Source organism: Polynucleobacter sp. JS-JIR-5-A7, assembly GCF_018687935.1.
GTDB lineage: Bacteria > Pseudomonadota > Gammaproteobacteria > Burkholderiales > Burkholderiaceae > Polynucleobacter.
The window spans coordinates 57672-111923 of record NZ_CP061308.1; the positions used below are offsets into that span (position 1 = coordinate 57672).

The 54252-nt window shown below is 45.7% G+C and carries 71 protein-coding genes and 1 pseudogene (2 of these 72 running past the window's edge); 62 read left to right on the forward strand and 10 right to left on the reverse strand.

Translation table 11 applies throughout. The annotated features are described in order from the left end of the window. From fusA to AOC29_RS00470, 34 genes are all read left to right on the forward strand, one after another. On the forward strand, positions 1-1182 hold the 3' portion of the coding sequence (fusA, locus tag AOC29_RS00305; RefSeq protein WP_215296099.1) for an elongation factor G. 921 nt of this gene lie to the left of the window's left edge; 1182 of the gene's 2103 nt are visible here — the last part of the coding sequence; its start codon lies off the left edge, out of view; its stop codon occupies positions 1180-1182. 51 nt (positions 1183-1233) lie between these two features. Beyond that, positions 1234-2424, forward strand: a complete 1191-nt coding sequence (gene tuf, locus AOC29_RS00310) for an elongation factor Tu (protein ID WP_215296093.1) — start codon at positions 1234-1236, stop codon at positions 2422-2424. A 117-nt stretch (positions 2425-2541) separates the two neighbouring features. Beyond that, positions 2542-2853: a 30S ribosomal protein S10 gene (gene rpsJ / locus AOC29_RS00315; protein ID WP_011901899.1), complete on the forward strand. Its 312-nt coding sequence runs from the start codon at positions 2542-2544 to the stop codon at positions 2851-2853. Between the two features lie 197 nt (positions 2854-3050). Next, positions 3051-3707: a 50S ribosomal protein L3 gene (rplC, locus tag AOC29_RS00320; RefSeq protein WP_215297226.1), complete on the forward strand. Its 657-nt coding sequence runs from the start codon at positions 3051-3053 to the stop codon at positions 3705-3707. 11 nt (positions 3708-3718) lie between these two features. After that, entirely contained in the window at positions 3719-4339 is a 621-nt protein-coding gene (gene rplD, locus AOC29_RS00325) for a 50S ribosomal protein L4 (RefSeq protein WP_087908798.1), read from the forward strand. After that, positions 4336-4650: a 50S ribosomal protein L23 gene (rplW, locus tag AOC29_RS00330; RefSeq protein WP_068947693.1), complete on the forward strand. Its 315-nt coding sequence runs from the start codon at positions 4336-4338 to the stop codon at positions 4648-4650. Before rplD ends, rplW begins: the two co-directional genes overlap by 4 nt. Positions 4651-4652: 2 nt before the next feature. Then, a complete protein-coding gene (gene rplB, locus AOC29_RS00335) occupies positions 4653-5483 on the forward strand; it encodes a 50S ribosomal protein L2 (RefSeq protein WP_087908799.1) in 831 nt (276 codons plus the stop codon). 19 nt (positions 5484-5502) lie between these two features. Next, positions 5503-5781 (forward strand): 30S ribosomal protein S19, encoded by a 279-nt coding sequence (gene rpsS, locus AOC29_RS00340; RefSeq protein ID WP_087908800.1) that lies wholly within the window; start codon positions 5503-5505, stop codon positions 5779-5781. 7 nt (positions 5782-5788) lie between these two features. Beyond that, positions 5789-6121, forward strand: a complete 333-nt coding sequence (rplV, locus tag AOC29_RS00345; protein ID WP_215297228.1) for a 50S ribosomal protein L22 — start codon at positions 5789-5791, stop codon at positions 6119-6121. 8 nt (positions 6122-6129) lie between these two features. Next, positions 6130-6957, forward strand: a complete 828-nt coding sequence (gene rpsC / locus AOC29_RS00350; protein WP_215296100.1) for a 30S ribosomal protein S3 — start codon at positions 6130-6132, stop codon at positions 6955-6957. A 2-nt stretch (positions 6958-6959) separates the two neighbouring features. Beyond that, positions 6960-7373, forward strand: coding sequence for a 50S ribosomal protein L16 (gene rplP / locus AOC29_RS00355; protein ID WP_071464443.1), 414 nt, complete (start codon positions 6960-6962; stop codon positions 7371-7373). 14 nt (positions 7374-7387) lie between these two features. Then, complete coding sequence (rpmC, locus tag AOC29_RS00360; RefSeq protein WP_215296101.1) at positions 7388-7582, forward strand: 50S ribosomal protein L29; 195 nt, start codon at positions 7388-7390, stop codon at positions 7580-7582. A gap of 12 nt (positions 7583-7594) precedes the next feature. Further along, complete coding sequence (rpsQ, locus tag AOC29_RS00365) at positions 7595-7864, forward strand: 30S ribosomal protein S17 (RefSeq protein WP_215296102.1); 270 nt, start codon at positions 7595-7597, stop codon at positions 7862-7864. Between the two features lie 184 nt (positions 7865-8048). After that, on the forward strand, positions 8049-8417 hold the full coding sequence (rplN, locus tag AOC29_RS00370) for a 50S ribosomal protein L14 (protein ID WP_087908804.1): 369 nt from the start codon (positions 8049-8051) through the stop codon (positions 8415-8417). A gap of 9 nt (positions 8418-8426) precedes the next feature. Beyond that, a complete protein-coding gene (rplX, locus tag AOC29_RS00375; protein ID WP_215296103.1) occupies positions 8427-8735 on the forward strand; it encodes a 50S ribosomal protein L24 in 309 nt (102 codons plus the stop codon). 16 nt (positions 8736-8751) lie between these two features. Continuing rightward, entirely contained in the window at positions 8752-9294 is a 543-nt protein-coding gene (gene rplE, locus AOC29_RS00380) for a 50S ribosomal protein L5 (protein ID WP_215296104.1), read from the forward strand. 9 nt (positions 9295-9303) lie between these two features. Further along, positions 9304-9609 carry a 30S ribosomal protein S14 gene (gene rpsN, locus AOC29_RS00385; protein ID WP_011901913.1) on the forward strand — a complete coding sequence of 102 codons (306 nt, stop codon included), beginning with the start codon at positions 9304-9306 and terminating at the stop codon, positions 9607-9609. A 24-nt stretch (positions 9610-9633) separates the two neighbouring features. Continuing rightward, a complete protein-coding gene (rpsH, locus tag AOC29_RS00390) occupies positions 9634-10029 on the forward strand; it encodes a 30S ribosomal protein S8 (protein WP_215296105.1) in 396 nt (131 codons plus the stop codon). 10 nt (positions 10030-10039) lie between these two features. Then, positions 10040-10573, forward strand: coding sequence for a 50S ribosomal protein L6 (gene rplF, locus AOC29_RS00395; RefSeq protein WP_215296106.1), 534 nt, complete (start codon positions 10040-10042; stop codon positions 10571-10573). A gap of 13 nt (positions 10574-10586) precedes the next feature. Continuing rightward, on the forward strand, positions 10587-10940 hold the full coding sequence (gene rplR / locus AOC29_RS00400) for a 50S ribosomal protein L18 (RefSeq protein ID WP_215296107.1): 354 nt from the start codon (positions 10587-10589) through the stop codon (positions 10938-10940). Positions 10941-10958: 18 nt separating this feature from the next. Continuing rightward, the gene (gene rpsE, locus AOC29_RS00405; protein WP_068947703.1) at positions 10959-11477 is read left to right on the forward strand and encodes a 30S ribosomal protein S5; all 519 of its coding nucleotides are present in this window, start codon (positions 10959-10961) and stop codon (positions 11475-11477) included. Between the two features lie 24 nt (positions 11478-11501). Beyond that, positions 11502-11690, forward strand: coding sequence for a 50S ribosomal protein L30 (gene rpmD / locus AOC29_RS00410; RefSeq protein WP_215296108.1), 189 nt, complete (start codon positions 11502-11504; stop codon positions 11688-11690). A 27-nt stretch (positions 11691-11717) separates the two neighbouring features. Continuing rightward, positions 11718-12158 (forward strand): 50S ribosomal protein L15, encoded by a 441-nt coding sequence (rplO, locus tag AOC29_RS00415; RefSeq protein ID WP_215296109.1) that lies wholly within the window; start codon positions 11718-11720, stop codon positions 12156-12158. Positions 12159-12176: 18 nt separating this feature from the next. Then, positions 12177-13514, forward strand: coding sequence for a preprotein translocase subunit SecY (gene secY, locus AOC29_RS00420; RefSeq protein ID WP_215296110.1), 1338 nt, complete (start codon positions 12177-12179; stop codon positions 13512-13514). A 4-nt stretch (positions 13515-13518) separates the two neighbouring features. Then, positions 13519-13737 carry a translation initiation factor IF-1 gene (gene infA / locus AOC29_RS00425; protein ID WP_015420252.1) on the forward strand — a complete coding sequence of 73 codons (219 nt, stop codon included), beginning with the start codon at positions 13519-13521 and terminating at the stop codon, positions 13735-13737. 34 nt (positions 13738-13771) lie between these two features. Next, the gene (gene rpmJ, locus AOC29_RS00430; protein WP_012357167.1) at positions 13772-13888 is read left to right on the forward strand and encodes a 50S ribosomal protein L36; all 117 of its coding nucleotides are present in this window, start codon (positions 13772-13774) and stop codon (positions 13886-13888) included. Positions 13889-13912: 24 nt separating this feature from the next. Then, on the forward strand, positions 13913-14278 hold the full coding sequence (rpsM, locus tag AOC29_RS00435; protein WP_215296111.1) for a 30S ribosomal protein S13: 366 nt from the start codon (positions 13913-13915) through the stop codon (positions 14276-14278). A gap of 18 nt (positions 14279-14296) precedes the next feature. Further along, complete coding sequence (gene rpsK / locus AOC29_RS00440) at positions 14297-14704, forward strand: 30S ribosomal protein S11 (RefSeq protein WP_088525623.1); 408 nt, start codon at positions 14297-14299, stop codon at positions 14702-14704. 115 nt (positions 14705-14819) lie between these two features. Next, positions 14820-15443, forward strand: a complete 624-nt coding sequence (gene rpsD, locus AOC29_RS00445; RefSeq protein WP_173954863.1) for a 30S ribosomal protein S4 — start codon at positions 14820-14822, stop codon at positions 15441-15443. A gap of 23 nt (positions 15444-15466) precedes the next feature. Beyond that, positions 15467-16447, forward strand: coding sequence for a DNA-directed RNA polymerase subunit alpha (rpoA, locus tag AOC29_RS00450; protein WP_215296112.1), 981 nt, complete (start codon positions 15467-15469; stop codon positions 16445-16447). 16 nt (positions 16448-16463) lie between these two features. After that, positions 16464-16859 carry a 50S ribosomal protein L17 gene (gene rplQ, locus AOC29_RS00455; protein ID WP_087908811.1) on the forward strand — a complete coding sequence of 132 codons (396 nt, stop codon included), beginning with the start codon at positions 16464-16466 and terminating at the stop codon, positions 16857-16859. Positions 16860-16927: 68 nt separating this feature from the next. Then, complete coding sequence (gene cutA / locus AOC29_RS00460; RefSeq protein WP_215296113.1) at positions 16928-17290, forward strand: divalent-cation tolerance protein CutA; 363 nt, start codon at positions 16928-16930, stop codon at positions 17288-17290. Further along, positions 17287-18960, forward strand: a complete 1674-nt coding sequence (gene dsbD / locus AOC29_RS00465; RefSeq protein ID WP_215296114.1) for a protein-disulfide reductase DsbD — start codon at positions 17287-17289, stop codon at positions 18958-18960. The genes cutA and dsbD overlap by 4 nt, the downstream gene beginning before the upstream one ends. 5 nt (positions 18961-18965) lie before the next feature. Continuing rightward, positions 18966-19460 (forward strand): MOSC domain-containing protein, encoded by a 495-nt coding sequence (locus AOC29_RS00470; protein ID WP_215296115.1) that lies wholly within the window; start codon positions 18966-18968, stop codon positions 19458-19460. Here the strand turns inward: AOC29_RS00470 and hemB are convergent. Together hemB and yihA are read right to left on the reverse strand one after the other, a co-directional pair. Continuing rightward, positions 19449-20468, reverse strand: coding sequence for a porphobilinogen synthase (gene hemB, locus AOC29_RS00475; protein ID WP_215297230.1), 1020 nt, complete (start codon positions 20466-20468; stop codon positions 19449-19451). The two genes, AOC29_RS00470 and hemB, sit on opposite strands and share 12 nt — an antisense overlap. Then, positions 20452-21117, reverse strand: a complete 666-nt coding sequence (gene yihA / locus AOC29_RS00480; RefSeq protein WP_215296116.1) for a ribosome biogenesis GTP-binding protein YihA/YsxC — start codon at positions 21115-21117, stop codon at positions 20452-20454. The genes hemB and yihA overlap by 17 nt, the downstream gene beginning before the upstream one ends. A 115-nt stretch (positions 21118-21232) precedes the next feature. Here yihA and AOC29_RS00485 point away from each other — a divergent pair, with 115 nt between their 5' ends. Further along, positions 21233-21958, forward strand: coding sequence for a cytochrome c (locus tag AOC29_RS00485; protein ID WP_215296117.1), 726 nt, complete (start codon positions 21233-21235; stop codon positions 21956-21958). A 92-nt stretch (positions 21959-22050) separates the two neighbouring features. On the opposite strand, the gene lysA is transcribed toward AOC29_RS00485, so the two are convergent. Further along, entirely contained in the window at positions 22051-23349 is a 1299-nt protein-coding gene (gene lysA, locus AOC29_RS00490) for a diaminopimelate decarboxylase (RefSeq protein WP_251370015.1), read from the reverse strand. Next, a complete protein-coding gene (locus tag AOC29_RS11295) occupies positions 23346-23525 on the reverse strand; it encodes a lipoprotein (RefSeq protein WP_251370016.1) in 180 nt (59 codons plus the stop codon). Before AOC29_RS11295 ends, lysA begins: the two co-directional genes overlap by 4 nt. Positions 23526-23572: 47 nt before the next feature. Between AOC29_RS11295 and cyaY the strand changes: the two genes are divergently transcribed. After that, positions 23573-23956 (forward strand): iron donor protein CyaY, encoded by a 384-nt coding sequence (gene cyaY, locus AOC29_RS00495; RefSeq protein ID WP_215296118.1) that lies wholly within the window; start codon positions 23573-23575, stop codon positions 23954-23956. Here cyaY and aroB read toward each other — a convergent pair. The 4 genes from aroB to AOC29_RS00515 all read right to left on the reverse strand — a co-directional run bounded on the left by aroB (position 23953) and on the right by AOC29_RS00515 (position 27337). After that, the gene (gene aroB / locus AOC29_RS00500; RefSeq protein ID WP_251370081.1) at positions 23953-25035 is read right to left on the reverse strand and encodes a 3-dehydroquinate synthase; all 1083 of its coding nucleotides are present in this window, start codon (positions 25033-25035) and stop codon (positions 23953-23955) included. The two genes, cyaY and aroB, sit on opposite strands and share 4 nt — an antisense overlap. An 8-nt stretch (positions 25036-25043) precedes the next feature. Further along, entirely contained in the window at positions 25044-25568 is a 525-nt protein-coding gene (locus tag AOC29_RS00505; RefSeq protein WP_215296120.1) for a shikimate kinase, read from the reverse strand. A 12-nt stretch (positions 25569-25580) separates the two neighbouring features. Next, positions 25581-26579, reverse strand: coding sequence for a secretin and TonB N-terminal domain-containing protein (locus AOC29_RS00510; RefSeq protein ID WP_251370017.1), 999 nt, complete (start codon positions 26577-26579; stop codon positions 25581-25583). A 98-nt stretch (positions 26580-26677) separates the two neighbouring features. Further along, a complete protein-coding gene (locus tag AOC29_RS00515; RefSeq protein WP_215296121.1) occupies positions 26678-27337 on the reverse strand; it encodes a hypothetical protein in 660 nt (219 codons plus the stop codon). Positions 27338-27456: 119 nt separating this feature from the next. Between AOC29_RS00515 and AOC29_RS00520 the strand changes: the two genes are divergently transcribed. The 16 genes and pseudogenes from AOC29_RS00520 (at position 27457) to hisD (ending at position 46040) form a co-directional block, all read left to right on the forward strand. Next, the gene (locus tag AOC29_RS00520; protein ID WP_215296122.1) at positions 27457-29793 is read left to right on the forward strand and encodes a penicillin-binding protein 1A; all 2337 of its coding nucleotides are present in this window, start codon (positions 27457-27459) and stop codon (positions 29791-29793) included. Between the two features lie 12 nt (positions 29794-29805). Beyond that, a complete protein-coding gene (locus tag AOC29_RS00525; protein ID WP_215296123.1) occupies positions 29806-30510 on the forward strand; it encodes a transposase in 705 nt (234 codons plus the stop codon). A gap of 183 nt (positions 30511-30693) precedes the next feature. Beyond that, positions 30694-35439 carry a glutamate synthase-related protein gene (locus AOC29_RS00530; protein ID WP_215296124.1) on the forward strand — a complete coding sequence of 1582 codons (4746 nt, stop codon included), beginning with the start codon at positions 30694-30696 and terminating at the stop codon, positions 35437-35439. Positions 35440-35493: 54 nt separating this feature from the next. Then, positions 35494-36957 (forward strand): glutamate synthase subunit beta, encoded by a 1464-nt coding sequence (locus AOC29_RS00535; protein WP_215296125.1) that lies wholly within the window; start codon positions 35494-35496, stop codon positions 36955-36957. Between the two features lie 10 nt (positions 36958-36967). Then, positions 36968-37816 carry an ABC transporter ATP-binding protein gene (locus tag AOC29_RS00540; RefSeq protein ID WP_215296126.1) on the forward strand — a complete coding sequence of 283 codons (849 nt, stop codon included), beginning with the start codon at positions 36968-36970 and terminating at the stop codon, positions 37814-37816. After that, positions 37816-38604 (forward strand): lipid asymmetry maintenance ABC transporter permease subunit MlaE, encoded by a 789-nt coding sequence (gene mlaE / locus AOC29_RS00545; protein ID WP_215296127.1) that lies wholly within the window; start codon positions 37816-37818, stop codon positions 38602-38604. The genes AOC29_RS00540 and mlaE overlap by 1 nt, the downstream gene beginning before the upstream one ends. A gap of 21 nt (positions 38605-38625) precedes the next feature. Further along, entirely contained in the window at positions 38626-39108 is a 483-nt protein-coding gene (gene mlaD, locus AOC29_RS00550) for an outer membrane lipid asymmetry maintenance protein MlaD (protein WP_215296128.1), read from the forward strand. A 53-nt stretch (positions 39109-39161) separates the two neighbouring features. Next, positions 39162-39866 (forward strand): VacJ family lipoprotein, encoded by a 705-nt coding sequence (locus tag AOC29_RS00555; protein ID WP_251370018.1) that lies wholly within the window; start codon positions 39162-39164, stop codon positions 39864-39866. 101 nt (positions 39867-39967) lie between these two features. Beyond that, on the forward strand, positions 39968-40594 hold the full coding sequence (locus AOC29_RS00560) for a phospholipid-binding protein MlaC (protein WP_251370019.1): 627 nt from the start codon (positions 39968-39970) through the stop codon (positions 40592-40594). Between the two features lie 16 nt (positions 40595-40610). Beyond that, complete coding sequence (locus tag AOC29_RS00565) at positions 40611-40868, forward strand: lipid asymmetry maintenance protein MlaB (RefSeq protein ID WP_215296131.1); 258 nt, start codon at positions 40611-40613, stop codon at positions 40866-40868. 4 nt (positions 40869-40872) lie between these two features. After that, positions 40873-41556 (forward strand): annotated as a pseudogene (locus AOC29_RS00570) (ABC transporter ATP-binding protein); the annotation flags it as partial. Between the two features lie 65 nt (positions 41557-41621). Beyond that, positions 41622-42422, forward strand: coding sequence for an ABC transporter permease (locus tag AOC29_RS00575; protein WP_215296133.1), 801 nt, complete (start codon positions 41622-41624; stop codon positions 42420-42422). Positions 42423-42456: 34 nt separating this feature from the next. After that, on the forward strand, positions 42457-42705 hold the full coding sequence (locus tag AOC29_RS00580; protein WP_215296134.1) for a BolA family protein: 249 nt from the start codon (positions 42457-42459) through the stop codon (positions 42703-42705). 63 nt (positions 42706-42768) lie between these two features. Next, a complete protein-coding gene (gene murA, locus AOC29_RS00585; RefSeq protein ID WP_215296135.1) occupies positions 42769-44043 on the forward strand; it encodes a UDP-N-acetylglucosamine 1-carboxyvinyltransferase in 1275 nt (424 codons plus the stop codon). A 31-nt stretch (positions 44044-44074) separates the two neighbouring features. Beyond that, positions 44075-44701 (forward strand): ATP phosphoribosyltransferase, encoded by a 627-nt coding sequence (gene hisG, locus AOC29_RS00590; protein ID WP_215296136.1) that lies wholly within the window; start codon positions 44075-44077, stop codon positions 44699-44701. 16 nt (positions 44702-44717) lie between these two features. After that, positions 44718-46040, forward strand: a complete 1323-nt coding sequence (gene hisD, locus AOC29_RS00595; RefSeq protein WP_215296137.1) for a histidinol dehydrogenase — start codon at positions 44718-44720, stop codon at positions 46038-46040. Positions 46041-46048: 8 nt separating this feature from the next. Here the strand turns inward: hisD and hisC are convergent, their stop codons facing one another. Then, a complete protein-coding gene (hisC, locus tag AOC29_RS00600; RefSeq protein ID WP_215296138.1) occupies positions 46049-47116 on the reverse strand; it encodes a histidinol-phosphate transaminase in 1068 nt (355 codons plus the stop codon). 116 nt (positions 47117-47232) lie between these two features. Here hisC and hisB point away from each other — a divergent pair, with 116 nt between their 5' ends. From hisB to tatC, 10 genes are read left to right on the forward strand one after another with little or no spacing between them, the layout of a single operon-like run. Further along, positions 47233-47820: an imidazoleglycerol-phosphate dehydratase HisB gene (gene hisB, locus AOC29_RS00605; RefSeq protein WP_215296139.1), complete on the forward strand. Its 588-nt coding sequence runs from the start codon at positions 47233-47235 to the stop codon at positions 47818-47820. A gap of 50 nt (positions 47821-47870) precedes the next feature. Then, complete coding sequence (gene hisH, locus AOC29_RS00610) at positions 47871-48527, forward strand: imidazole glycerol phosphate synthase subunit HisH (protein WP_215296140.1); 657 nt, start codon at positions 47871-47873, stop codon at positions 48525-48527. Positions 48528-48548: 21 nt separating this feature from the next. Beyond that, positions 48549-49310, forward strand: a complete 762-nt coding sequence (gene hisA / locus AOC29_RS00615) for a 1-(5-phosphoribosyl)-5-[(5-phosphoribosylamino)methylideneamino]imidazole-4-carboxamide isomerase (RefSeq protein WP_215296141.1) — start codon at positions 48549-48551, stop codon at positions 49308-49310. Then, entirely contained in the window at positions 49310-50068 is a 759-nt protein-coding gene (gene hisF / locus AOC29_RS00620; RefSeq protein ID WP_215296142.1) for an imidazole glycerol phosphate synthase subunit HisF, read from the forward strand. The genes hisA and hisF overlap by 1 nt, the downstream gene beginning before the upstream one ends. A gap of 25 nt (positions 50069-50093) precedes the next feature. Beyond that, positions 50094-50516, forward strand: a complete 423-nt coding sequence (gene hisI / locus AOC29_RS00625) for a phosphoribosyl-AMP cyclohydrolase (RefSeq protein ID WP_251370020.1) — start codon at positions 50094-50096, stop codon at positions 50514-50516. 31 nt (positions 50517-50547) lie between these two features. Next, positions 50548-50949: a phosphoribosyl-ATP diphosphatase gene (locus AOC29_RS00630; protein WP_215296143.1), complete on the forward strand. Its 402-nt coding sequence runs from the start codon at positions 50548-50550 to the stop codon at positions 50947-50949. Positions 50950-50965: 16 nt separating this feature from the next. Next, positions 50966-51322: a histidine triad nucleotide-binding protein gene (locus AOC29_RS00635; protein WP_215296144.1), complete on the forward strand. Its 357-nt coding sequence runs from the start codon at positions 50966-50968 to the stop codon at positions 51320-51322. Positions 51323-51360: 38 nt separating this feature from the next. Further along, on the forward strand, positions 51361-51582 hold the full coding sequence (tatA, locus tag AOC29_RS00640; RefSeq protein ID WP_215296145.1) for a Sec-independent protein translocase subunit TatA: 222 nt from the start codon (positions 51361-51363) through the stop codon (positions 51580-51582). Positions 51583-51642: 60 nt separating this feature from the next. Further along, on the forward strand, positions 51643-52119 hold the full coding sequence (gene tatB / locus AOC29_RS00645; RefSeq protein WP_215296146.1) for a Sec-independent protein translocase protein TatB: 477 nt from the start codon (positions 51643-51645) through the stop codon (positions 52117-52119). 13 nt (positions 52120-52132) lie between these two features. Beyond that, positions 52133-52912: a twin-arginine translocase subunit TatC gene (gene tatC / locus AOC29_RS00650; RefSeq protein WP_215296147.1), complete on the forward strand. Its 780-nt coding sequence runs from the start codon at positions 52133-52135 to the stop codon at positions 52910-52912. Here the strand turns inward: tatC and AOC29_RS00655 are convergent. Beyond that, a protein-coding gene (locus AOC29_RS00655) for a tetratricopeptide repeat protein (protein ID WP_215296148.1) crosses the window boundary here: on the reverse strand, positions 52909-54252 show its 3' portion. It continues 123 nt past the right edge of the window; only the last 1344 of its 1467 coding nucleotides appear in the window; its start codon lies off the right edge, out of view — the gene reads right to left on this strand; the stop codon is at positions 52909-52911. The genes tatC and AOC29_RS00655 overlap by 4 nt on opposite strands.

Genomic DNA, 54252 nt, shown 5'->3' on the forward strand with positions numbered 1-54252 from the left:
GAAGCCTCTGATAGCGCCAAGTTTTCTGCATTGGCATTTAAGATCATGACTGACCCATTTGTTGGCCAGCTCATTTTCTTCCGCGTTTACTCAGGCGTCATGAAGTCTGGTGACACGATCTACAACCCAATCAAGGGCAAGAAAGAGCGTGTTGGCCGTTTGTTGCAGATGCATGCAAACCAACGTGAAGAAATTAAAGAAGTGTACGCAGGCGATATTGCTGCAGCAGTTGGTCTAAAAGACGCGACAACTGGCGAAACATTGTGTGATCCAGATAGCATCGTGATTTTGGAGCGCATGGTATTCCCAGAGCCAGTGATCTCACAAGCGGTTGAGCCAAAGACAAAAGCTGACCAAGAAAAAATGGGTCTTGCTTTGAATCGCTTGGCACAAGAAGATCCTTCTTTCCGCGTGAAGACTGATGAAGAGTCAGGCCAAACCATTATTTCTGGTATGGGCGAGCTCCACTTGGAAATTTTGGTTGATCGTATGAAGCGTGAATTCAGCGTTGAAGCAACTGTTGGTAAGCCACAAGTTGCATACCGCGAAACCATTCGTAAGGTTTGCGAAGAGATCGAAGGTAAATTTGTTAAGCAGTCTGGTGGTCGTGGTCAATACGGTCACGTGGTTTTGAAGTTAGAGCCACAAGCCCCAGGCAAAGGTTTTGAATTCGTTGATGCTATTAAGGGCGGTGTAGTTCCACGTGAATACATTCCTGCAGTAGAAAAAGGCATTATCGAGACATTGAACTCCGGTATTTTGGCTGGCTATCCAGTAGTAGATATCAAAGCGACATTGTTCTTTGGTTCATACCACGACGTTGACTCCAACGAAAACGCATTTAAGATGGCAGGCTCAATGGCGTTCAAAGATGGAATGCGTAAAGCATCTCCAGTATTGCTTGAACCAATGATGGCTGTTGAAGTTGAAACACCAGAAGATTTCATGGGTAACGTAATGGGTGACCTCTCATCCCGTCGCGGTATTTTGCAAGGTATGGATGACATTCCAGGCGGCGGCAAGATCGTTCGTGCTGAAGTGCCGTTGGCAGAGATGTTTGGTTACTCAACTGGCTTGCGCTCGTTGACCCAAGGTCGCGCTACCTACACCATGGAATTTAAGCATTATTCCGAAGCACCGAAGAACGTTGCTGAAGCAGTTATGGCTGCTAAAGCGAAGTAATTTATCCACATTCATTTTGAATATTGACTAGCTAAAGAAGGCAGAACAAAAATGGCAAAAGAAAAATTCGAGCGGACAAAACCGCACGTAAACGTAGGCACTATCGGTCACGTTGACCACGGTAAAACGACTTTGACAGCAGCAATTGCAACCGTGCTCTCAAAAGCATTCGGTGGCGAAGCAAAAGCATATGATCAGATCGATGCTGCTCCAGAAGAAAAAGCCCGTGGTATTACGATTAATACTGCGCACGTTGAGTATGAGACAGCTAATCGTCACTACGCTCACGTCGATTGCCCAGGACATGCTGACTACGTTAAGAACATGATTACAGGCGCTGCTCAGATGGACGGCGCCATTTTAGTTTGCTCTGCAGCTGATGGCCCAATGCCACAAACGCGTGAGCACATCCTTTTGGCACGCCAAGTCGGTGTTCCTTACATCGTGGTGTTCTTAAACAAGTGCGATATGGTTGATGATGCTGAATTGCTCGAGTTAGTTGAAATGGAAGTGCGTGAACTTCTGTCTAAATATGACTTCCCAGGCGATGACACACCGATCATCCAAGGTTCTGCTAAGTTAGCCTTAGAAGGCGACGAAGGCCCATTGGGTAAAGAAGCCATCATGAAATTGGCTGAAGCCCTTGATACTTACATCCCAACACCAGAGCGTGCCATTGACGGCGCCTTCTTGATGCCAGTAGAAGACGTGTTCTCCATCTCTGGTCGCGGTACTGTAGTGACTGGTCGTATTGAGCGCGGTATCGTTAAAGTTGGCGAAGAGATTGAAATCGTTGGCATCAAACCAACTCTCAAAACTACTTGTACTGGTGTTGAAATGTTCCGCAAATTGCTCGACCAAGGTCAAGCAGGCGATAACGTGGGTATCTTGTTACGCGGTACAAAACGCGAAGAAGTTGAGCGCGGCCAAGTATTGGCTAAGCCAGGTTCAATCACCCCACATACTCACTTTACAGCCGAGGTTTACATCTTGGGTAAAGATGAAGGTGGCCGTCATACACCATTCTTTAACAACTATCGTCCACAGTTTTACTTCCGCACTACGGACGTAACTGGTTCTATTGAGTTGCCAAAAGACAAAGAAATGGTCATGCCGGGTGATAACGTCACGATTACCGTCAAGCTCATCGCCCCTATCGCGATGGAAGAAGGTTTACGTTTTGCGATCCGTGAAGGTGGCCGTACTGTTGGCGCCGGTGTGGTTGCAAAGATTTTGGCTTAAGGAAGTAGTAGTAAATAATATTTAGCGGTTTGCTAACCGGTGACATCAGTGCTGCTGATGTCACCGTGCTCTTTAGATGTATAACGTGGCAGCACCACACCGCTCTTTGGAATTAATATGCAAAACCAAAAAATTCGTATTCGCCTTAAAGCATTTGATTACCGTTTGATCGACCAGTCTGCAGCTGAAATCGTTGACACAGCTAAGCGTACTGGTGCAGTTGTTAAAGGTCCAGTTCCTTTGCCAACTCGTATTGAGCGTTTTGATATCTTGCGTTCACCACACGTGAACAAGACATCTCGTGATCAATTGGAGATCCGTACCCATCTCCGTTTAATGGATATCGTTGATCCTACAGAGAAAACGGTAGATGCTTTGATGAAATTAGACCTTCCAGCAGGTGTGGACGTCGAAATTAAGTTGCAGTAATTTGTAGTTTCCGGTCTTTTTGCTTGTCAAGATCGGCATTTCAGGATAGAATCTAAGGCTTCGCTGATTTATTTGGGCGATATTTTAGGCTGTATCAGCATTAAAAATGTTGTAAGTTATTGATTTAGAAGTACTTTTACTTGTAAATCACTTAAATTAATTTTGCCGACCAATCGTAGTCGGCGTGGAGCATGAATATGAGCTTAGGCTTAATCGGCCGCAAGGTCGGCATGACCCGTCTATTTACGGACGAAGGGGATTCAATTCCTGTGACCGTAATCGACGTGAGCGACAACAGAATCGCTCAAATCAAGACCCAGGCAACTGATGGCTATGATGCTATCCAGTTGGCACATGGCACACGTAGAGCTACTCGCGTTACCAAAGCAATGGCTGGTCACTTCGCTAAAGCAGGGGTGTTGGCTGGTAATGGTCTCAACGAATTCCAATTAGACGCAGCAAAAATTGCAGAAATGACACCAGGACAAGTAATTCCTGCTGACGCTGCATTTACGGCTGGTCAAAAAGTGGACGTGCAAGGCGTATCGATCGGTAAAGGTTACGCTGGTACCATTAAGCGTTATCACTTTGCTTCTGGTCGCGCATCCCACGGTAACTCACGTTCACATAACGTACCAGGTTCAATCGGTATGGCGCAAGATCCTGGTCGTGTTTTCCCAGGTAAGCGCATGACTGGCCACCTTGGTGACGTTACCCGTACCGTACAAAATTTAGTCATCGCACGCATTGATGCAGAACGTAATCTCATCATGGTTAAAGGCGCTATTCCAGGTGCCCCAGGCGGTAAAGTGATTGTTACTCCAGCGGTGAAGACACCGTTGAAGAAGAAATAAGGAGAGCGAATATGGAACTTAAGCTTCTCCAAGACAACGGTACTTTAGGTGCAGGCGTGCAAGCTTCACCAGAAGTATTCGAACGCGAATATAACGAAGCATTGGTACACCAAGTTGTAGTGGCTTATCAAGCAAATGCACGTAGTGGTAACCGTGCACAAAAAGACCGTGAGCAAGTTAAGCACACCACCAAGAAACCTTGGCGTCAAAAAGGTACTGGTCGTGCACGTGCTGGTATGAGCTCTTCCCCGCTGTGGCGTGGAGGTGGTCGTATATTCCCGAATTCTCCAGAAGAGAATTTCAGCCAAAAAGTAAATAAGAAAATGTACCGCGCTGGTATGAGATCTATCTTGTCTCAGTTAGCTCGCGAAGGTCGTTTGAATGTCGTTGATCAATTTAATCTTGATGCTCCAAAGACTAAAGTTTTGGCTGACAAAGTTAAGGCAATGGGCTTGGATTCAGTCTTGATTATTGTTGATCAGGTTAGCGAGAATTTGTACTTGGCATCACGTAACTTGCATAAAGTTGCCGTGGTTGAGCCACAGCACGCTGATCCATTAGCTTTGGTTCAATACAAAAAAGTATTGGTCAGCAAAGCAGCGATCGCAAAAATTGAGGAGTTGCTGAAATGAGCCAAGTCCGTAAAAACGATCACAACCTGATGAAGGTTCTGCTTGGTCCTGTTATCTCTGAGAAAGCCACTATGGTTGCAGAGAAAAACGAACAAGTAGTTTTCCAAGTAGCTCGCGATGCAAACAAGAGCGATGTAAAACAAGCAGTTGAATTGCTCTTCAAAGTGCAAGTTGACTCAGTTCAAATCGTGAATCAAAAGGGTAAGCCTAAGCGCTATGGCCGTTTTGAAGGTCGTCGTGACCACACCAAGAAGGCCTATGTGAATTTGAAGCCAGGTCAAGAAATTAACTTTGAAGCGGAGGCGAATTAATCATGCCTTTGATGAAGACAAAACCGACCTCACCAGGTCGTCGTTCAATGGTCAAGGTGGTCAATCCTGACCTGCATAAAGGTAAGCCTTTTGCAGCGTTGGTAGAGCCACAATTCCAAAAAGCGGGTCGTAACAATAATGGTCATATCACTACCCGTCATAAAGGTGGTGGTCATAAGCATCACTATCGTGTTGTTGATTTCAAACGCAACGACAAAGATGGCATTCCAGCAAAAGTTGAACGCTTGGAATACGATCCAAACCGCAGTGCAAATATTGCATTGATCGTGTTTGCTGATGGTGAGCGTCGCTATATTCCTGCTGCTAAAGGCATGACTGTTGGTCAAGCAATCATGAATGGTTCTGAGGCACCAATCAAATCTGGTAATAATTTGCCAATTCGCAACATTCCAGTTGGTAGCACTATTCACTGCGTTGAAATCCTCCCAGGCAAAGGTGCTCAAGTAGCGCGCTCTGCTGGTGGTTCAGCAGTATTGCTGGCTCGTGAAGGCGTATACGCTCAAGTGCGTTTGCGCTCCGGTGAAGTTCGCCGTGTTCTGATTGAGTGCCGTGCCACTATTGGTGAAGTTGGTAACGAAGAGCACAGCTTGCGTCAAATTGGTAAAGCAGGTGCAAATCGCTGGCGTGGTATTCGCCCAACCGTTCGCGGTGTGGCAATGAACCCAGTTGATCACCCACACGGTGGTGGCGAAGGTAGAACTGGCGAAGGCCGTGTACCTGTATCTCCATGGGGCACCCCAACCAAAGGTTATCGCACACGTCGCAATAAGCGCACAACTTCGATGATCGTTCAACGTCGTCAAAAACGTTAAGCGATAAGGATAAATAGATATGACACGTTCAGCTAAAAAAGGCCCATTCTGCGACGCCAGCTTAGTAAAAAAAGTTGAAGTTGCACAAGCCAACAAAGACAAAAAGCCGATCAAAACTTGGTCACGCCGTTCAACAATTCTTCCAGACTTTATTGGTCTGACAATTGCTGTTCATAACGGTCGTCAACACGTTCCGGTTTATGTATCAGAAAACATGGTGGGTCATAAGTTAGGCGAATTTGCCTTGACCCGTACTTTCAAAGGTCACGCTGCTGACAAGAAAGTTGTGAAGAAGTAAGGGGATGATGATGGAAGTTAAAGCTATTCACAAGGGCGCCCGCATTTCTGCGCAAAAGACACGTTTGGTCGCAGACCAAATTCGTGGTTTGCCAATTGCACGCGCATTGAACATTTTGAATTTCAGCCCCAAAAAAGCTGCCTTCATTGTGAAAAAAGTAGTTGAATCAGCGATTGCAAATGCTGAACACAATAAAGGTGCCGACATTGATGAGCTTAAGGTATCAGCGGTAATCATTGATAAAGGAACTTCCTTAAAGCGCTTCACTGCACGTGCTAAGGGACGTGGCAATCAAATCGAAAAACAAACTTGTCACATTAGCGTGACCTTGAGTAACTAAGGAAAGATATGGGCCAAAAGATTAATCCCACCGGATTCCGACTCGCGGTAACGAAGAATTGGACATCACGTTGGTATGCAAATAACACTGACTTCGCAAAGATGCTGAAAGAGGACGTAGATGTCCGTAGCTATTTGAAGAAGAAGTTGAAGAATGCATCCGTTAGTAAAGTGGTAATCGAGCGTCCTGCTAAGAACGCCCGCATTACTATCTATAGCTCACGTCCAGGTGTTGTGATTGGTAAAAAAGGCGAAGATATTGAAGTTCTCCGTCGTGAATTACAAAAACGTATGGGTGTTCCAGTTCACGTGAACATTGAAGAAATTCGTAAGCCTGAAGTAGATGCACAATTAATTGCTGACTCTATTACTCAGCAGTTAGAAAAACGCATCATGTTCCGTCGTGCTATGAAGCGTGCAATGCAAAGCGCAATGCGTCTTGGCGCACAAGGTATCAAGATTATGTCATCTGGTCGTTTGAACGGTGCAGAAATTGCTCGTCGCGAATGGTACCGTGAAGGTCGTGTTCCACTTCATACATTGAAGGCTGATATTGATTACGCAACATCAGAAGCTGAAACAACCTACGGCATCATCGGTGTAAAAGTTTGGGTATACAAAGGCGATACATTGGGTCGCGGTGCAGAAGCTCAAGTGGCTGCTCCATCTGCTGAACCAGCTGCCGAAGAAAAGAAAACTCGTCGTGCTCCAAGCAAAACAGCTGCTCGTAAACCAGCTGCAGGTGCTGACAAGCCATTAGTTGCTGCTAAACCAGCAGTAAAGCGTGTGCGTAAGGTTGAAGCACCTGCCGCAGATACGCAGAAGTCAGGAGAGTAAGCATGCTACAACCAAAGCGTCGTAAGTATCGTAAGGAACAAAAAGGCCGTAACACTGGCGTGGCAACACGCGGTAGTTCTGTAGCCTTTGGTGACTTTGGCTTGAAGGCCGTTGGCCGTGGCCGTCTGACTGCTCGTCAAATCGAGTCAGCACGTCGCGCAATGACCCGCCACATTAAACGTGGTGGTCGTATCTGGATTCGTATTTTCCCAGATAAGCCAATTTCACAAAAACCTGCTGAAGTACGTATGGGTAACGGTAAAGGTAATCCAGAGTACTACGTAGCTGAAATTCAACCAGGCAAAGTGCTTTACGAAATGGATGGTGTGGATGAGACTTTGGCGCGCGAAGCTTTCAAGCTTGCTGCCGCTAAGTTGCCTTTGCAGACGACTTTCGTGATTCGCCACTTAGGTTGATCGGGATAGAGATTATGAAAAATAAAGAATTAGCAACCAAAGATCTGACTGGCTTGAACGCAGAATTGACAGAGCTCTTAAAGACTAACTTTAAGCTCCGTATGCAAAAAGGCACTCAGCAACTCACCAATACCAGCCAATTGGGTAAAACGAAGCGCGACATTGCTCGTGTGAAGACTTTTATTGCCCAAAAGACTGCGCAGAAATAAGGAAAAAGGGATATGACTGAATTATCTAAACCCTTACGCCGCACCCTCGTGGGCCGCGTTGTTAGCGACAAAATGCAAAAAACTGTGACCGTGTTGGTTGAGCGTCAAGTAAAGCATCCCGTGATTGGTAAGTATGTTGGCCAGTCCAAAAAGTACCACGCTCATGACGAAACTAGCACCTACAAGATGGGTGATACGGTTGAAATTGCTGAATCTAAGCCAATTTCACGCACCAAATCTTGGGTTGTAACCCGTTTGGTTGAGGCTTCAAAGGGTATTTAAGGTATTTTTAAGGGATTTTGGCGAAGTTTCTTACCAAATCCCTGTTTTACGTAGTAGAATAGAAGGCTTCTCTGGTTTTATTGGAGAAGCAGTGTTTTTCATTAATTCCGGGTTTTAATTTTCGTTAAAGCCCATAGACGGAACCAAGACTGTTTGCCTTTGGCCAATAAGTTGGGGATTAGAAATGATACAAACCGAAAGTAGATTGCAGGTCGCCGATAACACTGGCGCCAGTGAAGTTTTGTGCATCAAGGTATTGGGCGGCTCTAAGCGTCGTTACGCCAGTATTGGTGATGTCATTAAGGTGACTGTTAAGTCAGCCGCTCCACGTGGCCGTGTAAAAAAAGGTGATATTTATAACGCTGTTGTAGTGAGAACAGCTAAGGGTGTTCGCCGTCCAGACGGTTCATTGATTAAGTTCGATGCAAACGCTGCGGTATTGCTCAACGCTAAGTTAGAGCCAATTGGCACACGTATCTTTGGACCAGTTACACGCGAATTGCGTACTGAAAAGTTCATGAAGATCGTTTCTCTCGCCCCCGAAGTGATTTAAGAGGCTGATATGAAAAAGATTCGTAAAGGTGATTCCGTAGTTCTGTTGACTGGCCGTGATAAAGGCAAGCAAGGAACTGTTACAGCCATTCTCGATGAGAAGTTAGTCATCGAAGGCGTGAATATTTATAAAAAGAGCGTTAAGCCAAACCCAGCTGCTGGTGTAACCGGCGGCATGATTGACAAGACTATGCCTGTTCACATTTCTAATGTGGCTTTGGTTGACGGTAACGGCAAACCATCACGTGTTGGTATCAAACTCGTTGACGGTAAAAAACAGCGTTTCCTCAAAACCACTGGCGCGACATTAAGCGCATAAGGGGCACGGAGAAATTATGAGCACACGTTTTCAAGAACACTATCAACAAAAAGTTGTTGCTGATTTGATTACCAAGTTTGGTTACAAGTCTGTAATGGAAGTTCCACGTATCACCAAAGTGACCCTGAATATGGGCTTGGGCGATGCAGTGAACGACAAGAAAATTATCGAAAATGCAGTTGGCGATTTAACTAAAGTTGCAGGCCAAAAGCCAGTGGTAACTAAAGCTAAAAAAGCGATTGCTGGTTTCAAAATTCGTCAAGGCTACCCAATTGGTGCCATGGTGACATTGCGTGGTCAACGCATGTACGAATTCTTGGATCGTTTCGTGACTGTTGCATTACCACGCGTACGTGACTTCCGCGGCATCTCCGGCAAAGCATTTGATGGTCGTGGCAACTACAACATCGGCGTTAAAGAACAAATCATTTTCCCTGAAATCGAATACGACAAGATTGATGCTCTGCGTGGTCTCAATATCAGTATTACGACGACTGCTAAAACCGACGAAGAAGCAAAAGCTTTGTTGGCAGCATTCAAATTCCCTTTCCGCAATTAAGAGGCTAACGTGGCAAAACTATCCCTGATTGAGCGCGAGAATAAGCGCGCAAAAACTGTAGAGAAGTACGCTGTTAAGCGTGCTGAACTCAAAGCGATCATTGCTGATCAATCGCGCAGCGATGAAGAGCGCTATGAAGCTCGCTTGAAGCTACAGGCACTTCCACGTAACGCAAGCCCGATTCGTCAAAGAAATCGTTGTTCATTAACCGGTCGCCCACGCGGCACATTCCGTAAGTTCGGTTTGGCTCGTAGCAAGATTCGTGAAATCGCCTTCCGTGGCGAAATCCCCGGTTTAACCAAGGCCAGCTGGTAAGCGGCGAAAGAATTAGGAGAACTCATGAGTATCAGCGATCCAATCGCCGACATGTTGACCCGGATCCGCAATGCGCAAGCAGTGCAGAAGCCTTTGGTCGCAATGCCGTCGTCAAAAGTTAAAGTAGCTATTGCAAAAGTTTTGCAAGATGAAGGCTATATCGAAAGTTTCGAAATCAAAGGTGAAGCAGCTAAACCAGTGCTCCACATTGATCTCAAATACTATGCAGGCCGTCCTGTTATCGAGCGTATTGACCGTGTATCTACACCAAGTCTACGTATCTATAAAGGACGTCATGACATTCCAGAAGTAATGAATGGCTTGGGCATTGCAATTATTTCAACCCCTCAAGGCGTAATGACAGACCGTAAAGCACGTGCAACAGGCGTGGGCGGCGAAGTTATTTGCTACGTAGCTTAAGGAGCGAAATATGTCCCGCGTAGGTAAATCACCAATTACAGTTCCTAAGGGCGCTGAAATCAGCATCAACGGTGCAAACATTACTGTTAAAGGTCCTTTGGGCACATTGACACACAACTTGCATCCTGCTGTTGGTTTGAAACAAGCAGATGGCGTATTGACAGTAGTTGTCAACAACGACTCACCAGAAGCTGGTGCACAGTCAGGTACGGCACGTGCTTTGGTCAATAACATGGTTGTTGGCGTTACTGCTGGCTTTGAGCGCAAGCTCAGCTTGGTAGGCGTTGGTTACCGTGCCCAAGCCCAAGGCGAAACATTGAAGTTGCAGTTGGGTTTTTCACACGACATTATTTACAACCTGCCAAAGGGTGTAAAAGCTGAGACTCCATCGCAAACTGAAATCATTATTAAAGGCTCCAACAAGCAGCAAGTTGGCCAGGTCGCAGCGGAAGTTCGTGCATACCGTTCACCAGAGCCATACAAAGGCAAAGGTGTTCGCTACGTGGATGAGGTTGTGCATCTGAAAGAAACTAAGAAGAAGTAAGCGAGATTAGAAAATGAATAAAGACGAATCCAGACAAAGACGTGCTCGGCAGACTCGTATTCGCATTGCCGAAGCAATGGCAAATCGCTTAACAGTTATCCGTAGCAATACTCATATTTCTGCTCAGGTATATAGCCCATGCGGAACCAAAGTTGTGGCAGCTGCTTCAACAATGGAAAAAGAATTGCGCCAAGCGATCAAAAACGGCGGCAACGCTGATGCAGCGAAACAAATCGGCAAGTTAGTTGCTGAGCGTGCTGTTAAGGCAGGCATTGTTGATGTTGCTTTTGATCGTTCCGGTCATCGTTACCACGGCCGTATTAAGGCCTTAGCTGAAGCTGCGCGTGAAGCCGGCCTGAAGTTCTAATAGGGTTTAGGAAAAAACATGGCAAAAATGCAAACTAAGATGCAAAACGAAGAGCGTGATGATGGTCTTCGCGAGAAGATGATCGCTGTTAATCGTGTAACTAAAGTGGTTAAGGGCGGTCGTATTCTTGGCTTTGCCGCACTCACTGTAGTTGGCGATGGCGATGGCCGCATCGGCATGGGTAAAGGCAAATCAAAAGAAGTTCCAGTGGCTGTTCAAAAAGCAATGGATGAAGCTCGTCGCAAGATGATCAAAGTTTCCTTACGTAAAGGTACTTTGCAGCATACTGTTACTGGCCAACATGGCGCCTCACGCGTTTTGATTTCTCCAGCTAAAGACGGTACTGGAATTATTGCTGGCGGCCCAATGCGCGCAATTTTCGACGTAATGGGTGTAACCAACGTGGTTGCTAAGTCCCTGGGCTCTACAAACCCGTATAACTTGGTTCGCGCAACGATTGATGGTTTGAGCAAGATGAGTACTCCTGCTGAGATTGCTGCTAAGCGCGGTAAGTCAGTTGAAGAGATTCTCGGCTAAGACCAAAAGATTAGGACTCTACAAATGACAAAATCAAACTCCAAAGTCAAACTGCAATTAGTGCGCAGCTTGATCGGTACTCGTGAAAGCCACCGTGCAACTGTGCGTGGCTTAGGCCTTGGTCGTATTAATTCAGTTTCTGAATTGGAAGATACGCCAGCTGTTCGCGGCATGATTAATAAAGTTTCTTATCTAGTTAAAGTCGTTGGCTGATAACTAGCAAGTAAATAGGCGAAGAATATGGAACTCAATACACTCAAGCCCGCAGAGGGCTCCAAGAAAAACCGTCGTCGCGTAGGTCGCGGCATTGGTTCTGGCCTTGGTAAAACTGCTGGCCGTGGTCACAAAGGTCAAAAATCTCGTTCCGGCGGATTCCACAAGGTTGGATTCGAAGGCGGCCAGATGCCTATGTATCGTCGTTTGCCAAAACGCGGTTTCGTGTCTTTGACACGTCGTCATGTTGGCCAAATTACTTTGAACGACTTAGCAAAAATCAACTTGCCAGAAGTGGACTTGTTGACATTGAAGGCTCATGGCTTTGCTGGCGAACAAATTAATGCTGTGAAGGTAATTAAGACTGGTGAAATCAAGATTGCTGTAACCCTTAAGGGTATTACAGCAACTGCTGGCGCAAAAGCAGCCATTGAAGCGGCTGGCGGCAAATTGGTTGAAGCAGCGTAATAGGTCTTTTTATTCAAAATGGCATTAGCACCTACCAATAACCCAGGGACTGCAACAGCAGGAGGCAAGTTTGGCGAATTACGTCAACGCTTGATTTTCTTGGTGTTGGCTTTGCTCGTGTTCCGTTTAGGTGCCCATATTCCAGTTCCGGGTATTGATCCAGACCAGCTCGCGCAGTTATTTGCTGGCCAAAAAGACGGCATCTTGGGAATGTTTAACTTGTTCTCAGGCGGTGCGTTATCTCGCTTTACTGTATTTGCCCTGGGAATCATGCCTTATATTTCTGCATCGATCATCATGCAGTTAATGACTATTGTTGTGCCATCATTAGAGTCTTTGAAAAAAGAAGGCCAAGCTGGTCAGCGCAAGATCACTCAGTACACCCGTTACGGCACTGTGCTTTTAGCAACCTTCCAGGCATTAGGAATCTCTGTTGCTTTGCAAGCTCAGCCAGGACTAGTGGTTAATCCAGGTTTGATGTTTGAAATCAATACTGTAGTGACTCTGGTAACTGGCACGATGTTCTTGATGTGGCTTGGTGAGCAAATCACTGAGCGTGGTTTGGGTAACGGTATTTCCATCATTATTTTTGGCGGCATCGTCTCTGGTTTGCCAAACGCTTTAGCTAGCTTATTAGAGTTAGTTCGTACTGGCTCGATGAATATTATTTCTGCATTACTCATCGTTGTCATTTGCGTAGCAGTGACTTATTTTGTGGTATTCGTAGAGCGCGGTCAGCGTCGTATCTTAGTGAACTACGCTAAGCGCCAGGTTGGCAATAAGGTTTACGGTGGCCAATCTTCTTACTTCCCATTGAAGTTAAACATGGCAGGCGTTATTCCTCCAATTTTTGCGTCTTCAATTATTTTGTTCCCTGCAACGATTGCTGGCTGGTTTACTTCAGGTGAGCCAACCAATATGTTTAGCAGAATCATTAAAGACTTGGCAGCAACATTAGCTCCTGGCCAGCCTGTGTACACAATTTTGTATGCTGCAGCGATCATCTTCTTCTGTTTCTTCTACACCGCATTGGTATTTAACAGTCGTGAGACAGCAGATAACTTGAAGAAGAGCGGTGCATTTGTTCCGGGTATTCGTCCAGGCGATCAAACAGCACGATATATCGATAAGATCCTGGTGCGCTTAACTTTGGCTGGTGCAATTTACATGGTTTTGGTTTGTTTATTACCAGAATTTTTAGTGTTGAAGTACAACGTGCCGTTCTATTTTGGCGGTACTTCATTGTTGATTATTGTGGTTGTTGCAATGGATTTCATGGCTCAAGTTCAGTCATACGTGATGCAACAGCAGTACGGCTCTTTGATGAAAAAAGCCAACTTTAAGATGGGCGCTTAACTGAATGTCTAAAGACGATGTTATTCAGATGGCGGGAGAGATTATTGAGAATTTGCCGAACGCGATGTTTCGCGTGAAGCTAGAAAACGGACATGTGGTTCTAGGGCACATTTCTGGAAAGATGCGGATGCACTACATTCGTATTTTGCCGGGAGATAAGGTAACGGTGGAGATGACTCCTTACGACCTGACGCGCGCCAGAATCATTTTCCGGGCGAAGTAAAGATTAAGTAGTACCTATTTTTAAGAGGTGAGTTATGAAAGTTTTAGCATCCGTTAAGTGTATTTGCAGAAATTGCAAGATCATTAAGCGCAAACGCGTTGTGCGTGTGATCTGTTCTTCAGACGCACGTCATAAGCAGCGTCAAGGCTGATCTGGTTAATTAAGAGGAAATCTCATGGCACGTATCGCTGGGGTAAACATCCCAAATCATCAACATACTGTTATCGGTTTAACAGCAATTTTTGGCATTGGCACAACTCGTGCTCACAAAATTTGCCAAACCACAGGTGTTGCAATCGATAAAAAAGTTAAAGATCTTACTGACGCTGACTTGGAAAAGTTGCGTGATGAAGTAGGTAAGTTCATCACCGAAGGTGACCTTCGTCGTGAAGTAACTATGAGCATCAAGCGTTTGATGGACTTAGGTTGCTACCGTGGCGTGCGTCATCGTAAGGGCTTGCCTGTTCGTGGTCAACGTACTAAGACCAATGCGCGTACCCGTAAGGGCCCACGTAAGTCCGGCATCGCACTGAAGAAATAATCAAGAAAGTTTATTGACATGGCAAAACAACAATCCGCTTCCGCCGCTTCACAGCGCACTCGTAAGAAGGTTAAAAAGAACGTTGCTGACGGTATTGCACACGTTCATGCTTCTTTTAATAACACCATTATTACGATCACTGATCGTCAAGGAAATGCGCTTTCATGGGCAACTTCTGGCGGCCAAGGCTTCAAAGGCTCACGTAAGTCAACACCTTTTGCTGCTCAAGTAGCGGCTGAAGTTGCTGGTAAAGCTGCCGTTGAATGCGGTATCAAGAACTTGGAAGTTCAGATCAAAGGCCCGGGCCCAGGTCGTGAATCAGCAGTTCGTGCATTGAACTCATTGGGGATCAAGATCACTGAGATTCAAGACGTCACTCCAGTTCCACACAATGGTTGCCGTCCTCCTAAGCGTCGTCGTATCTAAGCTAGGAAGTTGGCAGTACAAGTTTTAGTAGTTTTTATTAAAGCCCACCGTTCATCTGATTTAAAGGGTGAACTCACCGCCGGTCGCAAGACTGCGGCAAAGAAAGGAAAGCATCGTGGCACGTTACTTAGGGCCTAAGGCCAAATTAGCACGTCGGGAAGGTACCGACTTATTTTTAAAGAGCGCACGTCGCGCCCTGTCAGACAAGTGCAAGTTAGATACTAAGCCTGGTCAACATGGTCGTACATCTGGCTCAAGAACATCAGACTACGGTAATCAGTTGCGTGAAAAGCAAAAGGTTAAGCGTATCTATGGCGTACTAGAGCGTCAATTTCGTCGTTACTTCGCAGAAGCTGAGCGTCGTAAGGGCAATACTGGCGAAACATTGCTCCAATTGCTAGAGTCACGTCTCGACAACGTGGTGTATCGCATGGGCTTTGGTTCAACACGTGCTGAAGCACGTCAGTTAGTTTCTCATGGCGCCATCATGCTCAATGGCAGCGCAGTGAATATTCCATCCATCCAAGTTAAGCCTGGTGATGTGGTTGCAATTCGTGAAAAAGCGAAGAAGCAAGCGCGTATTACAGAATCACTCAATTTGGTTCAGCAAATGTCTGCAGTTACCTGGGTTTCAGTTGATGCGGCTAAGCTGGAAGGAACATTTAAGCAAGTGCCCGACCGCGAAGATATTAGCGGTGAAATTAATGAAAGTTTGATCGTCGAATTGTATTCACGCTAATTAGGCACTATCAAGGAAAAAATATGCAAACAAATTTGCTCAAGCCAAAAATTATTTCTGTTGAAGCGCTTTCCGCCAACCAAGCTAAGGTTGTTATGGAGCCGTTCGAGCGTGGCTATGGCCACACACTCGGAAATGCATTACGTCGCGTACTCTTGTCCTCGATGGTTGGTTATGCACCAACTGAAGTAGATATTGCAGGTGTAGTTCATGAATATTCCACATTGGATGGCGTGCAAGAAGACGTTGTAAACCTCTTGCTCAACCTCAAGGGAATCGTATTTAAGTTGCAATCCCGTGACGAAGTCACTATCAATTTGCGTAAAGAAGGTCCAGGCGTTGTTACTGCAAAAGATATCGATTTGCCACATGATGTAGAAATTATCAATCCTGATCACGTGATCGCTCACTTGTCTGCTGGTGGCAAGTTAGATATGCAGATTAAGGTTGAAAAAGGTCGTGGTTATGTTCCTGGTAACGTGCGTCAATACAACGACGAGACTACTAAGATCATTGGCCGTATCGTATTGGATGCCTCATTTAGTCCAGTAAGCCGCGTTAGCTATGCTGTTGAATCTGCTCGTGTTGAGCAACGTACCGACCTCGATCGTCTCGTAATGACTATCGAAACAAACGGTGTATTGTCTCCTGAAGAAGCAATTCGTCAAGCGGCTAGCATTTTAGTGGATCAGTTGGTTGTATTCGCAGCTCTCGAGAGCAGTGAAGTGTCTGGTGATCTTGCACCAAGTCGTTCTTCAATGGTTGATCCAATGTTGATGCGTCCAGTTGATGATCTCGAGCTCACAGTCCGTTCTGCAAACTGCTTGAAGGCCGAGAACATCTACTATATCGGTGACTTGATTCAACGTACAGAGAATGAATTGTTGAAGACGCCTAATTTGGGTCGTAAGTCTTTGAATGAAATCAAAGACGTATTGGCTGCTCGTGGCTTAAGTCTTGGCATGAAACTCGAAAGCTGGCCTCCAGCTAACCTCGAGAAATAATTAGAAAGGAAGCATCATGCGTCACGGAAACGGCTTACGCAAACTAAATAGAACATCTTCACATCGTCTGGCGATGCTGCGCAATATGTCCAATTCTCTTTTGGAGCATGAAGTGATTAAAACCACTTTGCCAAAAGCAAAAGAATTGCGCATGGTTGTTGAGCCTTTGATTACCTTGGGTAAAAAAGATAACTTAGCAAACCGTCGCTTGGCATTTAATCGCACTCGTGATCGCGATATCGTGGCTAAACTCTTCACAGAGCTCGGCCCACGTTACGCAACACGTCCAGGTGGCTATCTTCGTATTTTGAAGTTTGGCTTCCGTCATGGCGACAATGCGCCTATGGCATTGGTTGAGTTGGTTGACCGTCCAGAAGTTGAAGAAACAGCAGTTGTAGCTGAAGAGGCTTAAGTCTCTTAGATGCGCAAAAAGCCAGGCTTCGGTCTGGCTTTTTTCATTGATAGGTTTATAAATACGGTATGCCTCAAAACCCCTCAGTTACCGCCCCTGTTAATCCCAATCAGCTTCTGGTGGTGGTCACAAGCCTGCCTAATATGGAGATTGCCAAAAGCTTAGCTCGCACTTTAGTGGAGCAAAAGATTGCTGCGTGCGTGCAACTGATTGATGGCATCCATTCTATTTACCGCTGGGAAGGGAAGGTTTGTGAAGAACAAGAAATTCTTCTATCAGCGAAAACTATCAGTAGTAAATGGTCAGAGATCTCAAGCTTTATTCGAGCTCAACATCCTTATGACCTTCCCGAAATTCTGGCTTTTTCACCAGCACAATATGCGCAGCAATACGGTGAGTGGGTAGAAGCTGAGGTAAATTCGAAGATATGAGAATGCAATCCTTTCTGAGAATGGTTATCACAGCACTTTCGCTGTTAATGACACCAGTTTTTGCTGCAACTGATTTTTTGCCACCAGAAAAAGCATTTCGGGTCGAGGCTACTTGGTTGGAAAATTCCAAGCAAGTTGAAATTGAGTTTATGCCTGCTAAGGGTTATTACCTCTATCAAGAATCACTCCAATTTCAAGTGGGAACTGAGCTCGGAAAGCTATATACAAAAAGGCCTGCATTGCCAAAGGGTATAGAAAAGTTTGATGAAACTTTTCAGAAAAAACTGCAAGTGTATAAGCAGCCTTTTATCGTTCTATTAGATGTCAATCCAGCCCCTGCTAGGCCTATTCATATTGAGCTAGGTTTGCAAGGTTGTGCAGAGGCTGGTATTTGCTATCCACCGATGACTCTAAAATTTCTATTGGCAGGCCCTGGTGTTAGAGCAGCGCCAATACCTGAAGTGCTTGGTGGTGCCCAGGCTGCTGTCAACACTCAAGCTAAATTGAGCTTGACTGATTTATGGCGCGAACGAGACGACGTTAATGCGATTACCCGTTTTTTAGAGGGCACATCAACTGGTTATTTATTTCTTGCTTTCTTTGTTTTAGGGCTCGCTTTAGCTTTTACGCCCTGTGTTTTGCCAATGCTGCCAATTCTCTCAAGTGTCATCTTCGGAACGCAGGGCGGTAAGGCGATCTCTAAGGGCCGCGCAAGCCTGCTTGCACTTGCATATGTTTTGGGTATGGCCTTGGTGTATTCCTTGGCTGGGGTCCTCATGGCAGCCCTTGGCGGTAGTGTACAAAGGGCATTACAAAGTCCACTTGCACTAGCTGCCTTCGCAATCTTGCTACTAGCTTTGTCGGGTAGTCTGTTCGGCCTCTATGATCTACGATTGCCTCAGTCATGGCATCACCATATTGATCGTTTAGCTGGGCGCCAAAAGGGAGGTAGCGTTTTAGGTGCCTTTATCTTAGGTGGCATTTCTACTTTGGTTGCCAGCCCATGTATTACAGCGCCATTAGCAGGTGTTTTAGCGTTTATCGCCCAGACAGGTTCTATGAATCTAGGCGCAGGATTGCTATTTGTGATGGCCTTAGGCATGGGCTTGCCACTCCTCTTTATTGCAATTGAGGCGCGTATTTTGATTCCCTCGACTGGTATCTGGATGGTCTGGTTACAGCGCACCTTGGGTGTCTTGTTGGTAGCTACCGCAGCGTGGATTGCCTCTCCTTTAATTCAGAAAAATGAACCTATTGGAGCTGTAAAAACAATCAATGGCCAACGCATCCATCAGGTAGGAGAGCTATCTTTTGTGGTGATTCATTCACCAGCAGAATTAGATGCGCAGCTTACGAAAGCGCAGCAAGAGCAAAAATGGGTCATGTTAGATTTCTATGCAGACTGGTGTATTAGTTGTAAAGAAATGGAAGTGAACACCTTTACAAATCCAGAGGTCAGTAAAGAATTGAAACAGTTGGTGTTATTGCAAGCCGATGTCACTGCTAACAGCCCAGAAAATCAGGCGCTACTAAAACGTTTTGGATTATTTGGCCCGCCGGGGATTTTGATCTTTAATCCAAACTCAGAAGAACAAAAAGAGCAACGTGTGATTGGCTATATGCCACCTCAGCGTTTCATTGAGCGTTTGCAAAAGTTGCTGCGGAACTAATCACTATGATCAAAATACACTCGATTTATATTGCCTCTCAGGCCGGTGAGCCCATGATTACAAGGGATGCCGCGAGACTTAGTCCTAGCGTAGGAATTGAGGGCGATAGATACGCACTTGGTATCGGCGCATTCTCTGGCTCTGTTCCAGCAAAAATCAGGGATGTTTCTCTGATTGCGCTTTCAGGAATTGAGGCTGCTAACGAAGAGTTGGCGGCGGGCGGATTAAAGACCTATCTTCCGAGTGAAACAAGAAGAAATATCGTGATTGAGGGTGTGAGCGCAGAAGGTCTCAATCAGTTAGTTGGAAGAGAATTTTTTCTGGGCTCAATTCGACTTAAAGCTACAGAATTATGTATCCCTTGTGAGCGCCCGGCGAGCTTAAGCAAGAAGTCTGATTTTATTTCTGCATTTAAAAACAGGGGTGGTATTAGAGCCCAAATTTTAGACTCTGGCCAAATCAGAATTGGCGATCAATTCAAAGAAGCTTCACCTACCTGATTTCATGAGTCTTGCTGCTTCCAGCGCAAAGTAAGTCAGCACACCATCGGCACCAGCACGTTTAAATGCAAGTAAAGATTCCATCATGACAGCATCGTGATCTAGCCAACCATTTTGTGCAGCAGCTTTGAGCATCGCGTATTCACCGCTCACTTGATAAGCATAAGTGGGGTAATCGAACTCTTCTCTCACACGACGCACGATATCTAAATAAGGCATCCCAGGCTTGACCATGACCATATCTGCACCTTCGCTAATATCTAGTGCAACCTCCCGCAAAGCCTCGGCACCATTGGCGCAATCCATTTGATAGGTTTTCTTATCAGCCTTACCAAGATTCTTGGCGGAACCTACTGCATCTCTAAATGGGCCATAAAAGGCGGATGCATATTTGGCTGAGTACGCCATGATGCGCGTATGAATTAAATTCTTTTGCTCAAGTGCTTCCCGAATTTTTCCAATACGACCATCCATCATGTCTGATGGTGCAACGATATCGACACCAGCTTCTGCTTGTGCAACTGCCTGCTTTACTAAGATCGCTGTAGTCTCATCATTCAGGATGCGGCCTTGCTCATCGAGAACGCCATCTTGACCATGGCTTGTATACGGATCAAGCGCAACGTCCGTCATGATGCCTAAATTCGGGAAACGTTTTTTGAGTTCACGAACTGCATTAGGGATGAGGCCATTTGGATTGAATGCTTCTTTACCATCAGGTGTTTTTAACGAAGCATCTATTACTGGAAAAAGTGCTAGCACTGGAATACCTAGATCAACACACTCTTGCGCAACAGGCAATAACAAATCTAATGAAACACGATTGATGCCGGGCATGGAAGCAACAGCCTCAGATTTGCCTTGGCCTTCTAGTAAGAAGACTGGATAGATCAAGTCGTTCGCAGACACGCTATTTTCTTGCATGAGTCGACGTGACCAATCATCGCGACGCATACGACGAGGGCGATGTTCTGGAAAGTTAAGTAAAGAGCTAGCTTGTGATTTCATCTTCATGGGTTTCTGCTTCAAATAGCCATTTAATAATTAAATTATCTGCCTCTTCAAGACCAATACGCTTGGTGCTTGAGAACAATTGTGCCGTAAGTTGCTTGGAGTCACCAGTGCCCTCTGGAAGCGCAGGGTCGTATTGTTGGAGTTGTTTGCGGACGGCTTCCAGAGCATGTTTACATTCGCTTTTATTGAGTTTGTCGCACTTACTGAGCAAGATATGAATCGGTTTGCCTGTCGGAACAAACCATTGAATCATTTGCTCATCAAGATCGGTAATGCCGCGCCGTGCATCGACAATCAGGACCATACCAACTAATTGCTCGCGCTCTTGTAAATAGTCACTGAGAAGGGCGTTCCAGTGGTATTTGGTCTCATGATTCACGGCGGCATAGCCATAGCCTGGTAAGTCCACTAAATAGGCTAAAAGGTCGTCTTTTGAGAAAAGACCAAAATAGTTGATGTGTTGGGTCCGACCAGGGGTCTTGCTGGCAAAAGCAAGCCTTTTTTGGTTACAAAGGACGTTAATTGCGCTCGATTTACCCGCATTTGAGCGACCAGCAAAGGCTACCTCACGCAGGGGTGTGGCAGGCAGGCAATGGGTGTCATTGACTGTGGTGGCGAATCGGGCTTGAAAGAGTTTAGACATGTCCTGAAGCTATTGTAAAATCACGCCAAATCATGAAATATCTCATGGTGTTGGGTAAAAAGGTTGTAAATGTAGGGCCCAAACACTTTTAGGAATTTTTGCCAAGGTAAACATAATGCGTCAAACCTCCCAAATCTCCAAATTCACTAGCCTGCGCGCTGGTTTTGTAGCCCTTTCCATTTTCGCCCTAGTTGGCGCTTCTGGCGTGGCAATTGCAGCTGATGCTGCACCTATGGCTCCAGCTGCTGAAGCTAAGGCTGCGGTTCCAGGCAAGCCAAAAACTGATCCAGCTGTTGGTGAGACTTTATATTCAAACGGCGATGCAACGCGTGGCGTTACTGCCTGTATCACTTGCCATGGCCCTAAAGGCCAAAGCGCAGTCGGTGCATGGCCAAAACTCTCTGCTCAGCATGCGGCCTATACAGCCAAGCAGTTGAAGAACTTTAAAGAAGGTAGTCGTGCTAACCCAATCATGATGGGTATGGCTGCCACTTTGACCGAACAAGATATGCAAAATATTGCTGCCTATTTAGCTAAGCAATCGATTTCACAAGGTGTTGCACAAAACAAAGACACGATTGAGTTAGGTCAAAGTATTTATCGTGGCGGTATTGCAGCAAAAGGCGTTCCTGCTTGTGCAGCATGCCACAGCCCAACGGGTGCTGGTATTCCTGCGCAATATCCGCTCTTGGGTGGCCAGTGGGCTGAATACACCAATGCACAGTTGCTCGCTTTCCGCGAAGGTGTTCGTAAAAACAGCAGCCAAATGACGACGATTGCTACTAAGCTGTCTGACCAAGAAATGAAAGCAGTTGCTGACTACATGGCTGGTTTGCACTAAGCTATTTTCCAAGCTTTAAATAAAAACCCCGCTCATGCAGCGGGGTTTTTATTTGTCCAATATTTCTAAAGCAGTGGTAATTTTTCTTGAAATTATTTTGGTAAAACACTTTCACTTGCAAACAAGTCCGTCGTTTTTTCACGAGCACGAATCACATAAGCATTCTTTCCATCAACCATAATCTCTGCTGGTTTGGGGCGCGTGTTGTAGTTCGAGGCCATCACAAATCCATAAGCACCAGCAGAAAGAATGGCCAGAAGATCACCCTCTTCAACGGCAAGGTGGCGATCTCTTCCAAGCCAATCACCTGATTCGCATACAGGACCCACGATGTCATAAGTGACTCCCTTGGCTTCTTTAGCTTGTACTGGAACGATGCCATGGTGAGCCTCATACAGGGCAGGGCGCATGAGTTCAGTCATGGCTGCGTCAACGATGCAAAAGTTTTTCTCAGCACCGGGCTTGAGGTATTCAACGGTGGTCAAAAGCACGCCAGCATTGCCTACTAGGGATCTGCCAGGCTCAAGGACAACATCTAAATGCCCAAACCCGCGTTCTGCCACTCGATTTAATAAGGTATTAGTGAAGTCGGTGATATCAGGAGGCGTTTCATCACTATAGGAAATTCCGAGGCCACCACCGAGATCAAGATGATGAATAACGATGCCTTCTTTTTTCAGTTGCGCTACCAGATCCAATACTTTATCAAGCGCATCTAGGTAAGGCGCAGTCGTGGTGATTTGAGAGCCAATATGACAATCAATACCAACGACATCAATTTGAGAGAGTTGTGCCGCTTCACGATAAGTTTTTAATACTTCGTGATACGCGATGCCAAACTTATTTCCTTTTAAACCGGTAGAGATATAGGGATGTGTTTGCGCATCGACATCAGGATTGACGCGTAAGGAAGTCGGGGCACGTAGCTTAAGGTCAGTTGCCACGTAATTAATTTTGTGAAGCTCAGCAATCGATTCCACATTGATGCATTTGACACCAGCTTTGAGTGCAGTTGCAATTTCAGAAGCGGATTTACCAACGCCAGCAAATACCAAGCTCTTAGGGTCTGCGCCAATCGCTAATGCGCGAGCTAATTCTCCTCCACTGACCAAATCAAAACCGGCACCAAGTTGTTTAAAGCAATCAATGACGGCTAAGTTACTGTTGGCCTTCATGGCGTAGTGAACGCGTGCGCGACGATTACCTTTGTTATCCATGCAAGCTTTGTCGTACGCTTGGTATGCCTCAGTCAGTGCTTTTTTACTGTAAACGTAAAGTGGGGTACCAAATTCTTTTGCTAAATCTGCCAGCGCAATGTCTTCGGCATACCAATTACCACTACGTTCAGTAAATCCAGATAATTTAGGAAGAGGAATTACTTTGCTTGTCATTGCTGGACCGATGATGAAGTGGCGGGTGGCGGGTATAGTTTGCCCTTAGGCTCATGCTCAGAAGGGGCTGTAGGAGCAGGCGGCACATTTGGTATGAACAGGGGACCTCTAACCCCACATCCCACAAGGGATATTAGGAGGCTAATACCAAGGGCTCTGTTAAGAATCGCTATCATGAATGTCTCTAAAACGAATGATTGAATATAGCATGCAGGACTCTGTTATGAATCCAAATAATTCAGGTGTGGAAACCATTGACGACAAGCAGTTTTACCAGTTGGGCAGCAATCTATTGCAGTCGATCGAAGTGGCGTTAGAGTCTGCCGATGATGAGTTGGATCTCGATCTGGATGTGGAGCGCCAAGGAGGCAATGTCATCAATATTCGGTTTCGGGATAAAAGCGTGATTGTGGTCAATACCCAAGCCCCGCTCCATGAAATTTGGGTAGCTGCGAAATCAGGCGGATATCACTATCGCTGGGCGGGAACCATGTCGCAGCCCCTGTGGCTGGACACTAAGACTGGCAAAGAGCTTTTGAGCGATCTTTCAGAATTTGCTAGCACCCAAGCGGGGCAGCCAGTCAAGATTCAATTAATCAAGGCTTAAGCAGCCCCAGTTGCTATTAAGGTATCAATAACCTGTGCATCTGGCACGATTTTAATTTGCGCCTTACCAATTTTTTCTAGAACTACATAGCGGATTTGCCCTCCCTCCGTTTTTTTATCAACTTGCATGAGTTCCATATAACGCTCAGCACCAAATTTTGGCGGGGCGATTGGAAGATTCATTGACTGAATAATGTTGGTTAGACGCTCAGCCTCTGCCTTGGTAATGAAGTTGAGTCGGCAAGATAAGTCTGCACCAAGCACCATGCCACATCCAACCGCTTCACCATGTAACCATTCACCGTAACCCATGCCTGCCTCAATCGCATGACCAAAGGTATGCCCAAAGTTCAAGGTAGCACGAATGCCACCTTCTCTCTCGTCAGCAGAAACCACTGCAGATTTAATTTCACAAGAACGCAGGACTGCATGACCCATTGAAGCGGTATCACAATTTAGTAATGATTTTGCATTTGCTTCAATCCAATCTAAAAATTGAGAATCTGCAATCGCACCATGTTTCACTACTTCAGCAAGTCCTGCAGATAGTTCGCGTGGTGGCAGTGTCTTCAAAGTATTCAGGTCAGCAATGACGGCAACCGGCTGATGAAAGGCGCCAATCATATTTTTACCTAAAGGATGATTGATGCCCGTTTTGCCGCCAACGGAAGAATCTACTTGAGCTAAAAGAGTGGTTGGCACTTGAATAAAGCGAATAGCACGCATGAAGCTAGCAGCTGCGAAGCCAGTCATATCTCCAATTACACCACCACCCAATGCCACCAACATGGTTTGACGATCGGCGCCGAATTTTAGAAGGTCATCAAAAATCAATTGGAGATTTTTCCAATCTTTGTATGACTCACCATCTGGCAGGGTGATAGTTCTTACTGGCTTGCCAAAAGTTTCTAAAGTTTTGGCAAGCCGCTGGGCATATAGGGGGGCCACTGTTGTATTGGTGACGATGTAAATCGAGCTTGATTTTTCGCAGGCGCTAAATAACTGGGGCTGATCAATTAAGTCAGTGCCAATGTAAATTGGATAGCTGCGATTACCAAGATCAACTTCAAGTGTTTTCATCATAAATTTCAAGTGGAAAGTTCAAGTTGCATGATTAAGGTGTTCACCAGCTGATTGACGCTGGGTTTACCAGTTTCAATGACATGATCAGCAATCTCGCGATATAAAGGATCACGAATGACGTATAAATTTTCTAGAATTTTTTTTGCATCCCCGTTGAGAAGCAGGGGGCGACCTTCGCCACTCTTAGTACGATGCCATAATTCAATCGGATTAGCATGTAGATAAATGACAGTGCCTTGTTCACTCAGGGCCTTGCGATTCTCTGGTAGCAATACAGCGCCACCACCAGTAGCAAGCACGATATTTTTTTCATTCGTGACCTCACGGATGGCTTGAGCTTCGCGCTTGCGAAAGCCTTCTTCACCTTCCATCTCAAAGATGACGGGAATTTTTACACCACAACGCTCTTCAATAACATGATCAGCATCTAAAAATCGACGCCCTAATTTTTTTGCGAGAACTTTACCAACGGTCGACTTTCCGGCGCCCATGAGGCCGATTAGAAAGATATTGTTCGTTATAGAGTTCACCCTTTGATTTTATTAGGGTTTATCTAGAACGGTGGGGGTTAGGAAGACTAGGAGTTCAGTTTTATCTTTTAATTTGGATTTATGGCGAAATAAATGGCCAATCAGGGGGATATCTCCCAATACAGGCACCTTGACCTCATCCTCTCTTTCGGTGGTTTGGAAGATTCCACCAATAATGGCAGTGCCACCGTTTTCTACGGTGACTTCGGAGCTGAGGCTTTTGGTATCGATGGCGTAACCCTGCTCTGTTTTCATACCAATAGTGTCTTTATTAATCCCGACCAACATAGAAATTTTTCCATCAGGATGGATTTTGGGTAAAACCTCTAAACGCAAGTTGGCTTTTCTGAACTGCAGCTTGCTACCATTTTGTGAGGTGGTTTGGTATGGCAGTTCGGTTCCTTGCTCAATTGTGGCCTTCACCTGATCTCCGGTCATGATGCGCGGATTAGAGAGAATCTTGCCCTGACCTTCTGACTCGAGTGCTGAGAGCTCTATCTGTAAAAGGCGGCTAGCGTTCTTAGAAACTAAGGTTGCCGCCACTGCTGCGGGGTTAAAGCCATTTAAGCCGGTGCCAGCCAAATCAAAGCTACTACTAATTTTGTTATCTGGAATTCCGCCCAGAGAATTTACTTGGTAACCCAGTTTGGCGCCAAGCTCACGGGCAAAGCGCTCATCCGCTTCTACAATGCGAGCCTCAATCAAGATCTGTTGTGGACTATTGATGTGATCCCCGCCAAAAGGAAGTGCAGCATCTTCGCGGCGATATTTCTGAAATGCAGCAATTTCCGCATGTGGACCAATCCAGTAGATGTCACCATTTCTGACTAAGCGCAAACCTCGGCTAGCCAAAATGGAGTGGAGGGCAGTTTGCCAAGGCGTGTTGTGAAGATCGACCGTGATCTTGCCTTTAATGGATTCGCTTAATAAAAAATTGGTGCTGCCAAGTTTTGCAAGAATTTGTAAAAGCTCAACCACATCAATATCAGTAAATTGCAAACTGATAGGCACTTCCAGCTCCTTATTTTGCACAAGCGTTCCAGATGCGGGGGTGCTTAAAACAATCGTCAATAGGACTAGGCATAGGATGTGGTTTTTGAGTGGAAAGATCATTCAGTTTTGGCGGGTTTGAGAGTAAAAGATTTACCTTGAGAATGGGTAAGGATGGCAAGCTCTTTATCGAGCTGGCTAAGCCTCCAATCACCCAGTGCGAGTGATCCTTTTTCAAGCATGACCGTTCCTTTCCCATTATGGAAAAAGGCTCGCTGGGATGAGCCAATTTGGCTAAGTCCTAAGTAACGCCAACGACGAAGTTCAGCCTCGAAAGGAATTGTTTGAGGTTTAGGTTTTGTGGTTATTGAAGGCTTATTGTGGTTTAATGAGTGAATACTTACTTCTAATAAATCAATTGCATCATATAGCTCATCCTCAATTACTAGAATTTCTTCACGTACATTAGCCAATTCTTTTTTGAGTTCTGAAATCTGGTTTTGTGTCATTGCTAGATTCGATTCCTCAGAGGCTTGCGAAGAACCGTAAGCAGTAAATAAGACAATCCCTAGACCAATTAGGCCGACAACCACTGCAATTAATATGCCAATTTTCTTGAGATCAGCTACAGATGGAATCTGACTTGGGACCTGTACTTTTGGCTGGGTTTTGGGGCTACCAGATTTACGGATTCCATGGGGGTCTGGGATTGCAGGATCATCCCCAAGTTCAGTCAAAATTTCATCAAAGGACTGCGGGGATATTTGGCGTGAAGGCATGCCCATATTCTGAGAATGTGGGAGACAAAAAACTATCAGCCTTTATTGAACTAGTGGTCGGAAAACGAGGGTTTTGGAGCTTTCGGTGGAATTGCCTAGGCACCCTATAATTTAAGCTTATGGCGCTTCCCCCAAAAGACAAGCCGACGTTTAATCAACGTCCTATTCGTCAGCCCGACAGACGTCCACGTCAGCCTCGAGTCGATCCAGGCGCGCCACGTAAATCTTCTGGCAGCCCCCTTGTTAAAGCATTACTCATTATTGGTGTAGCCGCGGCATTCGTGGTAACGCTGATATTGGGATACGCCTTTCTGATAGCCAAACCCAATTTGCCAAAAATTTCTGCATTAACGGATTACAACCCCAAAACACCTTTGCGTATATATACGGCTGATAAGGTATTAATCGGTGAGTTTGGTGAAGAACGCCGCAAAGTCATTCCGTTGAGTGAAATTCCAGCGAGCATGAAAAATGCTGTATTGGCTATTGAGGATGATCGCTTCTACTCTCATGGTGGCGTAGATTATGTGGGAATCATTCGGGCAGCAGCAACTAATTTGCGAGGCAACCTTTCACAGGGTGCCTCTACTATTACGATGCAGGTTGCTCGTAATTTCTTCTTGAGTAATGAGAAAACCTTTAGCAGGAAAATTTATGAAGTCTTGTTAGCCTGGGAAATTGAATCTCAGCTAACTAAGGATAAGATCCTTGAAATCTATATGAACCAAATTTTCTTGGGCCAGCGGGCATATGGATTTTCTAGTGCAGCACAGATTTATTTCGGCAAGGACTTAAAAGATATCTCGATTGCAGAATCGGCGATGTTGGCCGGATTACCTAAAGCCCCTTCGGCATACAACCCAGTGACTAATTACAGGCGCGCAAAGATTCGTCAAGAATATATTTTGCAGCGCATGCGCGATCTTGGCTACATCAGTACTGAGCAATACCAAAAAGCAATGGCTGAGGAGTTGCGCATCCGTGGACTAGGTAATGAGTTTGCAGTGCGCGCAGATTTCCCTGCCGAGATGGTCCGCCAATTGCTGTTTAGTCAATACGGCGAAGCAATCTATTCTCAAGGGATCGATGTATACACCACCATCTTGAAGACCGACCAAGACGCCGCTTATAAAGCAGTGCGTCGTGGAATATTCGAGTATGACCTGCGCCACGCATACCGTGGTCCAGAAGGCTTTATTGATTTACCTCAAGAGCAGGTGAAACGTCAGCGCGCTATCGACGAAGCCTTGTTAGCCTATCCTCAGTTGGATGACTTGCAGTCTGGTGTTGTGTTGGATGTAAAGCCAAAGGAAATGCAGGTGATGATTTCTACTGGCGACACTATCACGCTCAAGGGCGATGGCATGAAGTTAGCCACAGCTTCTTTGACTGACAGTACTCAGCCCAAAAAGCGTCTACGTCCAGGCGCAGTGGTGAGATTGCTATCGGACGGTGGTGTATGGAAACTGGCGCAATTGCCACAGGTTGAAGCTGCCTTTGTATCCATGAATGCAAATACGGGCGCGATTCTCTCCTTGGTAGGAGGGTTTGATTTCCGTCGCAATCAATTTAATCACGTGACCCAGGCCTTACGTCAGCCAGGCTCTTCATTCAAGCCGTTTATTTATGCTGCAGCAATTGAAAAAGGTTTTACGCCAAGCACGATGGTCAATGACGCGCCTTTATCCATAGGCAGCTTAGAGACTGGCAGCCAAGCGTGGGAGCCAAAAAACTACGATGGTAAATATGACGGCATGATGCGTTTGCGGAATGCTTTGGCCAAATCGAAGAACTTAGTATCCGTCCGTATTATTCGAGCTATTGGTCCCTCATATGCTCAGGAATTTATTCAACGATTTGGTTTTGAGCCAGAGAAGCATCCACCTTATCTGACCATGGCTTTGGGTGCGGGATCAGTAACGCCTTTGCAAATGGCTTCCGCATATAGTGTGTTTGCAAATGGCGGTTATCGGGTAGATCCATTCTTGATCGATAAGATGGTTGATGCGAAAGGCACTATTTTGTTTGAAGCTAAACCAACACGCGTAGGCGATGGTGCTCCTCGTGTTTTAGATGCTCGTACTGCCTTTGTGATGGATAGCATGCTGCAAGAAGTGACCAAGACAGGCACTGCTGCATCGGCCCGCGTCAAGCTTGGGCGCAACGATATTGCTGGTAAGACGGGCACTACTAATGAATCCCATGATGCCTGGTTTGCAGGTTACAACCCTCAAGTTGTTGCCATTGCTTGGATTGGTTTTGATAAGCCAGCCAGTTTGGGTGATCGTGAAACAGGTGGCGGCCTTGCTTTACCAATGTGGATTGCTTATATGACGACCGCTTTGAGAGATTCTCCACAAGAATCACGTCCTGTTCCAGAAGGTGTAACGCAAGCGGATGGCGATTGGTTTATTCCTGAGTTCTCTCGCAGTGGTGGAGTACGCGAACTACAGTAGTTCGTCATCAGCATGGCTCGGCAAGCTCGCACTGTCATACCTGGCCAAGCAATGCATGTGATGGTGCGTGGCAATAATCGCGAAACACTTTTCTTTAGCGATGATGATCGACGGATTTATTTGGAATGGTTGCGTCAAGCAGCAAAACAGTTTGCTTGCGCTGTTCATGCGTTTGCATTAATGCCAAATCATGTGCATTTATTAATGACCCCCCAAAATGACGATTCATTGGCAAAGACAATGCAGTCTTTAGGTCGTCGCTATGCCCAGTACTTTAATCAACAGCATCATCGCTCTGGAACAATTTGGGAGGGGAGGTATCGTTCATCTCTCATTGACCCCAATTATTTTTTGCGTTGCCAGCGCTATATTGAGTTGAATCCAGTAAGGGCTGGATATGAATCTAATCCTCAGGATTCAGTCTGGACTAGCTTTACCACTCATATTGGTGGAAATGCAGAACCGTGGCTGGTCGACCACCAGCATTTTTGGAAGTTGGGCAATACCCCCTTTGAGAGACAAATGAAGTGGGCCGAGTTTGTCAAAGAGGGCGCCCCTCACTGGGAAGACCAACAAATCACCGAATCTTTGGTCCGTTCAAAGCCTTGGATAAGCGATATTTATGCCAAAAAGCTATTTAAAGATACTCCTGAGTTAGTTCAGATTCGTACTAGAGGACGCCCAAAGAAAATAAACCCTTTAAATACAAAAGGATAGGGTTTATTGAGTAGTATTTGAAGTGCTGCTTACCTCGAGTCTGTCCCTAATTAAAAAACGGATTATGGTTTTGCCTGAAAATAATCGGGACAGAGTCATTTTATTTCTATTGCATCGGTATGGGTATTCCCCTATATTTGATCCTCCAAAAGTTATTAGGCCTTTGTCGCCCTCGGAAATACTATGACCACACAACTCAATTCAGTTCTTCGTCCTATTGCTCAAGGTTTATATGACCCATGCAATGAGCATGACGCTTGCGGCGTAGGTTTTGTTGCCCACATCAAGGGTAAAAAATCACACGAGATTGTTTCTCAGGGCCTGCAGATTTTGGAGAACTTAGATCACCGGGGCGCTGTTGGTGCTGACCCACTGATGGGTGACGGTGCAGGAATTTTGATTCAGATCCCAGATACTTTGTATCGCGAGGAGATGGCCAAGCAAGGAGTCGCATTACCTCCATACGGCGAGTATGGCGTTGGCATGATTTTCTTGCCAAAAGAAAATGCATCACGTTTGGCTTGCGAGCAAGAGTTAGAGCGCACTGTGCGTTTAGAAGGTCAGGTTGTTTTAGGTTGGAGAGATGTGCCGGTAGATGTGAAGTTGCCGATGTCTCCAACGGTGCAAATGACAGAGCCATTCATTCGTCAAATTTTTATCGGTCGCGGGCGCGACATCATGACAACGGATGCATTGGAGCGCAAGTTATATGTGATTCGTAAAACAGCAAGTCATGCTATTCAAGATTTGCATTTGAAGCATGGCAAAGAATATTTCGTAGCATCGATGTCTGCACGGACGATTGTGTACAAAGGTTTGTTATTAGCAAATCAAGTAGGTGCGTACTATCAAGATTTACAGGATCAGCGGACTGTATCTGCTTTAGCCCTAGTACATCAACGCTTCTCTACCAACACCTTCCCAGCTTGGGAGTTGGCTCACCCATACCGCATGATTGCGCACAATGGTGAGATCAACACAGTTAAGGGTAACGTGAATTGGGTTAATGCACGTGAAGGTGCAATCAGCTCCCCAGTGCTCGGTGATGACTTAAAAAAACTCTGGCCACTCATTTATCCAGGTCAGTCTGATACTGCCTGCTTTGATAACTGCTTAGAGTTATTGGTAATGTCTGGCTATCCATTGGCACAAGCCATGATGATGATGATTCCTGAGGCATGGGAACAACATACCTTGATGGATGACAACCGCCGCGCATTTTATGAATACCACGCAGCCATGATGGAGCCATGGGATGGCCCTGCTGCAATGGCATTTACTGATGGTCGTCAAATTGGTGCAACTTTGGATCGCAATGGTTTGCGCCCAGCACGTTATTACGTAACGGATGATGACTTGGTCATCATGGCTTCTGAGGCTGGCGTGTTAGCAATTCCTGAAAGCAAGATTGTTCAAAAATGGCGCCTGCAACCAGGCAAGATGTTCATGATCGATATGGAACAAGGTCGCATCATTGATGACATTGAACTTAAGAATGCTGTCTCTAAAGCCAAGCCCTACAAGAGCTGGATTGATGCAGTGCGCGTGAAGTTGGATGAAGTGGATGCCAGCAAAGCAGACTTAATCGATGAGAAGACAACCATTCGTCCGGCAGCAAAATTACTCGATCGCCAACAAGCGTTTGGTTATACCCAAGAAGATATCAAATACCTGATGGCTCCAATGGCCATGAATGGTGAAGAGGCGATTGGTTCAATGGGTAATGACAGTCCGTTGGCTGTTCTCTCAAACAAGAACAAGCCTCTCTATAACTACTTCAAACAATTGTTTGCGCAGGTCACCAATCCGCCGATTGATCCAATCCGCGAAAACATGGTGATGTCTTTGGTTTCTTTCATTGGGCCTAAGCCTAATTTGTTAGATACCAACAATATCAATCCTCCAATGCGTTTAGAGGTGAGTCAGCCGATTTTAGATTTTGATGACATCACTAAGATTCGTCACATTGGTCACTACACCAATGGTAAGTTCCGTTCTTATGAGTTAGACATTTGCTATCCAGCAGCATGGGGTAAAGCCGGTATCGAAGCGCGCTTAGCATCTTTGTGTGCGGAAGCTGCTGACGCCGTTCGTTCTGGTTACAACATCTTGATCGTCAGCGATCGTCAAGTGGATGAGAAGCACGTTGCTATTCCTGCATTGTTGGCGACTTCAGCAATTCACCAGCACTTGGTTCAAAAAGGTTTGCGTACCAGCGTTGGTCTCGTAGTAGAGACCGGCAGTGCGCGCGAGACACACCACTTTGCGCTCTTGGCGGGTTATGGTGCGGAAGCTATTCATCCATACCTCGCACTGGAAACTTTGGCTGAGATGGCTAAAGGCTTGTCAGGAGATTTATCTGCTGAAAAAGCCGTGAAAAACTTCGTGAAAGCAGTTGGTAAGGGCTTGCAAAAAGTCATGTCCAAGATGGGCATCTCTACCTACATGTCTTATACCGGCTCACAGATTTTTGAAGCAATCGGCCTAAACCACGACATCATTGATCAGTACTTTAAAGGCACTCCATCTAATGTTGGTGGTATCGGCGTATTTGAAGTGGCTGAGGAAGCTTTGCGCATGCACGGCGCTGCATTTGGTAACGATCCAGTATTGACCAATATGTTGGATGCTGGTGGTGAATATGCATTCCGTATTCGTGGTGAGGACCATATGTGGACGCCTGACACGATTGCGAAGTTGCAACACTCTACTCGCACTGGTGCGGAGAAGGGCTACCAGACTTATAAAGAGTACGCCAACATTATTAATGACCAAACTAAGCGTCAGATGACTTTGCGTGGTTTGTTTGAGTTCAAGCTTGATCCAAGTAAAGCTATTCCATTGGATGAAGTTGAGTCTGCAAAAGAAATCGTTAAACGTTTTGCAACAGGTGCGATGTCTTTGGGTTCGATCTCTACTGAAGCACACGCTACTTTAGCGATTGCGATGAATCGTATTGGCGGTAAATCCAATACGGGAGAAGGTGGCGAAGATCCTAATCGTTATGTAAATGAACTCAAAGGTATCCCAATCAAGAAGGGCGAAACCCTCTCTAGCATCCTAGGCAGTGATGTCGTTGAAGCTAATATTCCATTGCTTGATGGCGACTCATTACGCTCTAAGATTAAACAAGTAGCTTCTGGTCGTTTTGGCGTCACTACTGAGTATCTCCGTTCGGCTGATCAAATTCAGATCAAGATGGCGCAAGGTGCAAAGCCAGGTGAGGGCGGTCAATTACCAGGCGGAAAAGTATCTGACTACATTGGTAAGTTGCGTTTCTCTGTACCGGGCGTTGGCTTGATTTCTCCTCCTCCACACCATGACATTTATTCAATTGAAGATATCGCTCAGTTGATTCACGATTTAAAAAACGTGAATCCAAAAGCCGACGTTTCAGTCAAGTTGGTTTCTGAAGTAGGTGTTGGTACGGTTGCTGCTGGCGTTGCTAAGGCCAAAGCAGATCACGTTGTGATTGCTGGTCATGATGGCGGTACTGGCGCTTCACCACTGTCTTCTATTAAGCATGCAGGTTCACCATGGGAACTCGGGTTAGCTGAAACTCAGCAAACCTTGGTTCTAAATGGGTTACGTAGCCGTATTCGTGTTCAGGCTGACGGCCAAATGAAGACGGGTCGCGATGTGGTAATTGGCGCTTTATTGGGGGCAGATGAGTTCGGTTTTGCAACAGCTCCATTGGTAGTTGAGGGTTGCATCATGATGCGTAAGTGTCATTTGAATACCTGCCCAGTAGGTGTTGCTACTCAAGACCCAGAACTCCGTAAGAAGTTTTCTGGTAAACCTGAGCATGTTGTGAACTTCTTCTTCTTTATCGCAGAAGAAGCACGCGAGATCATGGCGCAATTGGGTATTCGTAAGTTCGATGACTTGATTGGTCGTGTTGATTTGTTAGATACCCGTAAGGGCATTGAGAACTGGAAGGTACATGGTCTGGACTTCAGCAAGATCTTTGCTGAACCTCAAGTGGCTGCAGACGTTCCACGTTATCAAGTGCTCAATCAAGATCATGGTTTGGCAAGTGCGCTTGACAATATTTTGATTGAGAAGAGTGAGCCTGCCTTAGAGCGTGGTGAGAAAGTCTCTTTCATTGTCTCAGTCAAGAACGTGAACCGTACAGTAGGTGCAATGCTCTCTGGTGAGGTGGCACAGCGCTATGGGCATGCTGGCTTACCTGATGACACAATTCATATTCAGTTGAATGGCACTGCCGGTCAAAGTTTCGCGGCGTTTTTGGCTCGCGGTATTACCCTCGATCTAGTCGGCGATGGAAATGACTACGTTGGTAAAGGTTTATCCGGCGGTCGCGTCATTGTTCGTGCTCCACATGAGTTCCGTGGCGATACGGCGAAGAACATCATTGTTGGCAACACTGTTCTGTACGGTGCAATCGCTGGTGAAGCATTCTTTAATGGCGTTGCTGGTGAACGTTTCGCAGTTCGTAACTCTGGTGCTACTACAGTTGTTGAAGGTACTGGTGACCATGGTTGTGAGTACATGACTGGTGGAACCGTAGTCGTGTTGGGTACAACAGGTCGTAATTTTGCTGCCGGCATGAGCGGCGGTATTGCTTATGTCTATGACGAAGATGGTTTATTCGATAAGCGTTGCAATACCAGCATGGCGACTTTGGAAAAAGTACTTCCTTCTGCCGAACAGAGCGCCAAGATGCCGAAGTCTGAGTGGCATGCTCCTGTCGATGTTAAAGATGGTGGCGAGCGCTTAACAGACGAACAAATCTTGAAGAGCTTGATTGAGCGTCATTTCCGCTATACCGGTTCAGAGCGCGCTAAAGCAATCTTGGCTGATTGGGAAAATGCCCGCGGTCGTTTTATGAAGGTTCTCCCCACTGAGTACAAGCGTGCTTTAGGTGAGTTGTGGGAAAAGTCTCAGAAAAAGACGGTGGCAGCTTAAGCGGCTTAAGTAAACAGATAGACGGATATTAAGAAAAGATACTAAGGATTAGATATGGGTAAGGTCACTGGATTTATGGAGTTTGAGCGCGTCGATGAGACATACGAAGCGCCCACTAAACGTCTCCACCACTACAAAGAATTCGTTGTAGCGTTAACTGACGAAGAAGCCAAAGTTCAGGGCGCGCGTTGTATGGACTGTGGTATTCCGTTCTGTAATAACGGCTGCCCAGTGAATAACATCATTCCAGACTTCAACGACTTAGTGTTTCATAACGATTGGAAGAATGCCTTAGATGTTTTGCAGTCTACTAATAATTTCCCAGAATTTACGGGTCGTATTTGTCCAGCACCTTGCGAAGCTGCTTGTACATTAGGCATTAATCGTGCACCCGTTGGCATTAAGTCCATTGAGCACGCCATTATTGATAAGGGCTGGGAAAGCGGCTGGGTAAAACCGCAACCCTCTAAATCGAAGACTGGCAAGAAGGTAGCGATTGTTGGTGGTGGTCCTGCAGGTATGGCAGCCGCCCAACAATTAGCGCGCGTTGGTCATGACGTGACCGTGTTTGAGAAGAACGATCGCGTTGGTGGTTTATTGCGCTATGGTATTCCAGATTTCAAAATGGAGAAGTGGCTGATTGATCGTCGTGTAGAGCAGATGCAGGCCGAAGGCGTGAAATTTGAAACAGGCGTTTTTGTTGGTAAAGAAGCCATGGGTGCAGAAGTAAAAAATTACTCTACCAAGACTGTTTCGCCTGAGCAGTTAATGAAAGATTTTGATGCAGTGGTCATTACTGGTGGCGCTGAGCAACCACGTGATCTGCCAGTACCGGGTCGTGAATTGGCTGGTGTGCACTATGCATTGGATTTCTTGATTCCCCAAAACAAAGAAAATGCAGGTGACTTTAAGAACGAAATTCGTGCAACCGATAAACATGTTGTCGTGATTGGTGGCGGCGATACGGGTTCTGATTGCGTGGGGACATCAAACCGTCATGGCGCGACCAAGATCACTCAGTTTGAGCTGCTTCCTCAGCCGCCAGAAGAAGAGAACAAGCCATTGGTATGGCCTTATTGGCCAACCAAGTTGCGCACATCTTCTTCGCACGAAGAAGGTTGTGATCGTGATTGGTCAGTGGGAACCAAACGTTTTGAAGGTAAAAACGGTAAGGTAGAAAAATTGATCGGTGTTCGTTTGGAGTGGAAAGACGGCAAGATGACCGAAGTTCCCAATACTGAATTTGAGATCAAGGCAGATTTGGTACTTTTAGCTATGGGCTTTGTATCACCAGTTCAGCAAGTACTCAATGCATTTGGCGTTGACAAAGATACTCGTGGCAATGCTAAAGCTACGGTAGATGGTCAAAATGCCTATCAAACTAACGTTTCTAAGGTTTTTGCTGCGGGGGATATGCGCCGCGGTCAATCCTTAGTAGTTTGGGCAATTCGTGAAGGTCGCCAATGCGCCCAAGCAGTAGACCAGTACTTAATGGGGTCATCTGTTTTACCCCGATAATATTGGGGATATGAATAGTCCTCGGCCAAGCTCATTGGATGTCAAAAAATCTCTAGGTGAAATTGTCGTCTCTATTAAAGACGTCAACTTCTCCTATGCCCCTGGCGAGCGACAAATTTTGTCAGGGCTCAATATGGAGTTCCGTCGTGGCCAGGTAGTTGCCGTAATGGGCGGATCTGGCTGTGGCAAGACGACGATTCTGCGTTTAATTGGTGGTCAATTCACCGCCCAATCTGGACAGGTCTTATTCGAAGGTCAGGATATTGGCAAGATGAGTAGCAAGGAATTAATGGCTGCCCGTCGTCGCATGGGAATGCTTTTTCAATTCGGCGCCTTGTTTACCGATCTGAGTGTTTTTGAAAACGTCGCATTTCCATTGCGTGAACATACCGATTTAAGTGAAGAGCTTTTGCGCTCACTCGTACTCATGAAATTAAATGCAGTCGGTTTGCGTGGCGCACGCGATTTAATGCCCTCGCAAATTTCGGGTGGTATGGCAAGACGAGTGGCCCTGGCTAGAGCAATTGCATTAGATCCTCCGCTCATCATGTACGACGAGCCCTTTGCAGGCTTGGATCCCATTTCTTTGGGCATTACAGCCAGGCTCATTCGCGATCTGAACAATGCCCTGGGAGCCACGAGTTTATTAGTTACACACGATGTTGAAGAAACCTTTGAGATTGCAGATTATGTGTATTTCATTGCGAATGGCAGCATTGGTGCGCAAGGCACACCCGAGGAATTAAGTCGCTCCACAGATCCTTTTGTCAGACAGTTTTTAGACGCCGCGCCTGATGGTCCGGTGCCATTTCATTACCCGGGCCAAAGCTTGGAAGAAGATTTTGGAGTGAGGACTTGATGACTGCAATCCTCAACCTTTTTGGTGACCTCGGATTTTTTATACGTCGTAACTTAATTAGTCTTGGACTTGCTGCACGCATGTTTGCTGCAGTCATTTGGCGCTCAGGTTTTTTATTGAAAAGACCACGCTTAGTTGTGGATCAAATTTTATTTGTTGGCAATCACTCATTTGTGATCATTGCAGTTTCTGGTTTGTTTGTTGGCTTTGTTTTAGGTCTCCAGGGTTACTACACCTTAAACCGCTACGGCTCAGAACAAGCTTTAGGTTTATTGGTTGCTTTGTCCCTTACGCGTGAGTTGGGCCCAGTCATTACGGCCTTATTGTTTGCGGGGCGTGCCGGCACTTCTTTAACTGCAGAAATTGGGTTAATGAAAGCCGGTGAACAGTTAAGTGCCATGGAGATGATGGCGGTAGACCCATTGGGCCGTGTGATTGCCCCGCGTCTATGGGCTGGCATTATTTCTATGCCGATCTTGGCAACGATTTTTACGGCTGTGGGCGTGATGGGCGGTTATTTTGTTGGCGTCCCTTTAATTGGGGTCGATTCCGGGGCGTTTTGGTCACAAATGCAGGGCGGCGTAGACCTCTTTTCTGATATTGGAAATGGCTTGATTAAAAGCTTGGTATTCGGTGTGGCGGTGACTTTCATAGCCCTGTATCAAGGCTATGAGGCAAAACCAACGCCTGAAGGTGTTTCACAGGCAACCACACGTACCGTGGTGATTTCTTCTTTGTCGGTTTTAGCGTTGGATTTCTTGCTCACCGCAATGATGTTCTCAAATTAGAAAGAATAAACTAGGGTTCTTATGAGAAAAAGTGCAATTGATATCTGGGTAGGAATTTTTGTTGCCATTGGTTTGCTGGCAGCGTTATTTCTTGCATTAAAAGTTGGCAATATGAATGCTGTTTCATTTGCGCCGACATACAAAATTTCTGCGCGCTTTGACAATATCGGTGGACTCAAGCCTCGTGCGCCTGTCAAGAGTGCTGGTGTCGTAGTGGGGCGCATCGCCAATATTTCATTTGATGACAAAACCTATCAAGCAACTGTTGTGATGACGATAGAAGACTCTTATAAGTTTCCCAAAGATTCATCGGCAAAGATTTTGACCTCAGGTCTATTGGGTGAGCAGTACATTGGGCTAGAAGCTGGCGGGTCAGATGATATGTTGACTAATGGTGAAAAGATTTCACAAACCCAATCAGCGATTGTTTTAGAAAATCTGATTAGTCAGTTCCTCTACAACAAGGCTGCTGATAGCGGTCAAGAGAAGAGCACAGCAAAATAATGTTGTCAGTAGTCAAGTTCATCAGCAAGCTTAGGCAATGCATTTTGCTTTGCATGGCTGCTACATTGGTGGGCTGCGCCTCTATTCCTGCGGGTGTAGAGCCTTCTCCCCATGATCCATGGGAGCCTTTCAATCGCTCTGTCTTTGAATTTAATGAAGGCCTAGATGCTTATTTATTAAAGCCGGTAGTTGCTGGTTATCGTTTTGTATTGCCTGAGTTTGTTCGCGACGGTATCTATAACTTCTTTAGTAACTACGGCGATATCTATAACATTTTCTATAACTTATTACAGGGTAAGCCTGGTTATGCTTTCAATGATTTCATGCGTGTCGCTGTGAATACAACGATGGGTCTTGGAGGCTTTATAGATTTAGCTACTCCAGGTGGCCTTGAGAAGCATAAAGAAGACTGGGGTCAAACCTTTGGTGTATGGGGTGTGCCTGCTGGTCCTTATGTTGTTCTGCCTTTCTTTGGTCCAAGTAACGTACGCGATACCTTCGGTACAGTCGCTGATCTAGAGTCTGATTACCTATTTAAGTATGTAAAAGATGTGGGTCTACGTAATAGCATCACTGGTTTGCGTGTAGTAAATGCACGTAATACCTATTATGAAGCTGGCGATCTTTTGGATGGAGCTGCTATTGATAAGTACAGCTTCATGCGAGATGCCTATATTCAAAGGCGTCAATATCAGATTAATGAGGGGCGTGATGACGAAGAGCCTCAGATGCCGGTTTACGAAAACCCTTACCAGTAAGCACAGCGCTCAAGGGTTGGTGTAAAGGGCTAAAATGAGCCCTCAATGAGTTCAATGTTTTAGTTAAATCTAGCGAGTTGGAATATATGAAAAGTTGCAATATGTTTTCCAGATGCTTAGCAATCGGCTTGCTGTTGATTTCTGGCCCCCTCTTTGCGCAAGTGCCTGATCAGGCAACCCCTCCAGATGCCTTAATCAAGATGGTGGTGACCGATGTCATGGCTTCAGTCAAGGCTGATGCAGAAATTCAAAAAGGCAATATTCCGAAGATTGTAGATTTGGTTGAAAAGAAAATTGTTCCCTACACAGATATGCGCCGCACTACCGAAATGGCGATGGGCCCTAACTGGAAAAAAGCGACTCCCGAGCAACAGGCGCAACTTACTTCTGAATTTAAGAATCTGCTGATCCGCACTTACTCTGGTGCACTCAGTCAATTGCGCGATCAGACTGTGCAATTTAAAGCGTTGCGTGCTGCACCAGATGACAAAGAGGTCGTTGTTAAAACTGTAGTGCTTGGTCGTGGCGATCCAGTACCTTTAGATTACCGTTTAGAAAAAACGGATAAGGGCTGGAAAGTTTACGACATGAACATCATGGGCGTTTGGTTGGTGGAAGCCTATCGTAATCAGTTTACAAACCAGATTAGCCAAAATGGCGTTGAAGGTCTTGTGAAATTCTTGCAAGATCGTAACAAGCAGCTCACAACTGCAAAGCCAGCGAATTAATTTAAGCCCCCAAACTATGCCCTTTCTTTTGCCTCAGACGGTTACACAAGAAAATGCTCTGCAGTTGCAAAAAGAGGGCTTATTAAATAGTGCAACGTTGACAAACGTTGATTGCTCAGCCCTAACAGATTTTGATTCAACGGTTTTGACAGTCTTATTGGCATGGCAAAAAAAGTTACAAGCTGATGGACAGTCTTTAATAGTTGAGCGTCCTCCTGAAAAGCTCAAAGTATTAGCCAATGTCTATGGTGTCTCTGCATTGCTAGGTTTGTAGCAGCATGCATTCAGCGATCTCGATTCAACATATTTCAAAGCAATACGGTGCCCTTCAAGCGCTAGATGATGTTTCTTTGGAAATTGAGCCTGGAGAGTTTTTTGGACTGCTCGGACCCAATGGTGCTGGTAAGACCACGCTGATTTCGATTCTTGCTGGTCTGGTAAGGGCTGATGAAGGGCATGCTGCCATCTTGGGGGCAGATGTTCAGAGTTCATTTCGTGAAGCGCGTCGCATGCTCGGCGTTGTGCCACAAGAATTAGTCTTTGACCCATTCTTTACTGTTCGCGAGACTTTGCGTTTTCAGTCAGGCTATTTTGGTATCCGCAACAACGATGCCTGGATCGATGAAATCATGGCAAATTTAGATCTCACAGGAAAAGCCGATAGCAATATGCGTGCTTTGTCTGGTGGTATGAAACGTCGCGTATTGGTTGCCCAAGCCTTGGTCCATCGACCACCCGTCATTATTTTGGATGAGCCTACTGCTGGCGTTGATGTCGAGCTACGTCAATCCTTGTGGCAATTTATTAGCAGACTCAATCAGGATGGTCACACGATTGTATTAACCACCCATTACTTGGAAGAAGCCGAGGCTTTGTGTCAGCGTATTGCGATGCTCAAGCAGGGCAAGATTGTTGCTTTAGATACAACTGCAAATTTACTTACCCGCTATGGTTCAGTGAAAAAAGATGGTGAAGGTAAAACTGATCTTGAAGATGTATTTGTCAACATCATGTCAGGAGGCGCATTGTGAGTAAAGCCCTAAATCAGGCTCTCAATAAGCCCGCCCTCGAATATGGCAGCGGTTTTCCGACTTTGTTCTTTAAAGAGGTGAAGCGTTTCTATAAGGTGGCTTTTCAGACAGTGGCTGCGCCAGTCTTAACCGCAGTTCTCTATCTCATGATTTTTGGCCATGTATTAGAGGGTAGGGAAGTCTATGGACGCTTGAATTACACCGCTTTCTTAATTCCAGGTTTGGTCATGATGAGCGTATTGCAAAATGCTTTTGCAAATACTTCTTCATCCCTGATTCAATCAAAGGTTACCGGCAACTTGGTATTTGTATTGCTTGCCCCTTTGAGTCACTTTGAATTTTATGCAGCGTATATTTTGGCTGCTGTATTTCGTGGAATTGTTGTTGGCTTAGGTGTATTTTTAATTACCCTCTGGTTTGGATTGCCCTCCTTAGAACATCCGCTATGGATTTTGGCGTTCGCCTTTCTAGGTGCTGCCATTCTTGGTAGCTTAGGCTTGATAGCAGGTATTTGGGCAGATAAATACGATCAACTAGCTGCTTTTCAAAACTTTATCATCATGCCTGCCACAATGTTATCGGGGGTTTTCTATTCGATTCATTCTCTGCCTCCCGCTTGGCAGGTTGTATCCCATTTCAATCCATTCTTTTATATGATTGATGGTTTTCGCTTTGGATTCTTTGGCGTCTCTGATGTTTCTCCATGGAGTAGCTTAGCCATCGTTCTGTGTTTCTTTGCGGTAGTTTCAGCCGTTGCTTTGCGCTTATTGCAAAAGGGTTATAAGCTGCGCCATTAATGATTTGCACTATATCGATTTTGAGGAGAGAAGCATGTTTCCAACCCCCGAGCAGATTGAGGGCTATATCAAACAAGGCATTAACTGTACCCACGTTCAGGTTGAGGGTGACGGCCAACATTTTTTTGCAACGATTGTTAGTCCTGAGTTTGAAGGTAAGCGTCTCGTACAGCGTCATCAATTAGTTTATGGTGCGATGGGCGATCGTATGAAAGCTGAAGTACATGCTTTATCAATGAAGGTATTTACACCAGAAGAGTTTGCTCAGAATTCAGCTGCCTAGTAGAAAACCCAGAACAGCAACAAGATTTAAATCACATATACAAGTTTTTACTGGAAGCGTTTCATGGATAAATTACGAATGGTGGGCGGGACCCCCCTCAAGGGTGAGGTCAAGATCGCTGGTGCTAAAAATGCCGCTTTACCCATTTTGTGTGCTTGCCTATTAACCGATGAACCGGTGGTCTTGCGTAATGTGCCAGATCTTCAAGATGTTCGTACCATGCTTAAACTCTTGCAAGAGATTGGTGTGCTGGTGAGCTTTCCTGATGCAGAAAATCGTAACCATGTGGTATTGAATGCTGCAGCCATCAAGAGCTCAGAAGCTACCTATGAGATGGTAAAAACCATGCGCGCTTCTATCTTGGTGCTAGGCCCGCTTCTTACCAGAATGCATAGCGCCAAGGTTTCTTTGCCGGGCGGTTGTGCAATTGGTGCCCGCCCTGTGGATCAGCATATCAAAGGCTTAAAGGCCATGGGCGCAAGCATCAAAATTAAGAGTGGTTACATTCAGGCTGAAACAAATCCGTCAACTGATCGCCTAAAAGGCGCTTCAATTTTGACAGACATGATTACTGTCACTGGTACAGAAAATTTATTGATGGCGGCAACTTTAGCTTCAGGTACAACCATTTTAGAAAATGCTGCACGCGAACCAGAGGTTGGTGATTTAGCTGAACTATTAGTGAAGATGGGCGCGAAGATTTCAGGAATTGGTAGTGATCGTTTAGTGATTGAGGGTGTCGAGAAATTACACGGCGCTGAACACTCTGTGATTCCGGATAGGATTGAAGCTGGCACCTTCCTTTGTGCAGTCGCTGCCGCTGGTGGCGAGGTACTAGTCAAGCACTGTCGTCCCGATACGCTCGATGCAGTGATGGTGAAATTGAAAGAGGCTGGCTTACAAATGGAGGTGGGTCCTGATTGGGTCAAAGCTTCCATGCGGGCTCGTCCAAAAGCAGTGAGTTTCCGTACTTCTGAGTACCCCGCATTTCCAACGGATATGCAGGCGCAACTGATGGCGGTCAATGCAGTAGCTAGTGGCAGTTCAACTATTACCGAGACTATTTTTGAGAACCGCTTTATGCATGTTCAGGAACTCAATCGTCTAGGCGCTGATATTGCAATTGAAGGCAACACCGCGATTGCTCGGGGTGTAGAAAAGCTTTCTGGTGCCATTGTCATGGCGACTGACCTGCGCGCCTCTGCCAGCCTAGTGATTGCGGGGCTTGCAGCCCAAGGCGAAACCCAGGTTGACCGAATTTACCATTTAGATCGTGGATATGACCGTATGGAGCAAAAGTTGACCCTCTTGGGCGCTAACATTGAACGCGTGAAGTAACTCAGCGGCATAACTGAGTGATAATTAAGTCATGAAATTGACTTTAGCCCTCTCTAAAGGGCGTATCTTCGAAGAGACTGCTGAGATCCTGTCTAAGGTTGGCATTGTGCCAAAAGAGGATCCTGAGAAGTCTCGCAAACTCATTATTGAGACATCTAACCCTGATGTGCGTTTGATTATTGTGCGTGCTTCAGATGTGCCGACTTACGTGCAATTTGGTGGCGCTGATTTTGGTGTCGCAGGTTTAGATGTCTTGATGGAAAAAGGTACAGATGGTTTATACGTGCCTTTTGATTTAAATATTGCCAAGTGCCGTATGTCAGTCGCAGTTCGTGAAGGCTTTGACTACGCAGCAGCAGTAAAGCAAGGCTCTCGTTTAAAAGTGGCAACGAAGTATGTCAATTGCGCGCGTGATCACTTTGCTAATAAAGGTGTTCATATTGATACGATTCATCTTTACGGCTCGATGGAGCTTGCTCCCTTGGTAGGCTTGGCTGATGCTATTGTGGACTTAGTCTCGACAGGCAATACGCTTAAAGCCAACGGCCTGGTTGAAGTTGAGTCAATTGCTGATATCAGTGCACGTTTAGTGGTGAATCAAGCTTCGTACAAACGTAAGCGCACTCAGTTACAACCTATTTTTGATTTGTTGAAATAAGTTAAAAACACATTCAATGTCTTCACAGGTCAAGGTTAAGCGCCTCAATAGCAAAGATGCGGGTTTCAAAGAAACACTGCTCTCTAGTCTTTCTTTGCCCATGGCTGATGACGAGGCAATTGATGCTGCTGTTGTCAAAATCTTATCAGTTGTTAAAGAGCAGGGCGATGAAGCAGTTCTCAGTTTTACTAAGCAATTTGATCGCTTAAATGTTTCTCATGTTTCGGAATTAGAAATTCCTCGTAAAGATTTGGAGCAAGCCTACAACTCCTTACCTGCTGAGCAAAAGAATGCTCTGGACATTGCTGCTAAACGAGTGCGTGCGTATCACGAGAAACAAAAGATTGAAGCAGGCTGCCACTCTTGGGAATATGAAGAAGCTGATGGCACCCGTCTTGGTCAGAAAGTAACGGCCTTAGATCGTGTTGGTATTTATGTACCTGGTGGCAAAGCCGCGTATCCATCATCTGTTTTAATGAATGCGATTCCTGCAAAAGTAGCTGGTGTTACTGAAGTCATCATGGTGGTGCCAACTCCTGATGGCGCGCGCAACCCTTTAGTGTTGGCTGCAGCTTATTTGGCTGACGTAGATCGCGTCTTCACCATTGGCGGTGCTCAAGCAGTTGGTGCTTTAGCCTTTGGTACAAAGAGTATTCCATCCGTAGACAAGATTGTTGGTCCAGGCAACGCCTATGTTGCTGCTGCTAAGCGCAGAGTATTTGGTACGGTTGGCATCGATATGATTGCTGGGCCTTCAGAGATTTTGGTTTTATGCGATGGCTCTAGTAATCCCAATTGGGTTGCAATGGATTTGTTTTCTCAAGCAGAGCATGATGAGCAAGCGCAATCCATTTTGCTATGCCCTGATGCAGCATTTATTGAGCAAGTGCAGACAAGCATTAATAAATTACTTCCTGAGATGCCAAGAGCAAAAGTTATTGAGACTTCTTTAGCCAATCGCGCTCTTCTGATTCAGGTTAAAGATATGAATGAGGCTTGCGATATTGCCAATGAAATCGCTGCTGAGCACTTAGAGATTTGTGCTGTAGATCCGCGTAAGTGGGCCGAACAGATTCGTCATGCTGGCGCCATCTTCATGGGTAATTACACTAGCGAGTCGCTTGGCGATTACTGTGCTGGTCCTAACCATGTCTTGCCTACTGCGCGCACTGCCCGCTTCTCGTCACCATTGGGTGTGTATGACTTCATTAAGCGCTCAAGCATGATTGAAGTTAGCGAGGCTGGCGCACAAACCTTGGGTGCTGTAGCTAGCACCCTGGCCCACGGCGAGGGCTTGCAAGCTCACGCACGTGCGGCTGAGATGCGTCTGAAGAAATAATAACGAAGTTAAGAAAGTATTTCTTTTAAAGCGGCGACAAGTTCACCACTTTGTTCATCTGTACCAATCGTAATGCGCAAGAATTCTTCAATACGCGCAGATTGGAAATGACGCACGATGATGCCGCGATCTCTCAAGGCTTGATACATTGTTGCGCCAGAATGTTTTGGGTGACGAGTAAAAATAAAGTTTGCGGTTGATGGCAAGGTATCAAAACCCAAAGCATGTAATTGCTCAACTAACTTAGTACGTGTCTGAATCACTTTGGCACTGGTAGTTTCTAAGTGCGCTTGATCCTCAATGGCTGCAATAGCACCTGCTTGAGCAAGGCGCCCTAATGGATAAGAGTTAAAACTATTTTTTACTCGCTCTAAGCCTTCAATCAAGGTGGGGTGACCAAGAGCAAAGCCAACTCGTAGGCCAGCAAGCGCTCTGGATTTAGAAAGCGTATGCACTACTAAAAGATTTTCAGGACACTGACTACCGCGCAAGAGGGGAACGCAAGACTGTGTTCCATAGTCGACATAGGCTTCATCAATCACTACTACAGAGTCTTTGTTCTTCGCGAGTAGTTTTTCAATCTCTAAGCGAGCAATTGATCTTCCAGTGGGGGCATTGGGATTGGGGAAAATAACGCCACCATTGGGTTCGCAAAAATCGCTAGTATTGATTTCAAAATCGTTTCCTAGTGGAATCGTTTGATATTCGATGCCAAAGAGCTTGCAGTAAACCGGATAGAAGCTATAAGTAATATCTGGAAAATGTACTGGTTTGTTTTGCTTCAATAAACCCGCAAAAACATGGGCTAGAACCTCGTCCGAACCATTTCCTAAAAATACTTGGTTTGGATTTAGGCCATGCAATTTGGCAATAGCTTGTTTTAGGGCCACACCTTCTGGATCTGGGTAGAGGCGCAAGTCATCGTTCGTTTGACTATTGATCGCTGCCAACGCTTTTGGTGATGGGCCATAAGGACTCTCATTCGTATTGAGCTTTACCAGCCGCTGCATTTGCGGTTGCTCCCCAGGAACATAGGGGGTTAAAGTTTGAACAACGGGGCTCCAAAAACGGCTCATGAGGGTACTCAGGTCAAAAATCAGAAAGAAAGTGAAGTAATTTCAGCATTTATATATCTTCTAGGAATGATATTATGAGGCTTCAATCAACACTTCGCCTCGCGGCGCAATGAAGCATGCGGCAAGCCGACGTTACCCGAAACACTTCGGAAACCAAAATTCAAATTTCCATCAATTTAGATGGTACTGGGAAGGCCGAACTAGCTTCAGGCGTCCCTTTCTTAGACCATATGCTCGATCAGATTGCCCGTCACGGCATGATTGACTTGAAAGTAGTCGCACAGGGCGATACCCATATTGATGATCATCACACCGTTGAGGATGTGGGGATTACATTGGGCCAAGCTTTTGCAAAGGCAGTGGGCGATAAGGCAGGTATTACCCGTTATGGCCACTCTTATGTTCCTTTAGATGAAACCCTTTCACGCGTAGTGGTCGATTTTTCTGGGCGCCCAGGCCTGGAATTCAATGTCCCATTTACCCGTGCGCGGGTTGGTGATTTTGACGTTGATCTGAGCATCGAGTTCTTCCGCGGTTTTGTAAACCATGCGGGAGTGACTTTGCACATTGATAATTTGCGCGGTATCAACGCGCACCACCAGATTGAGACGGTCTTCAAAGCCTTTGGGCGTGCGCTTCGGATGGCTTTGGCAATTGATCCACGCGCCTCTGGTTCGGTTCCCTCAACCAAAGGTAGTCTCTAATCTAGGTACTTCTAGTTGCCCGTTAGATAACAGCAAAGATAGGCTAAATTTTGGCGCAAACTATTGCGATCGTTGATTACGGAATGGGTAACCTTCGTTCCGTATATCAGGCATGCCATCATGTAGCGCCTGATGACAAGGTATTGATTGCTCACAAGCCAGAAGAAATTCGTACTGCCGATCGCGTGGTGTTACCTGGACAAGGCGCCATGCCTGATTGCATGAAGCATCTTGAGGAGTCTGGTCTCCTCGAAGCATTGCTAGAGGCTGCCAAAAACAAGCCATTGTTAGGGGTTTGTGTAGGCGAGCAAATGCTCTTTGATAAAAGTGCAGAAGTTCGGACTAATAAGCAATGGACGCTTTGTTTAGGGCTCATTCCCGGGGAAGTGCGTCGCTTTGATTTAAGCGGCAAAAAGCAAGCCGACGGCTCAGCTTACAAAGTGCCCCACATGGGCTGGAATCAAGTCCGTCAAGACCGCCAGCATCCCATTTGGGAGGGAATCCCGGATTTAACGAGTTTTTACTTTGTGCATAGCTACTATGTTGTGCCGCAACGTAAAGAAGATTCTGCTGGATCTACTGAATACGGCGATTGGTTTACATCTGCGGTTGCAAGAGATAATATTTTTGCAACGCAATTTCATCCGGAAAAAAGTGCAGAATACGGGTTAAAGCTTTATCAAAACTTTCTTTCTTGGCAACCTTAATTAATTTATTAACGTTTCACTATGCTGCTCATCCCTGCAATTGATCTTAAAGACGGCCACTGCGTTCGACTAGAACAAGGTGATATGGACAAAGCCACGGTATTTTCTGAAGATCCAGGGGCTATGGCTGCGCATTGGATTAGCAAAGGCGCGCGACGGTTGCACTTAGTTGATCTGAATGGCGCGTTTGCTGGCAAGCTTAAAAACGAGTCAGCGATTAAATCGATTCTCAAAGCTGTTGGAGATGAAATTCCGGTTCAACTTGGTGGTGGTATTCGGGATCTGGAAACAATTGAACGTTTATTGGACGATGGTATTAGCACGGTGATTATTGGTACCGCTGCAGTAAAAAATCCCGGTTTTGTGCAGGATGCTTGCACAGCATTTCCTGGACAGGTGATGGTAGGGCTTGACGCTCGCGATGGCAAAGTAGCCACTGATGGTTGGAGCAAGATTACCGGCCATGAAGTAATTGATCTCGCCAAGAAATTTGAAGATTGGGGCGTAGAAGCAATTATCTATACCGACATTGGTCGCGATGGCATGCTCCAGGGCGTCAACATCGATGCCACGATGAAGTTGGCTCAAGCAATCCGTATTCCGGTGATTGCCAGTGGCGGCCTCTCCAATAACAAAGATATTGAAGCGCTCTGCAAAGCTGAAGAAGAGGGTGTGATGGGCGTGATTGCTGGGCGCTCTATTTATGCTGGTGACCTTGATCTGGCAGCTGCTCAAAAATATGCTGATGAGTTAACACTCAAATACAAAAAGAACATTATCTAGTGTTAACCAAAAGAATTATTCCTTGTTTGGATGTCACGGCAGGGCGCGTTGTTAAAGGGGTGAACTTTGTTGGTTTGCGTGATGCAGGCGATCCTGTACAAATCGCTAAGCGTTACGACACACAAGGCGCTGATGAGTTAACTTTCTTAGATATTACCGCGACGTCCGATGGGCGTGATCTGATCCTGCATATTATTGAAGATGTCGCATCACAAGTATTTATTCCGCTTACTGTTGGTGGTGGTGTAAGTGCAGTCGCTGATGTGCGTCGCTTACTTAATGCTGGTGCTGATAAAGTGAGCATCAATTCTTCCGCCATCACTAATCCAGATTTGGTTTCAGATGCCGCTGCTTATTACGGTTCGCAATGTATTGTTGTTGCAATCGATGCCAAACAAACTGAGGCTGGTAATTGGGAGGTGTTTACCCATGGCGGTAGAACTGCGACTGGAATCGATGTGGTGGCATGGGCTATTGAAGTTGCCAAACGCGGCGCTGGAGAAATTCTCCTGACGAGTATGAATCGCGATGGTAGTAAAGATGGTTTTGACTTAGCCCTCACTGCTGCAGTAAGCGATGCGGTCTCCGTTCCAGTAATTGCTTCTGGCGGCGTGGGCAATTTGCAGCATTTGGTTGATGGTATTACCAAAGGCCATGCAGACGCTGTCTTGGCTGCAAGTATTTTTCACTATGGTGAATACACCGTCGGTCAGGCAAAAGAATATATGGCTGCTCAAGGAATTCCGGTTCGTATTTAAATCAGATTCACGGTAAAGTTTATATATGAGCGAACTCCATAACAAATCCCAGAGTATCTTTACTCCAATTGAATCTATTCAAGCAGGGCCCTGGCTCGATGCCGTCGCTTGGAATGAGCAAGGTTTGGTTCCAGTGATTGCGCAAGAGTTTGGTAGTAAAGATATCCTGATGATGGCCTGGATGAATCGCGATGCCTTGTTGGCTACTTTGCGTTTAGGCGAGGCGGTCTACTGGACGCGCTCACGTCAAAAACTTTGGCACAAGGGCGAGGAATCTGGCCATACTCAGAGGGTGAAAGAAATTCGCTTGGATTGTGATGGGGACACGATTTTGCTCATTGTTGAGCAAAAAGACGGAATTGCTTGTCATACCGGTGAGCACAGCTGTTTTTTCCAACAGTGGGATTCAGATAAGTTGACTTGGGTGGACGAGTCCAAAGCAAAATAGAAGTCTTCCATAAAAGACATAAAATGAAGCTATGAGTAGGTCGGCAAATAAACCTTCTAATTTAGATTCTGCATTAGCCCATTTGGCTGATGTGGTGGATCAACGTCGGGATGCGTTTAAGGCTGGCAATGCTGACCCAAAAACCTCTTATACCGCCCTACTTTTTTCAAAGGGTGATGACGGTATCCTCAAAAAGATTGGCGAGGAAGCAACCGAGGCGGTCATGGCTGCCAAAGATGCGCGCAGTTCAAATCTAGCGGCTGAGCAGCAAAAGCTCTTGCTTGGGGAGATGGCGGATCTTTGGTTTCACTGTTTAATTGCGCTTTCGCAATTCAATTTGCGCCCTGAAGACGTTATTGCTGAGCTTGATCGGCGCTTGGGCACCTCAGGAATTGAAGAAAAGGCCGCTAGAAAGGCAGCAAACAAAGAATGAGGAAGAATAGGAAAAGATGAGCCACGATCCTAATTGCCTGTTTTGTAAGATTTCTCAGGGCTTGATTCTGTCCCAAAAGGTGTATGAGGATGAAGAGATCTATGCCTTTAAGGATATTAATCCTGCTGCTCCAGTGCATTTTTTAATGATTCCGAAGAAACATATCCCTATGTTGGAGCTGGCGGAAGGCATCGATGCTCCTTTGCTAGGTAGAATGATGGAATTGGCGCCTCGTCTTGCCAAAGAGCAGGGTTGCCGACTTGGAAGGGATGGCGGCTTTAGATTGATGGTCAATAACGGGGCAGATGGTGGGCAGGAGGTTTATCACTTGCACTTGCATGTGATGGGCGGTCCGCGTCCCTGGAAAAAGTAAGATAAAGAAGAAGTTTAGGAATTCCAAGGAGATTAGAGATGGGTTCATTTAGCATTTGGCATTGGTTAATTGTTTTGGTCATCGTGATGTTGGTATTCGGTACCAAGAAATTGCGCAATATCGGTCAAGATTTGGGCGGTGCTGTTAAGGGATTTAAGGACGGCATGAAGCCATCTGATGAGCCTAAGGAGCAAATCCAGCAAGCCGCTGCATCAACAGAAAAAACTGTGGATGTACAGGCTAAAGACCTTAATAAATAACTCACATCATTTGTTCATAGCGCAAAGAGAAATCGTGCGGTCCTTATTTAGCTCCCTAAGATGATTGATTTAGGGGTTTCAAAACTTGCGCTGATTGCAGTTGTAGCTCTGGTGGTAGTTGGTCCAGAGCGCTTGCCAAAAGTAGCTCGTATGGCTGGTAATTTATTTGGTCGTGCGCAACGCTATATGGCAGACCTTAAATCTGAAGTAAATCGGCAGATGGAAGTTGAGGAATTTAAAAAGTTCCGCGAAGAAAGTGCATCTGCCTTAAAAGAAGTTGAAAACAGTATTAGCTCGGCAGCTAGTGAAGCAAACGCTAATCTTACAGATCAGGCTGATATTTTTGAAACCAATTTTGAGAAGTTGCCTCTTGATGAAAGAGCTGTTTTAGATAAGACTAAGCGGCAGGGTCGTAATAGCTGGGGCGTTAGGCGCGCAGCAAGGCCTATTTGGTTTAAACGTTCGGCTGGTCTACGTACTCGTGTGCAATCGGGTGCCGCAAGAATGAAGCGCTTTCATCATAGTGCTGGCAAATAAAAATTAGATTGGCATGACAGAAAATAACTCTACCGAAGATTCAGGCTTGCAAGAATCTTTTCTATCGCATTTATTTGAACTGCGTGATCGTGTCATCAAGTCTGCATTAGCGATTATTGTGGTGTTTGTTTGCTTGGTTTATTGGGCACCAGATATTTTTCATCTTTTTTCGCAGCCGCTGCTTGATTCATTACCTGCGGGCGGAAAGATGATTGTGACGGATGTAACGGGTTCTTTCTTTGTGCCCATGAAGGTCACGATGTTGGTAGCCTTCATCATTGCCTTACCGATAGTCATTTATCAACTATGGGCTTTTATTGCTCCTGGCCTATATCAACATGAGCGCAAGTTAGTCATTCCATTGGTTGTGAGTAGCTATAGCCTATTTATCTTCGGTATGGCATTTGCCTATTTCTTAGTATTTCCGACGGTCTTTAATTTTATGGCTAGCTATAACGCACCATTGGGCGCAGAGATGTCTACTGATATTGATAAGTACCTTGGTTTTGCTATGAACACTTTCTTAGCGTTTGGTATTACCTTCGAAGTTCCTGTAGTAGTGGTTGTTTTAGTTCGTATGGGCATAGTCTCTTTAGCAAAATTAAAAGAGATACGCCCCTACGTGATTGTTGGCGCTTTTGTCATCTCTGCAGTAGTGACTCCGCCGGATGTTCTCTCTCAGTTATTGCTGGCAGTGCCTATGACTCTGCTCTATGAACTGGGTTTATTGATAGCGCGCTTCTACATGCCAAAGACGTCCGATGAAGAAGAAGAAAGTAAAACCGCAAGCTAAGCGAGTTCAGTAGCATTCTGACTTTTCAGATTTTTAGAAAACGTCGTGCTTAACCAGTCAGTCACTTGATCAAAGCGATAACGTCTTTGTCGTAAATTACCTTCAATCGCTATATCAGCGCCCGCAAAGACTTTTCCTGCAGCTAGTAAGGTGCGACGCTGTTGAATCGTTTCAATCCGAATGAGTCTTGGCAATATCTTAGGAAGTTCCCAGCGAATATCTACTGCCACACAATGTTCATGTTGAAGCTGACCTACTTCAGAGAGCAATAATTCTGCCTTGCTAAGGTTAAATTGATTGGCTATGATGAGGCGATGACAAAGGAGTAACCAGTCTTCACTTAACTTATGTTCTGCATGGTGGCTGATGGCCTGATTAGCGAATAGAGCAAGCTCGTGCCAATCGTTTTTTTGGGGGTTGGGGTAGCTCTTCAGTATTTTACTTAGCAATTCTGTTGCTTCTACTACTCCTTGTTGATGGGCCTGCCAAAGCCAATAAGATGCCTGTAGACCACGCACTTTTTCTTGAATCTTTTTACGTTTACGCCATAAGTGTCCCCCTTTGCGGAGCTGCGCTTGTGCATGACCAAGATCTGCTGCACGATCGAAGCAGCGATCACTTTCAGCAGCGCTATATCCAGAAAATTGGGGGCGACGATAAATTTCACCGAGGGCATACCAAGCGTCACGATCCCCATCTTTTGCTGCAAGTTCTAACCAATGAGCCGCTTTCTTAAGAGAGGCGCTAGATTTATTTTCTGCCACAACACCATCTAATTGAGCTAGTCGCAGGCCAATGGTTAGTTTGGCAGTGGTTAGGCCTAGTTCAGCAGCTTGCAATAAAGCATCTTCATTTTGATTTTCTAGCCATACCTTCCAAAGGGAGGAGAGCACTTTGTTCTTTGGCTGGAGCTGAATTAACAACTCTTTTGCTTGATTGGCAAACTGCGTGCTTCCATCGGCGAGATCTTGTAAATATTGCTGCGCAATTTTTTTGGCGTCATTGAAATCTAGATCCACCAATTTTTGGCCTAGTGGGGCAGGCGCTTTTTTCTTCAGCCAATCCATTAACTGAAATTGAATTTCTTGATTGCTTGGATTAATAAGTAAGTCTGCCAGCTGCCATTTGGCTGCTGCGGTTGAGTTTGGCTCTATGTTTGTATCCGCAAGCAGCCAAATAGATACCCAGCCAAAATAAAATGCGGGTGAGTTAAAAGTTTGGGAAAGGGGAATGTTGGCCAACTGCTGCAAAATTCCATTAATTTGAGGGTTATTTGAGTCAAATCCCTCTGAGCTTTGATTCTGAATCAGCAGAAAGGATTTTTCTAGCCAAATCAATGC

What these genes read in the sequence shown, in the direction of transcription:
- tuf (WP_215296093.1), top strand. Translation starts at nt 1,234, where the DNA reads ATGGCAAAAGAAAAATTCGAGCGGACAAAACCGCACGTAAACGTAGGC.
- rpsJ (WP_011901899.1), top strand. Translation starts at nt 2,542, where the DNA reads ATGCAAAACCAAAAAATTCGTATTCGCCTTAAAGCATTTGATTACCGT.
- rplC (WP_215297226.1), top strand. Translation starts at nt 3,051, where the DNA reads ATGAGCTTAGGCTTAATCGGCCGCAAGGTCGGCATGACCCGTCTATTT.
- rplD (WP_087908798.1), top strand. Translation starts at nt 3,719, where the DNA reads ATGGAACTTAAGCTTCTCCAAGACAACGGTACTTTAGGTGCAGGCGTG.
- rplW (WP_068947693.1), top strand. Translation starts at nt 4,336, where the DNA reads ATGAGCCAAGTCCGTAAAAACGATCACAACCTGATGAAGGTTCTGCTT.
- rplB (WP_087908799.1), top strand. Translation starts at nt 4,653, where the DNA reads ATGCCTTTGATGAAGACAAAACCGACCTCACCAGGTCGTCGTTCAATG.
- rpsS (WP_087908800.1), top strand. Translation starts at nt 5,503, where the DNA reads ATGACACGTTCAGCTAAAAAAGGCCCATTCTGCGACGCCAGCTTAGTA.
- rplV (WP_215297228.1), top strand. Translation starts at nt 5,789, where the DNA reads ATGATGGAAGTTAAAGCTATTCACAAGGGCGCCCGCATTTCTGCGCAA.
- rpsC (WP_215296100.1), top strand. Translation starts at nt 6,130, where the DNA reads ATGGGCCAAAAGATTAATCCCACCGGATTCCGACTCGCGGTAACGAAG.
- rplP (WP_071464443.1), top strand. Translation starts at nt 6,960, where the DNA reads ATGCTACAACCAAAGCGTCGTAAGTATCGTAAGGAACAAAAAGGCCGT.
- rpmC (WP_215296101.1), top strand. Translation starts at nt 7,388, where the DNA reads ATGAAAAATAAAGAATTAGCAACCAAAGATCTGACTGGCTTGAACGCA.
- rpsQ (WP_215296102.1), top strand. Translation starts at nt 7,595, where the DNA reads ATGACTGAATTATCTAAACCCTTACGCCGCACCCTCGTGGGCCGCGTT.
- rplN (WP_087908804.1), top strand. Translation starts at nt 8,049, where the DNA reads ATGATACAAACCGAAAGTAGATTGCAGGTCGCCGATAACACTGGCGCC.
- rplX (WP_215296103.1), top strand. Translation starts at nt 8,427, where the DNA reads ATGAAAAAGATTCGTAAAGGTGATTCCGTAGTTCTGTTGACTGGCCGT.
- rplE (WP_215296104.1), top strand. Translation starts at nt 8,752, where the DNA reads ATGAGCACACGTTTTCAAGAACACTATCAACAAAAAGTTGTTGCTGAT.
- rpsH (WP_215296105.1), top strand. Translation starts at nt 9,634, where the DNA reads ATGAGTATCAGCGATCCAATCGCCGACATGTTGACCCGGATCCGCAAT.
- rplF (WP_215296106.1), top strand. Translation starts at nt 10,040, where the DNA reads ATGTCCCGCGTAGGTAAATCACCAATTACAGTTCCTAAGGGCGCTGAA.
- rplR (WP_215296107.1), top strand. Translation starts at nt 10,587, where the DNA reads ATGAATAAAGACGAATCCAGACAAAGACGTGCTCGGCAGACTCGTATT.
- rpsE (WP_068947703.1), top strand. Translation starts at nt 10,959, where the DNA reads ATGGCAAAAATGCAAACTAAGATGCAAAACGAAGAGCGTGATGATGGT.
- rpmD (WP_215296108.1), top strand. Translation starts at nt 11,502, where the DNA reads ATGACAAAATCAAACTCCAAAGTCAAACTGCAATTAGTGCGCAGCTTG.
- rplO (WP_215296109.1), top strand. Translation starts at nt 11,718, where the DNA reads ATGGAACTCAATACACTCAAGCCCGCAGAGGGCTCCAAGAAAAACCGT.
- secY (WP_215296110.1), top strand. Translation starts at nt 12,177, where the DNA reads ATGGCATTAGCACCTACCAATAACCCAGGGACTGCAACAGCAGGAGGC.
- infA (WP_015420252.1), top strand. Translation starts at nt 13,519, where the DNA reads ATGTCTAAAGACGATGTTATTCAGATGGCGGGAGAGATTATTGAGAAT.
- rpmJ (WP_012357167.1), top strand. Translation starts at nt 13,772, where the DNA reads ATGAAAGTTTTAGCATCCGTTAAGTGTATTTGCAGAAATTGCAAGATC.
- rpsM (WP_215296111.1), top strand. Translation starts at nt 13,913, where the DNA reads ATGGCACGTATCGCTGGGGTAAACATCCCAAATCATCAACATACTGTT.
- rpsK (WP_088525623.1), top strand. Translation starts at nt 14,297, where the DNA reads ATGGCAAAACAACAATCCGCTTCCGCCGCTTCACAGCGCACTCGTAAG.
- rpoA (WP_215296112.1), top strand. Translation starts at nt 15,467, where the DNA reads ATGCAAACAAATTTGCTCAAGCCAAAAATTATTTCTGTTGAAGCGCTT.
- rplQ (WP_087908811.1), top strand. Translation starts at nt 16,464, where the DNA reads ATGCGTCACGGAAACGGCTTACGCAAACTAAATAGAACATCTTCACAT.
- cutA (WP_215296113.1), top strand. Translation starts at nt 16,928, where the DNA reads ATGCCTCAAAACCCCTCAGTTACCGCCCCTGTTAATCCCAATCAGCTT.
- dsbD (WP_215296114.1), top strand. Translation starts at nt 17,287, where the DNA reads ATGAGAATGCAATCCTTTCTGAGAATGGTTATCACAGCACTTTCGCTG.
- AOC29_RS00470 (WP_215296115.1), top strand. Translation starts at nt 18,966, where the DNA reads ATGATCAAAATACACTCGATTTATATTGCCTCTCAGGCCGGTGAGCCC.
- hemB (WP_215297230.1), bottom strand. Translation starts at nt 20,468, where the DNA reads ATGAAATCACAAGCTAGCTCTTTACTTAACTTTCCAGAACATCGCCCT.
- yihA (WP_215296116.1), bottom strand. Translation starts at nt 21,117, where the DNA reads ATGTCTAAACTCTTTCAAGCCCGATTCGCCACCACAGTCAATGACACC.
- AOC29_RS00485 (WP_215296117.1), top strand. Translation starts at nt 21,233, where the DNA reads ATGCGTCAAACCTCCCAAATCTCCAAATTCACTAGCCTGCGCGCTGGT.
- lysA (WP_251370015.1), bottom strand. Translation starts at nt 23,349, where the DNA reads ATGACAAGCAAAGTAATTCCTCTTCCTAAATTATCTGGATTTACTGAA.
- AOC29_RS11295 (WP_251370016.1), bottom strand. Translation starts at nt 23,525, where the DNA reads ATGATAGCGATTCTTAACAGAGCCCTTGGTATTAGCCTCCTAATATCC.
- cyaY (WP_215296118.1), top strand. Translation starts at nt 23,573, where the DNA reads ATGAATCCAAATAATTCAGGTGTGGAAACCATTGACGACAAGCAGTTT.
- aroB (WP_251370081.1), bottom strand. Translation starts at nt 25,035, where the DNA reads ATGAAAACACTTGAAGTTGATCTTGGTAATCGCAGCTATCCAATTTAC.
- AOC29_RS00515 (WP_215296121.1), bottom strand. Translation starts at nt 27,337, where the DNA reads ATGCCTTCACGCCAAATATCCCCGCAGTCCTTTGATGAAATTTTGACT.
- AOC29_RS00520 (WP_215296122.1), top strand. Translation starts at nt 27,457, where the DNA reads ATGGCGCTTCCCCCAAAAGACAAGCCGACGTTTAATCAACGTCCTATT.
- AOC29_RS00525 (WP_215296123.1), top strand. Translation starts at nt 29,806, where the DNA reads ATGGCTCGGCAAGCTCGCACTGTCATACCTGGCCAAGCAATGCATGTG.
- AOC29_RS00530 (WP_215296124.1), top strand. Translation starts at nt 30,694, where the DNA reads ATGACCACACAACTCAATTCAGTTCTTCGTCCTATTGCTCAAGGTTTA.
- AOC29_RS00535 (WP_215296125.1), top strand. Translation starts at nt 35,494, where the DNA reads ATGGGTAAGGTCACTGGATTTATGGAGTTTGAGCGCGTCGATGAGACA.
- AOC29_RS00540 (WP_215296126.1), top strand. Translation starts at nt 36,968, where the DNA reads ATGAATAGTCCTCGGCCAAGCTCATTGGATGTCAAAAAATCTCTAGGT.
- mlaE (WP_215296127.1), top strand. Translation starts at nt 37,816, where the DNA reads ATGACTGCAATCCTCAACCTTTTTGGTGACCTCGGATTTTTTATACGT.
- mlaD (WP_215296128.1), top strand. Translation starts at nt 38,626, where the DNA reads ATGAGAAAAAGTGCAATTGATATCTGGGTAGGAATTTTTGTTGCCATT.
- AOC29_RS00555 (WP_251370018.1), top strand. Translation starts at nt 39,162, where the DNA reads ATGGCTGCTACATTGGTGGGCTGCGCCTCTATTCCTGCGGGTGTAGAG.
- AOC29_RS00560 (WP_251370019.1), top strand. Translation starts at nt 39,968, where the DNA reads ATGTTTTCCAGATGCTTAGCAATCGGCTTGCTGTTGATTTCTGGCCCC.
- AOC29_RS00565 (WP_215296131.1), top strand. Translation starts at nt 40,611, where the DNA reads ATGCCCTTTCTTTTGCCTCAGACGGTTACACAAGAAAATGCTCTGCAG.
- AOC29_RS00580 (WP_215296134.1), top strand. Translation starts at nt 42,457, where the DNA reads ATGTTTCCAACCCCCGAGCAGATTGAGGGCTATATCAAACAAGGCATT.
- murA (WP_215296135.1), top strand. Translation starts at nt 42,769, where the DNA reads ATGGATAAATTACGAATGGTGGGCGGGACCCCCCTCAAGGGTGAGGTC.
- hisG (WP_215296136.1), top strand. Translation starts at nt 44,075, where the DNA reads ATGAAATTGACTTTAGCCCTCTCTAAAGGGCGTATCTTCGAAGAGACT.
- hisD (WP_215296137.1), top strand. Translation starts at nt 44,718, where the DNA reads ATGTCTTCACAGGTCAAGGTTAAGCGCCTCAATAGCAAAGATGCGGGT.
- hisC (WP_215296138.1), bottom strand. Translation starts at nt 47,116, where the DNA reads ATGAGCCGTTTTTGGAGCCCCGTTGTTCAAACTTTAACCCCCTATGTT.
- hisB (WP_215296139.1), top strand. Translation starts at nt 47,233, where the DNA reads ATGCGGCAAGCCGACGTTACCCGAAACACTTCGGAAACCAAAATTCAA.
- hisA (WP_215296141.1), top strand. Translation starts at nt 48,549, where the DNA reads ATGCTGCTCATCCCTGCAATTGATCTTAAAGACGGCCACTGCGTTCGA.
- hisI (WP_251370020.1), top strand. Translation starts at nt 50,094, where the DNA reads ATGAGCGAACTCCATAACAAATCCCAGAGTATCTTTACTCCAATTGAA.
- AOC29_RS00630 (WP_215296143.1), top strand. Translation starts at nt 50,548, where the DNA reads ATGAGTAGGTCGGCAAATAAACCTTCTAATTTAGATTCTGCATTAGCC.
- AOC29_RS00635 (WP_215296144.1), top strand. Translation starts at nt 50,966, where the DNA reads ATGAGCCACGATCCTAATTGCCTGTTTTGTAAGATTTCTCAGGGCTTG.
- tatA (WP_215296145.1), top strand. Translation starts at nt 51,361, where the DNA reads ATGGGTTCATTTAGCATTTGGCATTGGTTAATTGTTTTGGTCATCGTG.
- tatB (WP_215296146.1), top strand. Translation starts at nt 51,643, where the DNA reads ATGATTGATTTAGGGGTTTCAAAACTTGCGCTGATTGCAGTTGTAGCT.
- tatC (WP_215296147.1), top strand. Translation starts at nt 52,133, where the DNA reads ATGACAGAAAATAACTCTACCGAAGATTCAGGCTTGCAAGAATCTTTT.